Origin of the sequence: Micromonospora cremea, from assembly GCF_900143515.1 — a bacterium.
Lineage (GTDB): Bacteria > Actinomycetota > Actinomycetes > Mycobacteriales > Micromonosporaceae > Micromonospora > Micromonospora cremea.
On sequence record NZ_FSQT01000002.1, the window covers coordinates 1 to 56,566 of the forward strand.

The following is a 56,566-nucleotide window of genomic DNA, read 5'->3' on the forward strand; positions in this document are numbered from 1 at the left end:
CATAGTGGAGCTGGCCGAGCGCAGCGGGACGTCCCCGGCGACCATCACCCGTTTCTGCCGGGCGATGGGCTTCGAGGGCTACGCCGACCTGCGGCTGGGCATCGCCTCCGAGACCGGCCGGGCACGCTCGGCCGGCTGGACCGTCGACATCGGTCGGGAGATCCAGCCCAGCGACCCGCTGGCCCGGGTGCTCGACCAGATCATGGCCGCCGACACCCGGGCCATGCACGACACCGCCGCGCTGCTCGACCTCGCCGAGGTGGAGCGGGCCGCGGTGGCGATCGCCGGTGCCAGCAGGGTGAACATCTTCGGCGCCAGCGGCAGCGCGCTGGTCGGCGAGGAGATGCAGTTCAGCCTGCACCGCATCGGGTGGCCGCGTGGGCCTGGAACGACGTGCACGAGGGGCTGGCCAGCGCCGCGCTGCTGCGTACCGGAGACGTGGCGCTGGGCATCTCGCACACCGGCCAGACCCGGGAGACGATCGAGATGCTCGCCGAGGCGGGCAGCCGGGGCGCCACCACGATCGCCCTCACCGGCTTCCCCCGCTCACCTTTGGCCGAGCTGGCCGACATCGTGCTGCTCACCGCCAGCCAGGCGACCACCTTCCGGCCGGACGCGCTCTCTGCCCGCCACCCCCAGCTGGTGGTGCTCGACCTGCTCTACATCGCCGTCGCCCAGCGCACCCACGACCGCGCCCCACGCGGCCTTCCGGCGTACCGCGCAGGCCGTCGACGGGCACAAGGCCGCGAAGGGAGCCCTCGCATGATCAGCGCCCAGGGGTACGCGGACGCGGTCCGCCCGGTGCTCGACCGGCTGCTCGACACCGAGGCCGACGGCATCACCCGGGCCGCCGACCTGATCGCCGGAGCCTGCGCGCCGGCGGTGTGCTCCAGGCGTTCGGCGCCGGGCACTCCGAGGCGTTCGCCGCCGAACTGGTCGCCCGGGCCGGCGGGTTGGTCCCCACCAACCGGCTTTCGGTGCGTGACCTGGTGGTGCACGGCGACGCCCCGCCGGACGTGCTCGCCGACCCCAAGCTGGAACGCGACCCCTCCATCGCCCACCAGATCTACGCGCTCGCGGCGCCCCAGCCGCGCGACGTGTTCGTGTGGCGTCCCAATCCGGCATCAACGGCTCGGTGGTCGAGCTGGCGGCGCTGGTCACCGAGCGCGGTCATCCGTTGATCGCGGTCACCTCGGTCGAGCACACTGCACGGGTCGCCCCGCGGCACCCGTCCGGTCGACGGCTCGCCGACCTCGCCGACGTCGTGCTGGACAACGGCGCGCCGTACGGTGATGCACTGCTGCCGCTCGAGGCGGCGGCGCGGTCTGTGCGGTCTCCTCGGTCACCACTGCGCTGCTGGCGCAGCTGCTGACCGCGGAGGTCGTACGACGGTTCCATCAGGCCGGAGAGGTGCCCCCTATCTACCTCTCGGCCAACGTCCCCGCGGGGACGAGCACAACATCGCCCTCGAGTCGCGGTACGCCGGGCGTCTCCGGCGCACCGCCTGACCCGAATTCCACAAGGAGAGACGACGATGTCGATTACCCCCGAGCACCCGGCCGAACTCGACCGCCGCACGGTGCTGCGTCGCGCCGCCGCCGTGGGCATGCTCGCCACGCCGGCCATCGGCCTGCTCAGCGCCTGCGCCACCAGCAGCGGTGACGAGAAGAACGAGCAGGTCTCCGGCGGCACGAAGAGCGCGGCCAACCCGCTGGGCGCCAAGGAGGACGCCCCGATCGAGGTGGTCATCTTCAACGGCGGTTACGGCGAGAAGTACGCCACCGACGTGCACGAGCCGCTCTACAAGAAGGCGTTCCCAAGTCCGAGGTGAAGCACCAGGCGACCCAGGCGGTCTCCACGGTGCTGCAGCCGCGGTTCGCCGGCGGCAACCCGCCGGAGTTCGTCAACAACTCGGGCGAGAAGTTCCTCGACTTCGGTGCGCTCGTCAACGACGGCCAGCTGCAGGACCTCACCGAGCTGTGGGACGCGCCTTCGGTCGACGACCCGAGCAAGAAGGTCCGCGACACCGTCATCCCGGGCGTTGTCGAGCAGGGCATGTTCAACACCGCCGACGGGGGGCGCAAGCCGTTCGTCCTGTACTACGTCTCGACGGTCTACGGGATCTGGTACTCGGGCAAGCTCTTCAAGGACAACGGTTGGACCGCGCCCACCAACTGGGAGCAGTTCAAGGCGCTCTGCGAGCAGATCAAGGCCAAGGGCATCACCCCGTACGGCTACGCCGGGGCGAACGCGGCCTACTACCAGTGGAACGTGATCCTCACCCAGGCCGCGAAGATCGGCGGCACCGACGTTCTGAAGAACATCGACAACCTGGAGGACGGCGCCTGGAAGCAGGACGCTGTCAAGCAGGCCGCGGAGGCGTGGGCCGAGATCGGCGCGAAGTACTCGGACAAGAGCTTCGAGGGGCTCAAGCACACCGACGTGCAGCTGCGGCAGAACCAGGGCAAGGTCGCCTTCTACCCGTCCGGCGACTGGCTGGAGAACGAGCAGAAGAAGGACACGCCGGCGGGCTTCACCTACCAGCTCATGCCGGTGCCCAGCCTCACGGCGTCGGACAAGCTGCCGGCGGCCGCTATCCGGGCGGCCGGTGGCGAGGGATACTTCGTCTCGTCCAAGAGCAAGAACCCGCGTGGTGGCATGGAGTACATGCGCCAGATGCTCTCCAAGGCGGGCGCCCGGGGCTTCACCGAGACCGTCGGTGCGGCCACGGTCGTGCCGGCCGGCAGCGAGGGCTTCCAGTTCCCGCCGGGTGTGGCCAGCGCTCAGGCCGCGCTGAAGGCAGCCGGCAAGGACGTGTTCAACATGCTCTTCGACAACTGGTACAAGGAGCTCGACACGGAGGCGCGGACCGCCACCAACGAGCTGATGTTCGGTCGGATCAAGGCGGACGCGTTCGTGGAGCGGATCCAGAAGCGCGCCGACGCGATCAAGAAGGATTCCTCCGTCACCAAGTTCAAGCGCTGATCGGAGCGTAGGGGTCATGCGGCACGGCAAGTATCCGTTCGTGATCGGGTTCCTGTTCGCCCCGGTCACGCTGTACGTGGTCTTCGTCATCGCGCCGTACGCGCAGGCGTTCCAGATCTCGATGACCAACTGGCGGGGGCTGTCGGCCCCGCAGTGGGTGGGCTTCGACAACTACCGGAGGCTGTTCGACGACGGCAGCTTCTGGAAGGCGGTCCAGCACCACGGCGTACTGCTGCTTGCCCTGCCGCTGATCACCATCGCCATCGCCCTGTTCTTCTCGTTCCTGCTCAACGTGGGCGGCAAGAGCAGCGGCGGGCAACGCCAGGGGGTCTGGGGGGCGAAGTTCTACCGGGTGGTGTTCTTCTTCCCCCAGGTCCTGGCGGTGGCCATCATCGCGGTGCTGTTCCAGATGGTCTACCGGCCCAACGAGTCCGGTCTGATCAACGGCGTGCTGATGAAGCTCGGCTTCGATCCGGTGCTCTTCCTGATCCGGCCGAACCTGGCCCTCTGGTCGATCATCGCGGTGCTGGTCTGGCAGGCGGTCGGCTTCTACGTGGTGCTCTTCTCGGCGGGGATGGCCTCCATCCCGGGTGAGATCTACGAGGCCGCCGAGATGGACGGGGCGACCAAGGTGACGCTCTTCTTCCGGGTCACCCTGCCGCTGCTCTGGGACACCCTCCAGGTCGCCTGGGTCTACCTGGGCATCGCGGCGTTCGACGCGTTCGCCATCGTCGCGGTGCTCTCGGTGGACGGTGGCGGCCCGGACGGCGCCACGACGGTCCTGGCCATGGAGATCTACCGCAACGCCTTCGTCTACTCGAAGTACGGCTACGCCTCCGCGATGGGTGTGGCGCTCTTCTTCCTGACCCTCACGTTCGCGGCGCTGACGCTGCGGCTCACCAAGCGGGAAAGCGTGGAGTACTGATGACGCAGTCGACGCTGCCGCCGACGCCGGCGGCGCTACCGCCGAAGACCGGCGACCCGGGTGCCTCCGGCGGGCGGGGCGGAAGAGCCCCCACTCGGAGGCGCGGCTCTTCGCCGGCCTGGGGCACATCGCGCTCGCCGTGTGGGCGGTGATCGTGATCGTGCCGATCCTCTGGACCTTCCTCGCCGCGTTCAAGAACACCACCGAGATCTTCAGCAGCCCGTGGACGCTCCCCGCGGAGCTGCGCTGGGAGAACTTCAGCCGGGCCTGGACCACCGCGCACGTCGGCCGGTACTTCATCAACAGCGTCATCGTGGTCGGATGCAGCACCTTCGGCACCATGCTGCTCGGCTCGATGGCGGCGTACGTGCTGGCCCGATACAAGTTCTGGGGCAACCGGGCGATCTACTACCTCTTCGTCTCCGGACTGGCCTTCCCGGTCTTCCTGGCCCTGGTGCCGCTCTTCTTCGTGGTGAAGAACCTGGGCCTGCTGGACACCCACACCGGGGTGGTGCTGTCTACATCGCGTACTCGCTCGTTCACGATCTTCTTCCTGCGCGTTCTCAAGACGCTGCCGTCGTCGGTGGCGAGGCGGGTTGATCGACGGCTGTGGCACACCCGCTGTTCTTCCAGGTCATGATGCCGATGGCGAAGCGGCCTGATCAGCGTCGCGATCTTCAACATCATCGGTCAGTGGGCGCAGTACCAACTTCCCCTGGTGCTGCTCAGCAACGCGAAGGACAAGTGGTGCTCACCCAGGGCATCGCGGACATCTCAGTGAACGCGGCTACGAGGCGGACTGGTCGGGCTGTTCGCTGGTGACCGATGATCTCCGAGATCATCGTGTACGCGGCGAACCAGCCGACCAGTCCGCTCGTACCGCGTTCACTGAGATGTCCGCGATGCCTGGGTGAGCACCCACTTGTCTTCGCGTTGCTGAGCAGCACCAGGGGAAGTTGGTACTGCGCCCACTGACCGATGATGTTGAAGATCGGACGCTGATCAGGCCCGGCTTCGCCATCGGCATCATGACTGGAAGAACAGCCGGTGTGCCCACAGCCGTCGATCAACCCGCCTCGGCCACCGACGACGGCAGCGTCTTGAAGAACGCGGCCAGGAAGAAGATCGTGAACGGCAGCGAGTACGCGATGTAGACCAGCACCACCCCGGTGTGGGTGTCCAGCAGGCCCAGGTTCTTCACCACGAAGAAGAGCGGCACCAGGGCCAGGAAGACCGGGAAGGCCAGTCCGGAGACGAAGAGGTAGTAGATCGCCCGGTTGCCCCAGAACTTGTATCGGGCCAGCACGTACGCCGCCATCGAGCCGAGCAGCATGGTGCCGAAGGTGCTGCATCCGACCACGATGACGCTGTTGATGAAGTACCGGCCGACGTGCGCGGTGGTCCAGGCCCGGCTGAAGTTCTCCCAGCGCAGCTCCGCGGGGAGCGTCCACGGGCTGCTGAAGATCTCGGTGGTGTTCTTGAACGCGGCGAGGAAGGTCCAGAGGATCGGCACGATCACGATCACCGCCCACACGGCGAGCGCGATGTGCCCCAGGCCGGCGAAGAGCCGCGCCTCCGAGTGGGGGCTCTTCCGCCCCCGCCCGCCGGAGGCACCCGGGTCGCCGGTCTTCGGCGGTAGCGCCGCCGGCGTCGGCGGCAGCGTCGACTGCGTCATCAGTACTCCACGCTTTCCCGCTTGGTGAGCCGCAGCGTCAGCGCCGCGAACGTGAGGGTCAGGAAGAAGAGCGCCACACCCATCGCGGAGGCGTAGCCGTACTTCGAGTAGACGAAGGCGTTGCGGTAGATCTCCATGGCCAGGACCGTCGTGGCGCCGTCCGGGCCGCCACCGTCCACCGAGAGCACCGCGACGATGGCGAACGCGTCGAACGCCGCGATGCCCAGGTAGACCCAGGCGACCTGGAGGTGTCCCAGAGCAGCGGCAGGGTGACCCGGAAGAAGAGCGTCACCTTGGTCGCCCCGTCCATCTCGGCGGCCTCGTAGATCTCACCCGGGATGGAGGCCATCCCCGCCGAGAAGAGCACCACGTAGAAGCCGACCGCCTGCCAGACCAGCACCGCGATGATCGACCAGAGGGCCAGGTTCGGCCGGATCAGGAAGAGCACCGGATCGAAGCCGAGCTTCATCAGCACGCCGTTGATCAGACCGGACTCGTTGGGCCGGTAGACCATCTGGAACAGCACCGCGATGATGGCCACCGCCAGGACCTGGGGAAGAAGAACACCACCCGGTAGAACTTCGCCCCCCAGACCCCCTGGCGTTGCCCGCCGCTGCTCTTGCCGCCCACGTTGAGCAGGAACGAGAAGAACAGGGCGATGGCGATGGTGATCAGCGGCAGGGCAAGCAGCAGTACGCCGTGGTGCTGGACCGCCTTCCAGAAGCTGCCGTCGTCGAACAGCCTCCGGTAGTTGTCGAAGCCCACCCACTGCGGGGCCGACAGCCCCCGCCAGTTGGTCATCGAGATCTGGAACGCCTGCGCGTACGGCGCGATGACGAAGACCACGTACAGCGTGACCGGGGCGAACAGGAACCCGATCACGAACGGATACTTGCCGTGCCGCATGACCCCTACGCTCCGATCAGCGCTTGAACTTGGTGACGGAGGAATCCTTCTTGATCGCGTCGGCGCGCTTCTGGATCCGCTCCACGAACGCGTCCGCCTTGATCCGACCGAACATCAGCTCGTTGGTGGCGGTCCGCGCCTCCGTGTCGAGCTCCTTGTACCAGTTGTCGAAGAGCATGTTGAACACGTCCTTGCCGGCTGCCTTCAGCGCGGCCTGAGCGCTGGCCACACCCGGCGGGAACTGGAAGCCCTCGCTGCCGGCCGGCACGACCGTGGCCGCACCGACGGTCTCGGTGAAGCCCCGGGCGCCCGCCTTGGAGAGCATCTGGCGCATGTACTCCATGCCACCACGCGGGTTCTTGCTCTTGGACGAGACGAAGTATCCCTCGCCACCGGCCGCCCGGATAGCGGCCGCCGGCAGCTTGTCCGACGCCGTGAGGCTGGGCACCGGCATGAGCTGGTAGGTGAAGCCCGCCGGCGTGTCCTTCTTCTGCTCGTTCTCCAGCCAGTCGCCGGACGGGTAGAAGGCGACCTTGCCCTGGTTCTGCCGCAGCTGCACGTCGGTGTGCTTGAGCCCCTCGAAGCTCTTGTCCGAGTACTTCGCGCCGATCTCGGCCCACGCCTCCGCGGCCTGCTTGACAGCGTCCTGCTTCCAGGCGCCGTCCTCCAGGTTGTCGATGTTCTTCAGAACGTCGGTGCCGCCGATCTTCGCGGCCTGGGTGAGGATCACGTTCCACTGGTAGTAGGCCGCGTTCGCCCCGGCGTAGCCGTACGGGGTGATGCCCTTGGCCTTGATCTGCTCGCAGAGCGCCTTGAACTGCTCCCAGTTGGTGGGCGCGGTCCAACCGTTGTCCTTGAAGAGCTTGCCCGAGTACCAGATCCCGTAGACCGTCGAGACGTAGTACAGGACGAACGGCTTGCGCCCCCCGTCGGCGGTGTTGAACATGCCCTGCTCGACAACGCCCGGGATGACGGTGTCGCGGACCTTCTTGCTCGGGTCGTCGACCGAAGGCGCGTCCCACAGCTCGGTGAGGTCCTGCAGCTGGCCGTCGTTGACGAGCGCACCGAAGTCGAGGAACTTCTCGCCCGAGTTGTTGACGAACTCCGGCGGGTTGCCGCCGGCGAACCGCGGCTGCAGCACCGTGGAGACCGCCTGGGTCGCCTGGTGCTTCACCTCGGACTTGGGGAACGCCTTCTTGTAGAGCGGCTCGTGCACGTCGGTGGCGTACTTCTCGCCGTAACCGCCGTTGAAGATGACCACCTCGATCGGGGCGTCCTCCTTGGCGCCCAGCGGGTTGGCCGCGCTCTTCGTGCCGCCGGAGACCTGCTCGTTCTTCTCGTCACCGCTGCTGGTGGCGCAGGCGCTGAGCAGGCCGATGGCCGGCGTGGCGAGCATGCCCACGGCGGCGGCGCGACGCAGCACCGTGCGGCGGTCGAGTTCGGCCGGGTGCTCGGGGGTAATCGACATCGTCGTCTCTCCTTGTGGAATTCGGGTCAGGCGGTGCGCCGGAGACGCCCGGCGTACCGCGACTCGAGGGCGATGTTGTGCTCGTCCCCGCCGGGGACGTTGGCCGAGAGGTAGATAGGGGGCACCTCTCCGGCCTGATGGAACCGTCGTACGACCTCCGCGGTCAGCAGCTGCGCCAGCAGCGCAGTGGTGACCGAGGAGACCGCACAGACCGCGCCGCCGCCCTCGAGCGGCAGCAGTGCATCACCGTACGGCGCGCCGTTGTCCAGCACGACGTCGGCGAGGTCGGCGAGCCGTCGACCGGACGGGTGCCGCGGGGCGACCCGTGCAGTGTGCTCGACCGAGGTGACCGCGATCAACGGATGACCGCGCTCGGTGACCAGCGCCGCCAGCTCGACCACCGAGCCGTTGATGCCGGATTGGGACGCCACCACGAACACGTCGCGCGGCTGGGGCGCCGCGAGCGCGTAGATCTGGTGGGCGATGGAGGGGTCGCGTTCCAGCTTGGGGTCGGCGAGCACGTCCGGCGGGGCGTCGCCGTGCACCACCAGGTCACGCACCGAAAGCCGGTTGGTGGGGACCAACCCGCCGGCCCGGGCGACCAGTTCGGCGGCGAACGCCTCGGAGTGCCCGGCGCCGAACGCCTGGAGCACACCGCCGGCGCGCAGGCTCCCGGCGATCAGGTCGGCGGCCCGGGTGATGCCGTCGGCCTCGGTGTCGAGCAGCCGGTCGAGCACCGGGCGGACCGCGTCCGCGTACCCCTGGGCGCTGATCATGCGAGGGCTCCCTTCGCGGCCTTGTGCCCGTCGACGGCCTGCGCGGTACGCCGGAAGGCCGCGTGGGCGCGGTCGTGGGTGCGCTGGGCGACGGCGATGTAGAGCAGGTCGAGCACCACCAGCTGGGGGTGGCGGGCAGAGAGCGCGTCCGGCCGGAAGGTGGTCGCCTGGCTGGCGGTGAGCAGCACGATGTCGGCCAGCTCGGCCAAAGGTGAGCGGGGGAAGCCGGTGAGGGCGATCGTGGTGGCGCCCCGGCTGCCCGCCTCGGCGAGCATCTCGATCGTCTCCCGGGTCTGGCCGGTGTGCGAGATGCCCAGCGCCACGTCTCCGGTACGCAGCAGCGCGGCGCTGGCCAGCCCCTCGTGCACGTCGTTCCAGGCCCACGCGGCCACCCCGATGCGGTGCAGGCTGAACTGCATCTCCTCGCCGACCAGCGCGCTGCCGCTGGCGCCGAAGATGTTCACCCTGCTGGCACCGGCGATCGCCACCGCGGCCCGCTCCACCTCGGCGAGGTCGAGCAGCGCGGCGGTGTCGTGCATGGCCCGGGTGTCGGCGGCCATGATCTGGTCGAGCACCCGGGCCAGCGGGTCGCTGGGCTGGATCTCCCGACCGATGTCGACGGTCCAGCCGGCCGAGCGTGCCCGGCCGGTCTCGGAGGCGATGCCCAGCCGCAGGTCGGCGTAGCCCTCGAAGCCCATCGCCCGGCAGAAACGGGTGATGGTCGCCGGGGACGTCCCGCTGCGCTCGGCCAGCTCCACTATGGTGGATCGGGCGGCGGCCTCCGGGTCGCTCAGCACGTGCTCGGCGACCCGGCGCAGCGCACCGGTCAGCTCACCGAGCCCGTTGCGGACCCGGGCCAGCACCCCGTCGGAGGCGGACCCGAGCGCGCCCCGCCGGTCGAACGCGTCGGCGTCGACCACCGCGGTCCCCGCGGAGGTGTCCACCTCGTGATCAACCATGCGACGCCTGACCTTTCCGAAAAGCTTGTTAACTGTTAGTGGTAAAATTTCTTACTGAACGCCCCTCCATGTCAAGACTGTGGGCGAAGTTTTCAAACTGTTACCTGGCGCACAGCCCGCCGCGCCGGCCACATCTTGCTCCGCGCGACGGCGCCGCCCAGCATGAACAGGCCCGATCGCCGCGCAGCGCAAGGAGGCCGTGCCGATGTCCGACACCGTCGTGGTTGGTCTCGACGTCGGGGGTACGTCCACCCGGGCGACCGCCCTGACCCTCACCGGCGAGCGCCTCGGCACCGGCCGTGCCGGCGGTGGCAACCCCACCAGCCACGGCGCCGAACGGGCCGCCGCAGAACTGCTGAGGGCCCTGCGCGGTGCGCTCGCCAACGTCGACCCGACCCGGGTGGCGGCCGGCACCATCGGGCTGGCCGGGGCGGCCCGGCTGCTCGCCGACCCGGCCGGCCGGGCCGCCTTCGACCGGGCCTGGCGGGACGCCGGGCTGCGCTGCCCGTACGCCGTGCACGGCGACGCCCTGGTGGCCTACGCCTCCGGCACCGCCGCCCCGGACGGCACGGTGCTCATCGCCGGCACCGGGGCGATCACGGCGCAGGTCCGCGACCTGCGGCTGGACCGGGTCGCCGACGGACACGGCTGGCTGCTCGGCGACGCCGGGTCCGGCTTCTGGCTGGGCCGCGAGTCGGTCCGCCGGCTGCTCGCCGACCTGGACGCCGGCCGCACCCCCGGTGCGCTGGCCACGGCGGTGCTCACCGAACTGATGGGCAGCGCCGAGATCGCCGCCCGCCCACGGGACACCGTGGACGCCACGATCCAGACGGTGACCCGCCGCCCCCCGATCGAGCTGGCCCGGCTGGCGCCGCTGGTCGTCACCGCCGCTGCCGACGGCGAACCGGTCGCCACCGCGCTGGTCGCCGAGGCCGCCGCGCACCTGGTCGACAGCGTGGGCCGGATCCGCCCGGCCGGGGCGGTCACACCGGTCGTGCTCGGCGGCGGGCTGCTCACCGGGGACACCCCGCTGGCCGCCGCCGTCCGGGCCGAGGTCGGCCGGCACTGGCCGGCCGCGCCGCTGCGTACCGCCGGCGACGGGGCCGCCGCCGCGGCCTGGCTCGCCGCCCGCGAACTGCCCGAGGTCACCGACCCGACGGCCCTGCACGCCCGCCTCTTCCCCACCACGCCCTGACCCCGCCCTTCACCGCGCCCCCTTCACCGCGCCCCCGCCGCGGCACCCGCCGCCGCGAGGCGCCGCTGGCGCCGCGCATGATCGCGCTCGAACCAGGATGTATGCCCCTCCCGCCGCAAGGAGGGGACTCTTTCCAGGATCGAGCACGATCATGGGGTTGCAAGACGCGACGCCGTGGCAGCGCGCGGCGCGAAGGCGCGGTGCGCTAGGACTCGATGGCGCCGAGGACCCTGGTCAGGCGGCGCCAGACGTGCGAGCGCCAGCCGCCGTCGAGCAGGGCATAGGTGCGCTGTTGGAGCGGGTCGTCCGGGTCGAAGCCGGAGTGTTCCAGGAAGAGCCGGGTGCCCCGGCCCTCGGCGGCGAGGGTCCAGGTCACCACCGTGTCCAGCGATCCGCCCCGCCAGGACCAGCGCAGCAGGCGTTGCGGGTCCAGGTCGAGCACCTCGCAGCGCACGATGCCGTCGAATCCGGGGCGCGGGTCGGTGCGGAAGGTGAACCGGTGGCCGACGACCGGCACGAAGTCGGTCTGCATCAGCCAGCGCGCGATGAGATCAGGATCGGTCAGCGCCCGCCAGACCTTTGCTGGCGGGTGGGGCAGGAACTGATCCACCCGGATGGTGCCGCGCTCACTCATCGTCGAGCTCGTCCAGGACGTCGCGCAGCGCACCGAGTCGACCGCGCCAGTACGCCTCGTACGGGCTGAGCCAGTCGGCGACCTCGCGCAACGGCTCCGGCCGCAGTGCGTACAGCCGCTGCCGGCCGACCGGCCGCTCGACCACGAGGCCGGCCTCCTTGAGCACCTTGAGGTGCTCGGACAGGCTCGGCCGACGCATGTCGAAGTGGTCCGCGAGTCGCTGCACCGGCTGCTGGCCGCCGTCGCGCAGTAGCCGCAGCAGCTCGCGGCGGGTCGGGTTAGCCAGCGCCGCGAAGACGTCCGACTCAGACACGGGTCGCCTGGAGGACGATGCCGTTGCCGTCCGGGTCGTCGAAGGTGGCGTACCGGCCCCAGGGGGCGGACCGGATGCCCCCGTCGGCGAAGTCCACCCCTCGTTCCCGGAGTCGGGCGACGTCCGCGTCCAGGTCGTCGGTCTCCAGCACCAGGCCCTTGAGCGACCCGGGCGCCATGGTCGGGAACCAGGTGACCAGGGTGAGGGCGGTGGCGGCGCCGGGGGGCGCGACCTGCACCCAGCGCCCGCCGTCGGGGCCCATCGGGTTGTCCCAGATCAGGTCGAACCCGAGAACGTCGACGTAGAAGTCGCGGGCCCGGTCCTGGTCGGCGACCGGTACGGAGACGAGTTGCACGTGGGTCACGGTCATGCCGACCACAATAGGTAGGAGATTTCCTACCGGTCAAGCCGGACCAGAACGGCGCGACCTACTTGAGCTGGCCCGCGGTCAGCCCGGTCTGCACCTGCCGCTGGAAGCCCACGTACACGGCCAGCACCGGCAGCACGGCGATGCTCAGCCCGGCGAAGAGCCGGGCGTAGTCGCCGGCGTAGCCCTGGCTGACCGAGAGGGCGAACAGCCCCTGGGCGAGCACCCACTTGGACTCGTCGCCCTGCATCAACACCTGCGGTAACAGGAACTGGTTCCAGTGGCTGAGGAAGTTGAAGATCGCCACACTGATCAGTCCCGGACGCGCCATCGGCAGCATCACCCGAAAGAACAGCCGGAAGTGACCGCAGCCGTCGACCATCGCGGCCTCGGCCACCGAGGTCGGCAGGGTCCGGAAGAACGCGGTCAGGAAGAACACCGTGAATGGCAGCGAGTAGGCCGAGTACACCAGGATCAACCCGGTCCAGGTGCCGAAGAGGCCGGCGTTGCGGACCACGAAGAAGAGCGGCACCAGGGCGAGGAACACCGGGAACATCAGGCCGCCGACGAAGAGGTAGTAGGCGAACTGCCGGCCGCGGAACTCGTACCGGGCGAAGACGTAGGCGGCGGTGGATCCCATCAGCATGGTGAGGCTGACCGAGCCGGCCACCACGACCATGCTGTTGAGGAAGTACCGCCCGATGTGCGCGCCGGTCCAGGCCCGCTCCCAGTTGTCCCAGTGCAGCGCCCCGGGCAGCCCCCACGGGTCGGCCAGGATCTCGCCGTTGGTCTTGAACGAGCTGATGAACATCCACAGCAGCGGCAGAACGGTGAGCAGGCCCCAGAGCAGCAGGAAACCGTGCGAGAAGACGTTGGCCACGCCGAGTTCCCGGCGCAGGGGGCGGTCCCGACCGGCGACCGGCGTCGGTGAGGTGGCGGCGGGGGCGGGCTTGTCCAGTGTGGTCACGAGAACTCGATCCGTTCGCGCCGGCCGACCCGCAGCGACAGCACCGCCACCGAGAGGGTCAGGAAGAACATCACCACGCCGATGGCCGAGGCATAGCCGAATTTGGTCTCGCTGCCGAAGGCGGTGTCGTACATCCGTACGCCGATCACGTCCGTGGAGAAGTTCGGCCCGCCGTTGGTCATCAGCTGCACGAGGATGAACCCGTCCAGGGCGAAGATGGCCAGGTAGACCCAGGCGACCTGGACGGTGTCCCAGAGCAGCGGCAGCGTGACCCGGCGCAGCGTGGTGAACCGGGACGCGCCGTCGAGCAGCACCGCCTCGTAGATCTCCTTCGGCACCGCCGACATCGCCGCGCCGAACAGCACCACGTAGAAACCGACGTTGCTCCAGACCATCACCGCCAGCACACACCAGAAGGCGGTCGCCGGGTCGCCGAGCCAGGTCGGCGCGGGTAGGCCGAGGGCGTGCAGGGCGCTGGTGAGCAGGCCCTGGTTCGGGTGGTAGACCTCCTTCCAGAGCAGCGCGATGATCACCACGGAGAGCACCTGCGGGAAGAAGTACACCGTGCGGTAGAGCGCGCCGCCGCGTACCCCGGTCACCCCGGCGCGGCCCTTGCGCCCGCCCATGGCGAGCATGGTGGCGAAGAAGAGCCCGAGCACGATGGTCAGCACGGGCACCAGGGCCAGCAGGACCGCGTTGTTCTGCAACGCGTTCCAGACGTACCCGTCGTGCCACAGGGCCTTGAAGTTCGCCAGGCCCACCGAGTTGGCGTCGGCCGAGTAGCCGAGCCAGTCGGTGGTGGAGATCTGGAACGCCTGCAGGTACGGCGACACGACGAAGACGACGTACAGCAGCACCGGCGGCACCAGGAAGGTGACGATCAGCGGCCACTTGCCATGTCTCACGATGAGGACCTACTTCCCGTGGTGCGGCCGGTGGGGACGGTCCGCCCCCACCGGCCGGGGTGTCACGCAGCCCGCTTGTACTTCTTGACCGAGGTGTCCTGGGCGATCGAGTCGGCGCCCTTCTGGCACTGGTCGAGGAAGTCCGCCGGGCCGATCCGCCCGCTGAAGAACTCGCCACACGCGGCGTCGACGAGGTTGCGCTCCAGCTTGCGGTAGTAGTTGTTGTACACCCAGTTGAACCCGTTGGCGCCGGACGCGTCGAGGGCCTTGACCACGCTGGTCAGCCCGTACGGCAACTCGACGCCCTCGGTCGCGCCAGCGACCACGGTGAGGCTGGCGACCTTCCGGGTGAAGTCCTGGGCGCCCTTCTTCGACAGCATCGTGCGGAAGTACTCCAAGCCGCCGGCGACGTTGCGGGCCTTGGCCGGCACCATGAACGGCTCACCGGCGGTGCCCCGGATCGCCTCGAACGGCAGCTTGTCGCCGCTGCCCAGGCTCGGCGTCGGCGCGATGGTCATGTTGAACCCGGCCGGGGTGACGTCCTTCTGCTCGCTCTCCAGCCAGGAACCGCAGGAGATGAAGGCGGCCTTGCCCTGGCACCAGGCCGTCTGCGACTGCTTGTGGTCCAGGCCGGGCGAGCCCTCCAGGATGTACTTGTCCTTGACGATCTGGTGCCACGCGTCGGCGGCGGCCTTCATCGCGTCGGACTTCCAGGCGTTCGGCTCCAGGTTGTCGAGCGCGAGGGCCACCGACGGGCCACCGAACTTGATCGCGGTGGAGATCAGCGGCCAGCTCATGTAGCGCGGGTGGATGCCGGCGTACGTCCAGGGGGCGATGCCGGCAGCCTTGATCTGCTTGCAGAGCGCGATGTGCTCGTCCCAGGTCTTGGCGTACTCCCACTTGCGCTCGGTGAACAGCTTGTTGGAGTGCCAGATGCCGTAGGCGGTGTAGGTGTAGTTCAGCACCAGGAACTTGCCGTCGTACGAGCCGATCTCGACCGCGCCGGGCAGCAGGGTGTCCTTGACCGTCTTGCCGGGCACGTCGAGGCTCGGGGCGGCGAGCAGCTCAGCCAGGTCGGCGAGGGCGTTCTGGCTGACCAGGCCGTTGAAGTCGATCTGGCCGGTGCCGGAGTTGTTGACCACGTCCGGCGGGGAGCCGTCGACGAAGCGCGGCTGGAGGGTCTTGCTGATCTCCTGGGTGGCGGAGTGCTTGATCTTCGCCTTCGGGTACTTCTCGGTGTACATGGCCTCGTGGGCCTTGGCGTACTCCTCGCCGAACCCACCGCTGAAGATGACCACCTCGAGCGGGGCGTCTTCCTTGACGCCGAGCGGGTTCTGCTCGCTCTTGGTGCCCTTGTAGGCGGCGTTGTCGTCGTTGTCGTCGCCGCCGCCGGTGGCGCAGCCGGTCAGCAGGCCGGCGGCCGGGGTGGCCAGCAGGCCGGCGGCGGCGCTGCGTCGCAGGATGTCACGCCTGTTCATGATTTCTCCTCGGGTCGGGTCGGGCGGTCGCCGGGTGATGGGGGTGGCGTCCGTCGCATCGAGGCGCTGGGGGATGTTGTGTTGCTTGTCTTCATTTGACACAAAGGCGTTGAAGAATTTCTACGGCAGCGACGCGCGGACTTCAACCCCCGGCAGCCGAACCGTTATCACCACCGGCCAGCACCCGGTCGCATAGCCTGAGGCGATGCGCCGCCTGCGCCAGCTCGCGGAGCGCACCCCGCCCGGCCGGGAGCGGTACGTCGACCTGCTCCGCGCGCTGGCCATCACCATGGTCGTTCTCGGACACTGGGGCGTCACGGTGATCGAACGGGACGCCGCCGGCCGGCCCAGCGGGCACTCCGCGCTCGGCGACCTGCCCTGGGCGTACCCGCTGACCTGGGTGGCCCAGGTGATGCCGGTCTTCTTCCTGGTCGGCGGCTACGCCAACGCGGCCTCGCTCACCCGGCTGCGGGCCCGGGACGGCGACGCCGCCGGCTGGTTGGTCGACCGCAGCGCCCGACTGGTGCGCCCCACCAGCGTGCTGGTGCTGGTGCTCAGCGCCGCGGCAGCGGTGGCCCGGCTGCTCGACGCCGACCCGACCCGGATCCGCGAGGTGGTCTGGTTCGCCACCATCCCGCTCTGGTTCCTGGTCGCCTACCTGGCGGTGGTCGCGCTCACCCCACCGATGTACGCGCTGCACCGCCGCTTCGGACTGGCCGTCCCGCTGGTGCTGGTCGCCCTGGTCGGCGTCGGCGACCTGCTCCGGCTGACCGGGCCGGAAGAGCTGGCGTACGGCAACTACCTGTTCGGCTGGCTGGCCGTACACCAGCTCGGCTTCGCCTGGCACGACACCCGCGCCGCCCCGCCCGGCGTGACCGACCCCGCCGGGCCGTCGGCACCCGACCGTCCGGGGGTACGCCGACGCCGGCTGCCCATCTCCCGCCGGGCCGGCGTGGTGTTCCTGGCCGGCGGGCTGGCAGCGCTGCCGCTGCTCACCGTGCTCGGCCCCTGGCCGGTGGCCATGCTGCACGTGCCCGGCGAGCGGCTGGACAACGCCGCGCCGCCCAGCCTCGCGCTGCTGGCCGTCGCCGCCACCCAGCTCGGCCTGATCCTGCTGCTGCGCGGCCCGGCGGAGCGCATGCTGCGCCGCACCGGCCCGTGGCAGCTCGTGATCGGCGTCAACCTGGTGGTGCTGACCATCTTCCTCTGGCACCTGACCGCCGCCGTCCTGCTGGTCGGCCTGCTCGACGCGACCGGGACGCTGCCCACCCCGGCGGTCGGCTCGGCCGCCTGGTGGGCGTGGCGGGTGCCCTGGCTGCTGCTGCTCGCGGTCGTCCTGGCGGTCCTGGTCGCCATCTTCGGGCCGGTGGAGGCGCGCAGCACCCGGCACCGCACCGGGCGCCGGGCCGGGCGGGGCACCAGGACCCGGTTGGTGCTGACCGTGGCCGGCTACGCCGCCGTGGTGGCCGCGCTGCTGATCAACAGCGCGACCCCGGCGAAGGCCCCGGAGCCGCTCGGCACGCCCGTCCCGGCGCTGCTGGCGTACCTGGCCGGGGCGGGCGTGCTGCGGCTGCTCAGGTCTGGGTGGGGAACCCGAGGTTGACCCCGCCGTGGCGCGGGTCCAGCCACCGGCTGGTGACCACCTTGCCCCGGGTGAAGAAGCGCACCCCGTCCTCGCCGTGCGCGTGCAGGTCCCCGAAGAGCGAGGACTTCCAGCCGCCGAACGAGTGGTACGCCATCGGCACCGGGATCGGCACATTGATCCCGACCATGCCCACCTCCACCTCGTGCTGGTAGCGCCGGGCCGCACCGCCGTCATTGGTGAAGATCGCCGTGCCGTTGCCGTACGGGCTGGCATTGACCAGTTCCACCGCCTCGTCGTACGAGCCGACCCGGACCACGCCGAGCACCGGCCCGAAGATCTCGTCCGTGTAGATGGACATCTGCGGGGTCACCCGGTCGAACAGCGTCGGCCCCAGCCAGAAGCCGGCCGGATCGCCGTCCGGCGTCACGTCCCGCCCGTCCACCACCGGCACCGCGCCGTCGGCCACCCCGGCGTCCACGTAGGAGCGCACCTTCGCCGCGTGCGCGGCCGTGACCAGCGGACCCATATCGCAGCCGCGCCGGCCATCGCCGGTGCGCAGCCCGGCCATCCGGGCGGCGATCCGATCGACCAGCGCGTCGGCCACCGGCTCCACCGCCACCAGCACCGAGATGGCCATGCACCGCTCCCCCGCCGAGCCGAACCCGGCGTTGACCGCCGCGTCGGCGGCCAGGTCCAGGTCGGCGTCGGGGAGCACCACCATGTGGTTCTTCGCCCCGCCGAGCGCCTGCACCCGCTTGCCGGCGGCGGTGCCGCGCTGGTAGACGTACCGGGCGATCGGGGTGGAGCCGACGAACGACACCGACCGCACCTCCGGGTGGTCCAGCAGCGCGTCCACCGCCTCCTTGTCCCCGTTGACGACGTTCAGCACCCCGTCGGGCAGGCCCGCCTCGGCGAACCACTCGGCCAGCAGCAGCGCCGCGCTGGGGTCCTTCTCGCTCGGCTTGAGCACCACCGCGTTGCCGCAGGCCACCGCGACCGGCACGAACCACAGCGGCACCATCACCGGGAAGTTGAACGGGGAGATCACCGCGACCACCCCGAGTGGCTGCCGGATCGTGTACGAGTCGACCTCGGTGGAGACGTTCTCGCTGAACGCGCCGCGCAGCGCCGACGGCAGGCCGCAGGCGTACTCGATCACCTCCAGGCCGCGCTGGACCTCCCCGGCGGCGTCGGCGAGCACCTTGCCGTGCTCGGCGGTGATCACCTCGGCGAGCCGTTCCCGGCGGGCGTGCACCAGCTCCCGGAAGGCGAACAGCACCGCCGACCGCTTCGCCAGCGACGCGTCCCGCCAGGCCCGGGCGGCGAGGGCCGCGGCCCGCACCGCGACGTCGACGTCCGCGGCCGAGGCCAGCTCCACCTCGGCGGTACGCCGACCCGTCGCCGGGTCGAACACGTCGCCCCGCCGCTCGGACGTGCCGCCGACCCGCTTACCGTCGATGAAGTGCCCGATCCGGGTGCTCACGCCGCCACCCCCGCCGCCAAGCGGATCGCGTCGACGAGGATCGCCAGGCCCTCGCGGGCCTCCTCCTCGGTCAGCGTCAACGGTGGACCCATCCGCAGCACGTTGCCGTACAGGCCCCCCTTGCCGGCGAGCAGGCCACCCTCCCGGCACGCCTCGAAGACCCGGTTGGTCAGCGCCGCGTCCGGCTCGCTGGTGCCCGGCCGGACGAACTCGACGCCGAGCATCAACCCCTTGCCGCGCACCTCCGCGACGCAGTCCAGCCCGCCGACCGAGGCGCGCAGGCCGTCGGCGAGGATCGCGCCGACCCGGGCCGCGTTCGCCTGGAGGTCGTGCGCGATCAGGTAGTCGAGCACCGCGTTGCCGGCCGCCGTGGAGATCGGGTTGCCGCCGAACGTGGAGAAGCTGATCGCCGGCACCGACTCCAGCACCTCGGCCCGCCCGACGACCCCGGCCAGCGCGAACCCGTTGCCGATGCCCTTGGCGAAGGTGAGCAGGTCGGGGGTCACCCCGTGCGCCTGGTAGCCCCAGAAGTGCTCCCCGGTACGCCCCCAGCCGGTCTGCACCTCGTCGGCGATGAACAGGATGCCGTGCTCGTCGAGGACCTTCTTCCAGCCGGCGAAGAGCCCGTCCGGCGGATGCACGAAGCCACCCACCCCCTGGATCGGCTCGGCGATCAGCGCCGCCACGTCGCCGGCGGTCTGGGTGGCCAGCACCTCGCGCAGGTCCTCCACCGCCGCGTCGACCTGCTCCTCGGCGCTCAGTCGGGCGAGCAGGCCACGCACCCGGTCACCCGAGTGCAGCCAGGCCACCTGGAGCGGGTTGAGCCCGCTGGCCGACCAGTTGCGGTTGCCGGTGACGCCCATCGCCGCGTACGACCGGCCGTGGTAGCTGTTCCGCACCGCCAGGATCTGGTGCGAGCGCCGGTGGTTGGTGGCGACCAGCAGCGCCGCCTCGTTCGCCTCGGTGCCGGAGTTGGTGAAGAACACCCGGGCGTCCGGGATGCCGGAGCGCTGCGCGATCTTCTCGGCCAGCTCCACCTGCTGCCGGATCAGGTAGAGCGTCGAGCTGTGCACGATGCCGCTGGCGAGCTGCCGCTCGACCGCCTCGCGGATCTCCGGGATGTCGTAGCCGATCATGTTCGTCAGCACGCCACCGAAGAAGTCCAGGTAGCTGCGGCCCTGAGCGTCGGTGACCCGGCGGCCCGAGCCGGAGACCAGCTCGATCGGCTCGGCGTAGTACAGCGGCATCCAGGACGGGAGCACGGCCCGGTGCCGGGCCAGCAGGTCGTCGGTCATCGTGGCAACCCTTCAGCGGCATTCGTGGATACCGCACGCTCCCACCGGCGGCCGGTGTGGACAACTGCCACTGTGTAGCGCAGCGCGCGTCCGCTCCTGACAGTGCGTCAGCCGGGCGGCAGGCCGCCGGCGGGCAGCGCCGCGCACCTGGTCGGTGGAGCAAATCGGCCATCGAGGTACCTCCCGGGCGCCGGCCGCCGCCAGGGTACGACGGGACGACAACGACCCCGTCCCGTCGGCCGGTACGATCCGGCGGTGCCCGAGCTGCCCGTACCGCTGCCGATCGCGGCGCCGGGCGAGCCGACCGACGGGATGGCCGCCGGCATCACCGGGTGGGTCTGCGCGGAGCCGATGCGCCGGCTGGTGGAGCGTTTCGGCGGCAGCTGGCCGGACGGCGACCTCACCGACGTGCTCCGATTCCTGGACGAGTTCTCCGCCCGACACTGGGACTTTCGGGCCGGTCGGGAGCGGCCCGACGCCCGGGAGCCCGACCTCGACCCCGGCACCGCCGAACTGGTGCTCGCGTCGGCGGCCGCGCTCGGCCTGACCCGGCCGGTGCCGCCGGTTCGCCCGGCGTACGCCCACCTGGTGGTGCTCGGCGGCCTGGCGCACGCCTGCGTACGCCGGGTCAGATACGCCGCGCACCTGCTGCGCGCCGGCCTGCGGGTGGAAGGCGAGGTCGCCGTGCTGGGCAGCTTCCGGCAACTGGCCGACTGGGAACGCCGGACACTGGCCGACGCCGGCCTGCCAGCCGACGACACCGAGGTGGACGTGCTCGACTCGGCGGTCCGGCGGGTGTTCCAGGTGACCGCCCCGGCCGAGCAGGACGGTGTCGACGCCGGGCACCCGCACCACTCCTGGTCGTCGCGGACCTACCGGCCAGCCGGCCTGCCACCGGTACGGGTGCTCGCCGCGCCGTCCAGCGAACCGCACCGGCGGCGCGCCCACACCGCCGACACGCAGCGGTTCTGGGCGGGGCACGTCCAGCTCGCCCCGGGCGACGAGGTGCTGATGGTCACCGCGCCGATCTACGTGCCGTTCCAGCACTGCGACGCGCTACGCACCCTGGCCGTGCCGTACGGCTGCGGCATCGACACCGTCGGGGTGGACCCGGCGCTGGCCGACCTGGCCGTGCTGCCCGAGCAGACCCTCACCCCGGGGCGCTACCTGCAGGAGATCCGCTCGGCGATCCGCTCGATGCGCGCCCTGCACGACCGGCCCGACCCGCGCTGAGCCCGGCCGGCCGAGGCGTCAGGCCCCGGCCGTGTCGGCGACGGCCTGGGCGAAGACCTCCGAGCGGTGCTCGAAGTTGCGGAACTGGCCATAGCTGGGGGCGGCCGGTGACAGCAGCACCACGCCGCCGGCCGGAGTGAGCTTGCGGGCCAGCCGGACGGCCGCCACCAGGTCCTCGACCAGCTCCGTACGCACCCCGGGAAGCCCGTCCAGGGCGCCCACGATCCGGGTACCGCTGTCCGGGATGCCGATCACGGTCAGCTCCCGCTCCGCCAGGTGCTCGGCCAGCGGCGTGTAGTCCAGACCCCGGTCGTTGCCCCCGACGATCACGGTCAACGGCCGGCCGTCGTACGCGTCGATGGCGTGCATGGCCGCGTACGGGCTGGTGGCCAGGGTGTCGTCGACGAACGTCAGCCCGGACGGGTCGGTGATCTCGGTAAGCCGGTGGGCCAGCCCCTGGAACTCGGCGACCGCGACGGCGAGGCTGTCCTTGTCGGCCACCACGTCCACGCCGAGCGCGTCGAGCACGGCGAGCGCGACACAGAGGTTGCCCTCGTTGTGCCGGCCGACCAGCGGCAGCACGGCGCGCGGGAACAGCGGCCGGTCGCCGAGGTGGAACCAGGGCGCGCCGTCCGCCCCGGTGGCGACGTTGGTGGTGTCGGGGCGACCGGTACGGACCGCCGGGCGGTCACCCAGCTCGGCGGCGAGCCGGGGGTCGGCGCCGTTCACCACGATCGTCTCCGGGTCGTGGGCGAGCAGGTTGAGCTTGTCCCGGTAGTACTCCCGCTCCCCGCCGTGCGCGTCCAGGTGCTCCGGGAAGAGCGCGGTGACCACGGCCACCCGGGGCGAGTCGGTGAGGTCGCTGCACTGGTAGCTGGACAGCTCCAGCACGTACAGCTCGGCCTCGGGCAGGTCGAGGGTGGGCACCCCGATGTTGCCGCCGAAGACGTTCGGCCGGCCCATCGCGGTGAGCAGGTGGCTAATCAGGCTGGAGGTGGTGCTCTTGCCCTTGCTGCCGGTGACCCCGACGGTGCGCGCGGCGTGGTCGGCCATCCACAGCGCGGTGCCCTGGGTGACGGTGACGCCGCGCCGGCGCAGCTCGACCAGCCACGGGTGGGTCTGCGGCACGCCTGGCGAGCGGACCACCACGTCGGCGGCGGCCAGCCGCTCGAATCCCGCCTCGCCAGTGACCAGCGGGGCCGCCTCGGCCAGCGGGCCGTCCCACGGCAGCGAGAGGAAGTTGGCGCTGTCGTCGACGGCGACCAGCTCGGCCGGGCCGTGCGCGGCGATCGCGGTCACCGCGGCCCGGCCCTCGCGGCCGGTCCCCCAGACGGCGACGGTACGTCCGCGCAGGTCAGACAGGCGCACGGGGCTCTCCTCGGTGGTCGCGGCGGCGGTGGAGCGGGCACGGTCCGGCGCAGCCGGACACGGCCGGACGAACCAGGGCCTAGTATGGCGTGTGCCCAACGAGCAGCTCCGGCGGATGGACGCCTTCGCCTTCCCGTCCTACTCGATCGACTTCGCCACCGGCGAGGTGTTGTTCGACTACGCCCTGACCGGCCCGGCCGGCGAGCAGCGGTTCACCGAGGTGATCACCCTTCCGCTGCCGGCGGAGCCGCCGTCGGACGAGACGGTGGCCACCCTCGGTCGGGTGCTGGAGCTGCTGCACCTCGTCGCCGGGGTCAGCTACTACAAGGCCGCCGCGCCGCCCCGGCTGGTGCTGCCGGCGCCGCTGGGCGCGGCCACCGCCGACTACGTCACCGCCGTCTACACCAAGGGCCTGGCGGAGTACGCGTACCGCAACCAGCTCCCGCACGTGCTGGAGCTGCGCCCGGAGGTGCCGGCCGGTGAGGTGACGCCGGCACGGGTGTACGACAACTCCGACCGTCGCCCGCTCTCCGCTGTCGGCGGCGGCAAGGACTCCATCGTCAGCCTGGAGGCGCTGCGCCGGGCCGAGCTGGACCCGGTGCCGTTCTCGGTCAACCCGAACCACGTGATCGTCTCGGTCAACGAGGCGTCCGGACTGACCCCGCTGGCCGCCCGGCGGCGGATCGACCCGGTGCTGTTCGACCTGAACGCGACCGGCGCGCTGAACGGCCACATCCCGGTCACCGCGATCAACTCGCTGATCGCGGTCGCGACCGCGGTGCTGCACGGGCTCGGCCCGGTGGTGATGTCCAACGAGCGCTCGGCGTCCGACCCGAACCTGGTCTGGAACGGTCATGAAATCAACCACCAGTGGTCCAAGGGCGTCGAGGCGGAAGGGCTGCTGCGCGCGGCGCTGGCCGAGCACGCCGGCCTGACCGAGCCGTACTTCTCGCTGCTGCGCTCGCTGTCCGAGCTGCACATCGCCCGGCTGTTCGCCGAGTTCACCCGGTACGACGACGTGGTGACCAGCTGCAACTCCGCGTTCAAGCTGCGCAACGCGAGCGAGCGCTGGTGCCGCAACTGCCCGAAGTGCCGGTTCGTCTTCCTGGCCATGGCGCCGTTCATGCCACGGGAGCGGGTCACCCACATCTTCGGCGGCGACCTGCTCGCCGACCCCGAGCAGATCCCCGGCTACCGGGAGCTGCTCGGCGTGGACGGGCACAAGCCGTTCGAGTGCGTGGGCGAGGTCGAGGAGTCGGTGGTGGCTCTGGGCCTGCTCGCCGAGCAGGACCAGTGGCGCGACGCCCCGGTGATCCGCGCCCTGGTCGACGCCGTCCCCGCCACCGCCTGGTCGGCCGTGGCCACCTCGGACGTCTTCACCCCCGGCGGCCCCAACCACATCCCCGACACCTACGCCAAGGCCCTGACCTCCCTCACCTGACCCGCACCCCCTCCCGTCCCCTCGCCCGCTCCCTGGTGATCAAGAGGTTTGCGTCACCAGGGACGGGGTTGCCGACGCGAACCTCTTGATCAACAAGGGGAGGCCGGGGTTCAGGGGGTGCGGACCGCGTCCAGGGCCAGTAGGGCCACGTGCAGGGAGAGGGAGGCTTCGACCGAGTCGAGGTCGACGTCGAGGATGCGGGCGATGCGGGCCAGGCGCTCGTAGAACGCCGGCCGGGACAGGTGCGCGGCGGCGGCGCCGGCGGACTTGTTGCGCCCCTGTTCCAGGTACGCGCGCAGGGTGTCGAGCAGCTGCTCCCGGGGGTGCCGCGCGTCGTACTCCAGCAACGCCCCCAGCTCACGCTCCACGAACGTCTGCAACCGGGGCTCGTCGCGCAGCAGGTGCAGCAGACCGGCCAGGCCGACGTGCGGCAGCCGGAAGATCGGCAGGTCACGCCGGTCCCGGCGGGCCGCCTCGGCGATCTGGCGCGCCTCGACCAGTGACCGTCGCGCCTCCCGCAGGCTGCCCACCCCGGATCCGGCCGCCACGATCATCCCGCCCGGAGCACCGCCGGCAGCCCGGGACGGGTCGGCGCCGGACACCAGCCGGGACGCGTCCGCGCCGGACACCGTGCGGACCGCGCCGGCGTCGAGGCGTACCCGGCGCAGCGCGGCGGCGAACGCGGACAGTGCGCGGTCCTCGGCGGCCGGGTCCGGCAGGGCCAGCAGCGCGCCCACCGAGTGGTCGTCGACCGCGCTGGTCAGCGCGGTCAGCTTCGCCTCCCGCAACGCCTGGCCGACCGCCTCGGACAGGTCCCGCAGCCGGGCCGGGCCCGCCTCGGGGCCACCCTCGCCGGCCGGGTCGTCGGCCCGGTGCCGGACCATCACGCCGACGAGGTGCCGGCGCTCCAGCACCACGCCGAGCGCCCTGGCCCGCAAGGCCACCTCGTCCACGGGCCGGGAGTGATCGAGCAGCGCGGTCAGCAGGGTGCGGTGGATCTGCCGTTCCAGCCCCTCGGCGTCGCGGCGGATCAGCCGGCCCAACGCGAGGGTGGACGCGGCCCGCTCGATCAGGATGGTGAGCCGGGTCGGCGGTCCGCTGCCGGGGCGAGCGTCGGGCCCCCCCGGGTCGACGCCCCGGCGGCTGGGCAGCTCCCCGCCGGACGGCCAGCGCAGCAGCAGTCGCCCCCAGTCCTGCCCCCGGGCGCCGACGACCGTCACCAGCCAGCCACTGTCGGGGTCGTACGCGGTCCGCCCCGCCGGCCGGATCCGCCGGGAGTGCTGCTCCCAGCCGTCCAGCAGCAGCTCGGCGCTTTCCCCCGCCGGGTCGTACCCCAGCACCTGCCGGGACAGGTTCTCCAACACCACCGGGCAACCGGACAGCTCGGCGGCCTGCCGGATCACCTCGGCGGCGTCGGCGCCCTCGACGGAGAGGTCGGTGAAACGCTGGTGGATCTCCTCGGTGGCGCGCAGCTCGGTGAGCTGCGCGTCGACGATCAGCGCGTGCACCGCCTCGGTGATCCGTACGAACGGGGTGGCCCGGCGCAGCTCCACCAGGGGCAGGCCGCGCCGCTCGGCGGCGGCGGCCATCACCCGGGGCACCCCGCTGACGTACCGGCGGCCCAGCTCGACGACGAGCCCGGAGACGCCGACGTCGGCCAGGTCGCCGATGAACGCGCGCAGCCCCGCGTCGTCGCCGGGCAGCCCGATGCCGGTGGTGAGCACCAGCTCGCCACCGCCGAGCAGGGTGGCGATGTCCGGCACCTCGGCGACGTGCACCCAGCGGACCGGCCGCTCCAGCCCGCCGTCCCCGGCCACGACGCGCGGCGCGCCGTGGCGGACGGGGTCGAGGGCAAGGACCTCACGGACGGTAGGGAACACGGCCGCCACGCTACCGTCCGTGACGCCGGAACTCGACATGCCGCCGCCGGCGGGCACGGTCACCGGACGAATCCGATCCGCGTCCACCGGCTGACGAGGGCGTCACCGCCCTCACCAGGGGTCGTCGCGGCTCAGCTCCCAGCAGGCCACGGCCGTAGCGGCGGCCACGTTGAGTGAGTCGACGCCACGGCGCATCGGGATGACCACCCGGACGTCGGCGGCGTCCATGGCGGCCCGGGTCAGGCCGGCGCCCTCGGCGCCGAGCAGCAGCGCCGAGCGGGCCCGCTGGGCGGCGTCGAGGCGTTGGACAGGCACCGCGTCCGGCGCCGGGGTCATCGCCAGCACGGTGAACCCGGCCGCCCGGACCTCGGCGAACGCGTCCGGCCAGGGATCCAGCTTCGCGTACGGCACGGCGAAGACCTCGCCCATGCTCACCCGGACGCTGCGCCGGTAGAGCGGGTCGGCGCAGCTCGGCGAGAGCAGCACCGCGTCCACCCCGAGGGCCGCCACCGCCCGGAAGATCGCGCCGAGGTTCGTGCACAACTCCAAACTGCACCCCAGCCCTCCTCCCCAGCTCACGCAGCCGATGAGCCAGACTCGGCGGGTGACCGTAGAGCTGATCTCTGACCCGGCGGACGAGCGGATCGCCGACTACCGCGCCCTGACTGACGTGGAGCTGCGCACCAGGTGGGAGCCGCCGCACGGGCTGTTCATCGCCGAGGGGGAACTGGTGCTGCGCCGGGCGCTGCGGGCCGGGTATCAGCCGCGGTCCTTCCTGGTGGACGCGAAGCGGGTGGACCAGCTCGGCAGCCTGCTCGACCACGGGCCGGCGTACGCGGCCAGTCAGGAGGTGCTGGAGGCGGTCACCGGCTTCCATGTCCACCGGGGCGTACTTGCCAGCTTCCACCGCAAGCCGTTGCCGGCGGCAGAGGAGGTGTTGGCCGGCGCCCGCCGGGTGGCGGTGCTCGAAGGGATGAATAACCACACGAACCTCGGAGCTGTGTATCGGGGCGCAGCCGCCCTGGGCATCGACGCCGTGCTGCTGTCGCCGACGTGCGCGGACCCGCTCTACCGGCGCAGCGTGCGCGTGAGCATGGGCGAGGTGTTCGCGGTGCCGTACGCGAAGCTGGACCCGTGGCCGGCGGGGCTGGAGCTGGTGCGGGCGGCTGGCTTCACGATCCTCGCCATGACGCCGGCACCCGACGCCGTGCCGATTCAGCGCCTCACCGCGGCTCAGCGAGCGAAGGCCGCCCTGCTGCTGGGAGCCGAAGGCCCCGGCCTGACGGAGGCGGCGCAGGCGGCCAGCGACGTGCGGGTGGTCATTCCGATGCGGCGCGGCGTCGACTCCCTCAACGTGGCGGCGGCTGCTGCTGTGTCGTTCTGGGAGCTGGGCCGCGAGGATGAGGGCTGACGTTTTCCCAGGTCAAGCGTTGGTCCATGTCACCAACTATCGTATAGCCGGGCTAGTCGGACGTATCGTGCCAATGTGTGGCAACTCACTGCGGGTGATCTCGCGTACTAGCTCGACGGCGAGCGACGCCCCGTCCGGTGCCGGGTCGAGCTGGTGACCGACACCCGCGTCTACCTTCGAGCCACCGCGAAACGACTACGGCCGGCGCAAGGACGAGGTCTGGTACGAGGCGCGGCTATCCCGGCGCGTGGCCCCGCGCGGAGCGGTCTACATCCGCGACGGCAAGGGCCACTTCGACTGGCGGTCGGTCGACATCGCCGCGTGATTTTCCAAATGGGAAAGGGCAACAAAAAAGGCCCGGCCCCCCAACACGGGGAGGCCGGGCCTCTTGTCTTGCTGTTCGGTTAGTCGGTGATGAGGACCCTGACGGGCTCGGCCGGCAGGCGCAGGTTCCGGGCCAGCCCGGCGATGCCGGCCGCCCCGATCTCGCGTGCCTCGTCCTCCGTCTTGGCGGTCACCGAGGCGACGATGCGGGTCTTGCTGGTCCCGTCCACCGTCATGCTGGCCAACTCCACCCGCTCGTCAAGCGCTGGACCCTCTTCGGGGTACGGCGTGACGGGCGCACCTTGGTACTCGACTGCCACGCCCCACGTCTTGTCCATGCCTGATCCTACTTCTTGGGCTTCGGGCAGGACACGATCCGCGCCTGCGGCTTCTCGTCGGGGCTGAAGGCGTACGGCGTGCCGCTCGGCCCGGTGCCGGTCACCATCGCCCGCGTCCGCCACTTGCCGGGCAGGCAGAAGTAGCTGACGAAGGAGCAGGACACCCAGGCGCCGGCCGGCGGGATCTCCTCGCAGGCCGCCTTAGCGTCACCCTTCGGCGCCCACAGGCCCCACTCGCCGTTGAGTTCCTTCTCCAGCCAGACCTGCGCCTTGTGGCTGACCGGCGGCATGTCGCAGGTGCTCTCGGCCTCGGCGATCACCGCCGCCTTGCCGGAGACCAGCTTCGCGACCGGCGGCATGCCCCTACTGCGGCCGGGTCTGGCGCCCGAAGTACGTCGAAGCCTTCGGCGACGGCGTCTGGTACTGGACGCCGACAAAGCTGGTGGCGGAGTGAGCACACCGTCCAAGGCCGAGTGCTTCGACCGATTCTGGGACGTGATCGCCATGGCCCAGAAAAACCTCAGCCGGCGCAAGGCGGCCGAGGCAGCCCGCCCGGGCACCCGCAACGCCAGCCAAGTAATACGGAAGCCCCCCGTTGGCCTCAATCGGTTGGCGGGGGGCCTTTCCGTGTTTCTCAGGCGGCTTCCTTGGCCCACTTCGGCACAGGGACCACCTTCTTGCCCGGCTCATACGGCCCAGGCATGACCTTGATGGTGGTCACCAGGGTAAGCAGCGCCTCTCGACGCTCGGCCGGGGTGTACTCGTGCCACACGTCCCGCAGGACGCTGAACTTCTGCTGAGCGTAGGCGCCGGCAGCCTCGGACCGGGACACGGCGGAGTCCCGCTTCTCCTCGGCGGCCTCGATCTCCTTCTTCAGCACGTCCCGCCTCCGCTGGTAGTCCGCCTTGTCCAGGTCGCCCTCGGCGTACATCTCCTGGTATCGGGACAGCTTGGCCTTCAGCTTGCGGATCTCCCGCTCCAGCTCAGTAGCATCCGCCACCGCCTCACGGCCCGCCCGAAGGCGCTCCCGCCGCTCCTCGATGTCCTCGCCGCCCTCGGCCTCCCGGTCCAGCCAGGCGAGCACGTCGGCCTCGGCGCGGGTGTTGGACACCGAGTTGAACGGGTGCTCCTTGCGGTCGCGCGCCCGGTAGCAGGTCCAGGAGTGCTTCTTGTTCCGGCCCGAGTACACGGACACCATCGGGCCGCCGCAGCCCTCCCAGGCGCACGTCATGATGCCGGACAGGGAGTGCACCGCGGTCCGCAGGCGGGGCGCCATCGTCGCCTGCTCGTCGCGGCGCTTCTTGTAGGCGTCCCACGTCTCACGCTCGATGATCGGCTCGTGCTTGCCCTCGCGCCAGAGGTCGAAGCACCAGATCGAGCGCCCGTTGCTCCCGCCGGTATCGCTGGAGGTGGGCGGCTCGGTGCGCTCGCGGATCAGGCCGGCGGCGAAGCCGGTGTCCATCATTCTGGAGATCGACTGAAGGGACCAGCGGTTGCCCTTGACGGTGGTCAGCCCCATGGCGTTCCACTCCATGGCTAGGGCGCGCATGGACTCGCCGGCCACGTACCGCTCGTAGGCGTTCTTCAGGGCCTTCGCCTGGTCCTGGTTGACGGTGTAGCCGGTCCGCCTCTCGTAGTCGTAGCCGAACCGGGGAGCCCCGGTGTGCGGTAGGCCGTCGCGGCGCCGCTTGGCCTGCGCCTCCTTCCAGGAGTCGGCGATCATGTCGGACTGAAGCTCGGCGATGAGCAGCATCTGGTTGCGGCTGAACTTGCCGATCGACGTCTTGGGGTCGAAGTCCTCGGTCGCCGCCCGGACCTTCCCGCGCGCCTCGTCCTCGACCATGCTGAGGTAGATCAGCGACTCCTTCATGTTGCGGCCCCAGCGGGACCACTTCCACAGGATCACGATCTTCCAGTGACCCGCGTTGATGCCGGCCACGGTCTCGTTGACCCGGCGCTTGGTGAAGTTGCGACCCGACTTGTCGATGTCGTAGATCCAGGCGACGATCACCAACCCTTCGCGGTCGGTCAACGTCTTGATCGAGTGCTCCTGGATCTCGGGCGAGATAAGGTCGTCACCTCGCCCGTGCACATCCGAGACGCGGACGTAGCCGAGCACCCGCTTAGCGAGCGGGATACGCTCCAGCTCCTCCGGGGACACCAACCACTGGAGGCCCTGCTTCTCCGGCACAACCACCCTCCCTGACCTGGGGAAATGACGGGTGCACTTTAGCGCCTCCCACGTTTAGTGTGGTTGTTGACGTCCTCCAGGATCACCACCCGGCGTGCGGCGGCGAGCACCTCGGCCGCCGTTGGCAGCGGCCGGCGGTGGAACGACGCCAGCACCCCCCGGTGTACGTGGAAGCCGGTGGCCCGTTGCAGCACGTCCTGCGTCGCCGCGTAGACCGGCGCGTCGCCGGTGTCCAGGTCGGCGAGCTGGTCGATCCGCTTGGCGTCGACCAGGTACGACCGGGCCGGGTAGCCGGCGCGCAGCGCGCGGCGCAGCACCAGTTCGCCCTCGGCGATGAACAGGCCGTGCGGCGGTTCCCAGCGGGTGCGCAGTTCGACGTCGGTGAGCGCGCGGTAGTCGGCGATCCGGTCGTCGTTGGGGTCGGTGATCTGGTGGACGGGCACCCGACGATTCTGCCGGACGGCGGGCCCGGCGCTCCGGGGCCGGTCGAGACCGCGGCATCGAGGGCGTTTTGTCCGGGAGGGAAGGGGAATGGCGGGCGGCGTACCGGACCCGACGGGAAGGACCAGCCAGGTGAGCGCAGACCACACCGCGCCGGGCGAAGCGGGCACCCTGCCCCGGCATCCGACCGTCGCGGACCACATCGTCTCCCGCCTCTTCAGCTGGGGCGTGCACCGTTACTTCGGCTACCCCGGTGACGGCATCAACGGCCTCACCTCGGCGCTGCAACGCACCAACGAGCGGGCCCAGTTCGTCCAGGTGCGGCACGAGGAGACCGCCGGCTTCGCCGCCTCGGCGCACGTCAAGTACGGCGGCGGGCCGCTGGGCTGCGCGCTGGTGACCAGCGGTCCGGGTGCCATCCACCTGCTCAACGGCCTGTACGACGCCAAGCTCGACCATCAGCCGGTGGTCGCCCTCGTCGGGCACACGGCGGTCACCGCCGAGGGTGGCGGCTACTACCAGGAGGTCGACCTGCTCGCCCTCTACAAGGACGTGGCCGCGGCGTTCCTGGCCCAGCTCGACCACCCGGCGCAGGTCCGCCACCTGGTCGACCGGGCGTGCCGTACGGCGCTGGCCCGGCGTACCGTCACCGCGCTGGTGCTCCCCTCGGACCTTCAGGACGAGCCGGCCGTGCTGGACCCGCCGCACGCGCACGGCTACTACCAGACCAGCAACGTGCCGAGCAGCACGCCCACCGTGCCGCCGGAGGCCGACCTGCGTCGGGCCGCCGAGGTGCTGCGCGGCGGCGAACGGGTGGCGATGCTGGTGGGGCAGGGCGCGCTCGGCGCGCAGGACGAGGTCCGCGAGATCGCCCACCGGCTCGGTGCCGGGGTGGCGACCGCGCTGCTCGGCTTCACCGTCGTCGATCACCGGGAGCCGTGGGTGACCGGCGCGATCGGGCTGCTCGGCACCCGGCCGAGCTGGCAGCTGATGACCGGCTGCGACCGGCTGTTGATCGTGGGCAGCAACATGCCGTACTCGGAGTTCTACCCGCCGCCCGGCCAGGCTCGCGGGGTGCAGATCGACGTGGACGGCACCCAGCTCGGGCTGCGGTACCCGACCGAGGTGAACCTGACCGGCGATGCCGCTCCCACGCTGCGGGCGCTACTGCGCGAGCTGGGCCCCGGTCCCGGGCCGACCGCCTGGCGCGCCGAGATCACCGAGGCCACCACGGCGTGGCGCCGCGTGCAGCGCGACCTGGCCGAGCAGCCCGCCGACCCGGTCAACCCGCAGTTGCTGTTCAGCACGCTCAGCGAGCGGCTGCCCGAAGACGTGATGCTCGCCGTGGACTGTGGCACCGCGACCGCCTGGTACGCCCGGCACGTGCTGGTCCGCCCCGGGATGCTGGCCAGCCTGTCCGGCACGCTGCTGTCCATGGGCGGCGCCATGCCGTACGCGCTGGGCGCCAAGTTCGCCAACCCCGACCGGCCCCTCGTCGCGCTGATCGGCGACGGCGCGATGCAGATGAACGGGGTCAACGAGCTGATCACCGTGGCCAAGTACTGGCGGAGCTGGGCCGACCCACGGTTCGTGGTGCTGGTGCTCAACAACCGGGATCTGGCGTTCGTCAGCTGGGAGCAGCGCTCCAGTGAGGGGACGCCGATGTTCCCGGACAGTCAGCAGCTGCCGGACATCGGCTACCACCAGTGGGCGCAGGTGCTGGGGTTGCACGGCGAGCTGGTCGACTCCCCCGATCAGGTGCCGCAGATCTGGGAGCGGGCCCTCGCGGCCGACCGGCCCGTGGTGATCAACGCACTGGTCGACCCGGCCGAGCTGATGCTGCCACCGCACTTCACGGCCGAGCAGGCGCGCAAGACCGCGGCGGCGGTGCTGCGCGGCGACACCGACTGGGCCGGGATCATCCGACGCGGCCTACCCGCGACCCTCGCCAGCTACCGGCCCCGCCGCCGCGAGCGCTGACCAGCCCGCCCTCCGCGATCCTGCACGTGCCGCCCGGGCCTTTCCGGGCGCACCGACGACCGGGTACAGGATCGCGGGCAACGGGCGAGGCGGCGGTCAGCCGCGCCGGTCGAGCCAGCGCTGGAGCAGCGACCGGGGGTCGTCCCGGTCGGACCGGCGGTCGGGGACGACGGGAGCCCGCTCGACCGGACGGCGCGGTTCGCCGGCCAGCTCGCGGCTGGGCGCGACGAACGCCTTCTCCGGCTGGCCCTTGACGGCGGTGGCGATGACCCGGGCGACCGCGTCGATCACCTTTGCCTGCACCGCGGAACCCACCGAGTCGGTCGGGTCGTCCGGGTTGGCGGCGATGCCGGCGACCGCGACCTGCGGGGTGAAGCCGACGAACGTCTCGGTGGCGTTCTCCTCCGAGCTACCGGTCTTACCGGCCACCGGGCGGCCGTCGAGGATGTCGTTCACGCCGGTGGCGGTGCCACCGTTGCACTGCCCGTACGGCGACTGCTGCCCGACCGGGCAACGGGCGGCGTCGGCCGCGGCGCGGGCCACGTCGGCGTCGAGTACCCGCTTGCAGGAGGGCTGCCCGACCGGCACCTTCGCGCCCTTCGCGTCGGTCACCGAGATCACCGGCACCGGCGTGCAGTAGGTGCCCTCGGCGGCCACCGTGGCGTACGCGTTGGCCAGGTCCAGCGGGGTGGTGGCGGCCACGCCGAGCGTGAACGAACCCCAGTTGGCGGCATCGTTCTTGGCGAAGGCGGCGTCCGTGTCGGCGCGGAAGGTGATGCCCAGGCGCTGCGCCATCTCCACCACCTTGTCCTGGCCGACCTGCTCGGCGAGCCAGACGAAGTAGGTGTTCACCGAGCGGCCGAAGCCGTCCCACATCATCCGGTACCCGTCCATCCAGTCCGGGTTGGCGTTGGCCGGGCACCAGTGGCCGTCGCAGCTGCCCGGGCCCTCGGCGGCGTACCGGGTGGGTAGCTTGGCGGGCGCGTCGAAGCCGGTGGAGAGGGTACGGCCCGACTCCAGCGCGGCGAGCATGGTGAACAGCTTGAAGGTGGAGCCGGCCTGGTACCCGTCGACGCTGGCGCCGCCGGAGATCAGCGGGTTGACGGTGTTCGGGTAGTTGGCCTGCCCGGCGGGGTTGTCGGCCAGGCTGTAGTGCCGGTTGACCGCCATCGCCAGCACCTGCCCGGTGCCCGGCTGCACGGCGGCGATCGGCAGGGCGCGCTTGTTGTCGTACCCGTAGACCTTGGTGGCCTGCTGCTGCGCGGTGGCCTGGACCTGCGGGTCCAGCGAGGTGACCACCGTGTAGCCGCCCGCGCGCAGGGCCTGCTCGCGCTCCGGCACGGTCGCCCCGAACGCGGGCTGGGTCACCCACCAGCGACGCAGGTAGTCACAGAAGTAGCCCCAGTCGTCGTGGCCCTGAGCCACCGCGGTGCAGCCGTTGGGCTGCGCGGTGGGGTGCAGGGTCAGCGGCTCCGCCTTGGCCTGCGCGGCCTGAGCGGCGGTGATCGCCCCGGTGTCGGCCATCGAGTCCAGCACGTACGACCGGCGGGCCAGCGCCGCGTCGGAGTCCCCGTCGATCGGGCTGTACGCGTCCGGGGACTGCACCAGGCCGGCGAGCAGGGCCGACTCGGCGAGGGTCAGCTGCGCCGGAGGCTTGCCGAAGTATTTCTGGCTGGCCGCCGCGATCCCGTACGCGCCGGAGCCGAAGTAGGCGATGTTCAGGTACCGGTTGAGGATCTCGTCCTTGCCGAGGCTCTGCTCCAGCGCGCTCGCGTACCGGATCTCCTGGATCTTGCGCCCGATGGTGGGATCGGTGGCGGCGGCGCGCTCCTCGGCGGTGCGGGTGGGATCGGTCTTGAGCACGTTACGGACGTACTGCATGGTCAGCGTCGAGCCGCCCTGCTCGGTCTCGCCACCCTTGACGTTGGCCACCAGAGCGCGGGCCAGGCCGCGCAGGTCAGCGCCGCCGTGCGAGTAGAACCGCCGGTCCTCGGCCGCCACGATCGCCTGCCGCATCACCGGGGCGATGTCCGCCAGTGCCACGTCGGTGCGGTTCACGTCGTAGAACGTCGTGATCAGCGTCTTGCCGTCGTTGGCGTAGAGGTAGGAGCGCTGCGGGGTGGCCGGGGTGCGCAGCGAGTCCGGCAACGCGGCGTACGACCCGATCGCGGAACGGGTGGCGAGCCCGAGCAGCAGGTTGCCCGGCAACGCGGCGACCGCCAGGGCGAGCCCGGCCAGCAAGCCGGCGAGCAGCACGGTGAACAGCCGCGACAGCGGCGAGCGAGAGGCGGCCATGCTCCCCAGGATTGCCACGAAAGCCGCCAACCGACCACCCCCGGCCGCCGATTGTCAGCAACTTCACCGCCCCCCACCAGCAACTTCCCACCAAACCCCACTCCCCGCCCAGCCCCAACCCTGGTGATCATGAGGTTGGCGGGGAATTCGGTGATCGAACTCCCCGCCAACCTCATGATCGCTGAAGCGGGGCGGGCGCAGGGCCGAGCGCGGGGCTCGGGCCGGGCCGGCCGGGTGGGGTGGGGTGGGGTTAGGGGGTTGGGGTGGAGAGGCTGGCGCTGGCGGCGTCGCGGGCCGTTTCGCGGGGCATCAGGCGGCCGGAGCGGTAACCGATCCCGATGCCGGCGATGAGCACGAAGATCGCGCCGAACGTCTGCAACGAGCCGATCAGGGCGCCTCCCAGGCCGAGCAGCGGCGCCGCGATGATCAGCATGACGCCGTCGCCGAGGCTGAAGGTGCCCGAGCGGGCCACCGCCCACCCGGTGAGGACCCAGCCCACGCTGTAGAAGGTCGCGCCGACCAGGACCAGCGAACGCGCGGTGGTGCCGAAGACCGGTGTCTGTTCGGCGAGCCCGGCGAAGGGCAGCATCAGCACGGTGCCGGCGATGCTGACCAGCAGCCCGGCGGTGGCCACCCGGCGGCTGCGGGTCGCGGCCAGCAGCCCGGTGAGGGCCAGCAGCGCGAGCAGGCCGAGCCAGACCGCGGCCACCCAGCCGATCAGGTACGCCGCCTGGCCGTCCGCCGGATACGGGTCGTTGCCCACCCCGCCGTCGCTGGCCATCGCCATCGCGCCGTAGAGGATGGCGTACGCGGGCAGCAGCCACACCGCCGCCCGCGCGAATCGGCGTACCGACCAGGCCCAACTGGCGTTCGTTGCCGGCCCGGCCGGGGCCGGATCGCCGACGAACGGCAGTACGCCGAAGCCACCGCCGGTACGCCGGGAGCCCAGGGGGCCGGCGGGGTCGTGCGCGCCGGGCACCGGGGCCGAGGACCACATCCGATTCGCCGGATCCTTCATGCGTCACCTCGCTCGTCCACGAGCGGTGCGGGACGCGCCGGGGCGCCCCGATTGCCTGGTCACCACCCGTCCTAGGACTGATCGTGGCAGGCGTCGGAGCGCCCCATGAGTCTTTCTCGCATTTAGCCGGCCGGACGGCCGGCGTACTCGATCACTCGCGCTCGCGCTGGTCGGTCGGGTCGTTGACCAGGCTGGCCGGGGAGACCGGCTCCGGCGCGGGCAGCCCCTGCGGCCCCTTGCCGCCGGTGGCCTGCGCCTCGGCGACGCGTACCTCGTCGTGGATCTGCTGGGCGGCGGCCGCCGCGGCCTGTGCGGCCTCCGCGGCCTCGCGCTCGACCTGACTCGCGTGGTCGGCCGCCTCCGGCGCGGGCAGGTCCCCCACCATCTTGCTCAGCCCGCCGAGCGCGCCACCCATCCCCTCCAGAGCCTTGGTCAGCTCGGCCGGCACGATCCAGACCTTGTTGGCGCTGCCCTGGGCGATCTGCGGCAGGGCCTGCAGGTACTGGTAGGCGAGCACCTTCTGGCTCGGGTTCGCCTGGTGAATCGCGTCGAACACGGTCCGGATCGCCTTCGCCTGGCCCTCGGCCTGCAGAATCCGGGCCTGCCGGTCACCGTCGGCCCGCAGCACCGCCGACTGCTTCTCACCCTCGGCGGTGAGGATCTGCGACTGCTTGTGCCCCTCGGCGGTGAGGATCGCCGCGCGACGGTCCCGCTCGGCGCGCATCTGCTTCTCCATCGAGTCGCGGATGCTGGCCGGCGGCTCGATCGCCTTGATCTCCACCCGGGTCACCTTGATGCCCCAGCGGCCGGTGGTCTCGTCCAGCACCCCGGAGAGGTGCCGGTTGATCTCGTCCCGGCTGGTCAGCGCCCGCTCCAGGTCGAGCGAGCCGATCACGTTACGCAGCGTGGTGACGGTGAGCTGCTCGATGGCCTGCAGGAAGCTGGAGATCTCGTAGGTCGCCCGGACCGCGTCGACCACCTTGAAGTAGAGCACCGTGTCGATCGAGACCACCAGGTTGTCCGAGGTGATCACCGGCTGCGGCGGGAAGCTGACCACCTGCTCCCGCATGTCGACCTTGGTGCGTACCGCGTCGACGAAGGGCACCAGCAGGTTGAGGCCGGGGCTGAGAGTGCGCTTGTACTTACCGAGCCGTTCCACCACGTCCTGACGCTGCTGCGGCACGATCCGCACCGCCTTGGCCAGCGTCACGACAGCGATCAACGCCACCGCGAGCACCAGCACGCCTATGACCGTCATCCCGTTCACCCTCTCGCTTCCGGCAGCTCGCCGGCGGAAGAAACGTCGTCCTGCCAGACCAGGGCGGTCGCGCCCCGGACCTTTATCACCCGCACCCGTTGACCAGGTTCGTACGTCTGCGTCGTGTCGTACGGCCGGGCACTCCACAGCTCGCCGTCGATCTTGACGAGGCCGTGCTCGGTGTCCACCCGCTCCAGCACCAACGCTGTGGAGCCCTCGATCGCCTCCACGCCGAACGGCTGCTCGCCGCTCTCCAGAGCCGACCTCCGGTGCCGGCGGATGACGGGCCGGGCCACCAGCAGGCTCAGCGCCGACACCACCGCGAAGACCAGCGCCTGCACCGCCGCCGGCGCGCCCAGGGCCGCCGCGCCCGCGGCGGCGAACGCGCCCACCCCGAACATGATCAGGAAGAGCGTCGTCGTGAAGACCTCGGCGACAACCAGTAGCACACCCAGAACGATCCAGACCACGGCATCCACACCACGATCGTGACACGCAAATGCACGCGCGGCCGACCCGCGATGATCAGTAGGCTCGGCGAACCCCACCTGGCCCGCCGAAACACCCCAAGTTGGCGGCCCGCCCGAGCCGACGAGCGAGGAGATCCCGTTGACCCTGCTGCCCGAGACCGCCCGACAGATCGACGCCCAGGTGGCCCAGGCACAGGTCGACGGCCGTGCTCCCTCGCTGGTGCTGGGCGTGGTCCGCGACCGCACGCTGGTGCACCTGGCCGCCGCCGGCGAGCATCCCCGTCCGGACATCGACCTGCAGTACCGACTGGGCTCGATCAGCAAGACGATGACCGCCGCGCTGATCATGCAGTTGCGCGACGCCGGCCGGCTGGCCGTGAACGACCCGCTGGAACGGCACCTGCCGGGCACCGGCGTCGGCACGCTCACCCTGCGCCAACTGCTCGCGCACGCCAGCGGCATCCAGCGTGAACCGGAGGGCGACTGGTGGGAGCGGACCGCTGGCGCCGACCTGACCACCCTGCTCGCGGGGCTGACCGCCGACAAGATCGCCTACCCGGCGCACGCCACGTACCACTACTCCAACCTGGCGTACGGGCTGCTCGGCGGGGTGCTCGAACGGCTCACCGGGACGCCCTGGGCGGACCTGCTCGGAGAGCGGATCCTCACCCCGCTGGGGATGCGCCGCACCACGTACGCGGCCACCGAACCGTTCGCCCGCGGCTACGTCGTCCACCCCTGGCACGACACGCTGCGCGAGGAGCCCCGTACCGACACCGGGGCGATGGCCCCGGCCGGGCAGCTCTGGTCGACGATCGAGGACCTGGGCCGCTGGGCGGCGTTCCTGGCCGACCCGGACCCGTCGGTGCTGGCCGCCGAGACGCTGACCGAGATGTGCTCCCCCGTGGTGATCAGCGACCTGGAGTCCTGGACCCACGGGCACGGCCTCGGGCTGGAACTCTTCCGGGAAGGCGACCGGGTGTACGTCGGGCACGGCGGCTCCATGCCCGGCTACCTAGCATCGCTGGCCGTCCACCGGCCCACCCGCACCGCCGTGGTCGGCTTCGCCAACTCGTACGGCCTGCGCACCGGGCACCTCGGCGCGCTCGGCCGGCGGCTGCTCACCCTGGTGCTGGACGCCGAACCGGCGCCGGTCACCCCGTGGCAGCCGGCGGCAGCCGTACCGCCCGCCGAGCTCGCCGAGCTGACCGGCCGCTGGTGGTGGATGGGCACCGAGATCGAGGTGTCCGCGGACGCCGCCGGCGAGCTGCGCGCCGGCCCGGTCGGCGGCGCGCCGGACCTGCGCTTCGTCGCCGAGGGACCGGACCGCTGGCGGGGCCGCGCCGGTGGACAGGACGGCGAGATCCTCACCGTCCTGCGCGACGAGCAGGGCCGGGCGGTCGCCCTGGACATCGCCACCTTCGTCCACACCCGCACCCCCGACCAGGAGCCCTGACCCGCTGCCCTGACGGTCGGCTACCGGCGAGATCGGTCCTCCCGGCGGCCGCCTCCTGCCCAAGATCCGCGCAACATCGCGGAAGTTGCGCGATCTTGGGCCGCGCCGGCGGGGCGCGGGGTGGCGCGGGCGCGTAGCGGGTCGGTCAGGCTGGCTCGGTGACGAAGTCGATGAGGCGTTCCATGGCGTTGATCAGGGGGGTCTCGACGTCGGCGAAGCTGTTCACCCGGGACAGGATGTGCCGCCACATGTCGGCCGGCTCGGCCACCCCGAGGGCGGCGCAGACCCCCTCCTTCCACGGCCGCCCCGGCGGCACCACCGGCCACGCCGCGATGCCCAGCGCCGCCGGCTTGACCGCCTGCCAGACGTCCACGTACGGATGCCCGGTCACCAGCACATAGGGCGAGGTCACCCGGGCCACGATCCGGCTCTCCTTGCTGCCGGGCACCAGGTGGTCGACGAGTACGCCGAGTCGCCGGGTCGGGCCGGGGGCGAAGTCGCGCACCTCGGCGTCGAGAGCGTCGATGCCGTCCAGCGGCTCCACGACCACGCCCTCGATCCGCAGGTCGTCGCCCCAGATCCGCTCGACCAGCGCCGCGTCGTGGATGCCCTCCACCCAGATCCGGCTGGCCTTGGCCACCTGGGCGCGGACGTTGTCCACCGCCACCGAGCCGGACGCGGTGCGCCGGCGGGCCGCCGGCACCGGCGCTCGGGTCGGGCGGCGCAACGTCACCGGGCGACCGTCGAGCAGGAACGCCGCCGGCAGCAGGGGGAAGTTGCGCCGCCGGCCGTGCCGGTCCTCCAGCACCACCGCACCGGCCTCGAAGCCCACCACCGCCCCGCAGAACCCGGAGTCGGCGTCCTCCACCACGAGATCCGGCTCGGCGTCCACCTCGGGGGTGACCTTCCGCCGCCGCCAGTCGCCCGCCAACACGTCCTCGCCGTATCGCCCCACCATGTCGATCACGCTAACCCCGCCACCCCCGGCCACCATCCCGACACACCGCCGCGCCCTTCACCCCCACCGTCCACCCCGCCGATCAGGGAGTTGCGGTGCCCCGCGAAACGCCACGAATCAGCCGGGACCGCCCACCGCTGCCCCATGATCGACCCGAGCAGAGGGCGAGCCGTGACGGGCCAAGAGTGGGGCGAAGGGGGCAGTTCGGGGCAGGCAGGGCGGCCGGAGCGGCAGTCGAGACAGGGCCGCCGGTGACCACGTACCCTTTCGGCATGTCCACCCCCACAGCGGGCGCGGCCACACTCACGCCGCGCCGGTCGAGCCGGTTCGTCGCCTGGGTGCGCGCGTGGCGCGCCGGGTTGGTGCCGTACGACGAGGTCGCCGACGCCATCGCCGGCGACGAGGAGCACCTGGTGGCGGACGCCCCCGGCACCTGGACCGACGTCCCGCTGGGTGCCGCGCTGCCCACCCTGGCCAAGCTCTCCCCGGACGAGATCCGCCTGGTGCTGCCCGCTCCGGGCGACCCTCGGGGGCTGCCCGGCCCCGGCGACTTCGCCGGCGCGGCGCTGGTTGCGGGCGAGGCGGTGGTGGCCGGTGGGCTCGGGTTGATCCCGCAGGTCCGGCTGCACACCTCCGGCTCGGGGGACTGTTTCGAGACGGTGCTCTGGCGGGTCTACCCGCTGCCGGCCAACGCGCCCGCCGCCTCACTGTCGCTGCCCGGCGCCGCCGAGGCGGAGGCCGAGCTGGCCGCCGCGCTGGCCGAGACCACCGCTGCGTTGACCCGTCTCGACGTCGCCCAGTGGCGGCCCGAGCTGGCCGGGGCGCTGGCCGCGCTGCGCCGCCCGGACGGCGCCACCGACCTGCCACCCGGCTTCGACCCCCGGGCCCGCCGACTCTTCGCCCGCGCCGCGGTGCTCGACCGGGTGCTCGCGCTGGCCGGGCACTCCGCGCCCGGTGGCGCGATCAACAACTACGAGGCGCAGCAGCGCGACGCGGCGCTCCGCCCGCTCACCACGGCCTGCCGGCAGGCGCTGGTGGCCGCCTGCAACGCCCCGCTGCGCCCCTGACGGGAGGCAACAATGCTCGGCACCGCAGTCTTTCTGCTATTCGCCGCCGCCGAGATGCTGTTCTTCGTCTGGATGATCATCGTGGTACGCCGGCAGCACCGGCGTATGGCGGCGACCCGCCGAGGCCGGTCGGTCAGACCTCGTCAAGCAGGTCCGCGACCGAGTTGATGATCCGCGACGGGCGGTACGGGTAGCGCTCCGCCTCGGTGCGGCTGCTGATCCCGGTGAGCACCAGGATGGTCTCCAGCCCGGCCTCCAGGCCGCAGAGGATGTCGGTGTCCATCCGGTCGCCGATCATCGCGGTGCTCTCGGAGTGCGCGTTGATGGTGTTCAGCGCCGAGCGCATCATCATCGGGTTCGGCTTGCCGACGAAGTACGGCTCGACCCCGGTCGCCTTGGAGATCATGGCGGCGACCGAGCCGGCGGCGGGCAGCGCACCCTCCGCCGACGGGCCGGTGACGTCGGGGTTGGTGCAGATGAACCGGGCCCCGTCGTTGATCAACCGGACGGCCTTGGTGATCGCCTCGAAGCTGTAGGTGCGGGTCTCACCGAGCACCACGTAGTCCGGGGCGAAGTCGGTGAGCACGTAACCGACCGCGTGCAGCGCCGTGGTCAGCCCGGCCTCCCCGATCACGTACGCGGTGCCGCCCGGCCGCTGGTCGGCGAGGAACTGGCCGGTGGCCAGCGCCGAGGACCAGATCGACTCCTCCGGCACGTCCAGCCCCATCCGGCTCAGCCGGGCGGTCAGGTCGCGCGGGGTGTAGATCGAGTTGTTGGTCAGCACCAGGAACGGCTTGCCCGAGGAGCGCAGCCGGTTGATGAACTCCGGTGCGCCGGGCACCGGCTGGCCCTCGTGCACGAGCACGCCGTCCATGTCGGTCAGCCAGCTCTGCACGGGCTTACGGTCCTGCATTCGGTGATCCCCGGGGTGTCGGTGGGCGGGTGGACGGTCAGGGGCGGCGGGTCGGCACGCAGCACACGGTGGGGCAGGTGTCCCACATCGGCAGCTCGCCCAGGCGGCGGCGCAGCTGCGCACCGTCCGGGTCGATCCGCTCGGTGACCAGCTCGCGCACCATGGCCACGAAGCGCGGGTCGATGCCGGGGGTGTCGGCCCGGACGAAGTCCAGGCCGAGTTGCTTGGCCGTCTCCAGCGCCTCGGTGTCCAGGTCCCACACCACCTCCAGGTGGTCGGAGACGAACCCGATCGGGCTGACCACCACGCCGGTGGTGCCGCCCTGCGCGAGGGTCGCCAGGTGGTCGTTGATGTCCGGCTCCAGCCACGGCACCTGCGGCGGACCCGAGCGGCTCTGCCACACCAGGTCGTACGGCAGGTCGGGGGCGGCGGCCGCGGCCACCAGCCGGGCCGTCTCGTGCAGCTGCGCCTCGTACCGGCCGCCGTGCGGGCCTGCGTTTGCCGCCATCGAGGTGGGGATGGAGTGGGCGGTGAAGACCAGCCGGGTGGTGTCCCGCTTCGCCGGGTCGAGCTGCCCCAGAGCGGCCCGGACCGCGTCGACGTGCGGTTCGACGAAGCCGGGATGGTCCCAGAACTGGCGCAGCTTCTCGATCACCGGGGCGTCCGGGCCCACCGCGGCCCGGGCGGCGGCGATGTCCTCCTGGTACTGACGGCAGGACGAGTAGCCGCCGTACGCGCTGGTGACGAAGGCGAGCGCCCGGGTGACGCCGTCGTCGCGCATCTGGGTCACGGTGTCCGCGAGCAGCGGGTCCCAGTTGCGGTTGCCCCAGTAGACGGGCAGGTCGAGACCGTGTGCGGCGAAGTCGGCCCGGACGGCGGCCAGCAGGTCACGGCACTGCTGGTTGATCGGGGACACCCCGCCGAAGTGCAGGTAGTGCTCGGCGACCTCGGTCAGCCGCTCGGGGGGCACGCCCCGGCCCCGGGTCACGTTCTGCAGGAACGGCATCACGTCCTCGGGCCGCTCCGGCCCACCGAAGGACACCAGCACCACCGCGTCGTACGCCATGGGGTCCATTCTTGCCTCCCGGCCGGGACTGCCCGGCGACGCCCCCTGGTCCGGGTGATCCCCGGTGTTGAGAAGGGCCCCCTGCTCTACCGCAGGCGTTGACAGGGGGCCCGTCCCTACGTCAGGCGCCGATGGCGTGGTAGCCGCCGTCGACGTGCACGATCTCGCCGGTGGTGGCCGGGAACCAGTCGGACAGCAGCGCCAGGCAGGCGCGGGCGGCGGGCTCCTGGTCGGTGAGGCTCCAGCCGAGCGGGGCCCGCTCGGTCCAGGCGTCCTCGAACTGGTCGAAGCCGGGGATCGACTTGGCGGCGATGGTGCGCAGCGGCCCGGCGGCGACCAGGTTGCTGCGGATGCCCTGCTTGCCCAGGTGCAGCGCCAGGTAGCGGGACGCGGACTCCAGGCCGGCCTTGGCCACGCCCATCCAGTCGTAGACCGGCCACGCCTTCGTCGCGTCGAAGGTCAGGCCGACCACCGCGCCGCCGGCGGACATCAGTGGCAGCGCCGCCATGGCCAGCGACTTGTACGAGAAGGTGGATACGTGCAGGGCGGTCGCCACGTCCTCCCAGGGGGCGTCGAGGAAACCGCCGCCCAGGCAGCTCTGCGGGGCGAAACCGATCGAGTGCACGACGCCGTCGAGCCCGTCGACGTGCTCGCGGACCCGGTCGGCGAGGTTGGCCAGGTGCTCCGTGTTGGTCACGTCCACCTCGATCACCGGGGCCGGCTCGGGCAGCCGCTTGGCGATCCGCTCGACCAGGGAGAGCCGGCCGTAGCCGGTGAGCACGACCTGGGCGCCGTTCTCCTGAGCGAGCTTCGCCACCGAGAAGGCGATCGAGGCGTCGGTGATGACACCGGTGACGAGCAGCCGCTTACCGGCGAGCAGTCCGGACATCCGGGGGTTCCTCCGTACGTTGTCGAAGAGCGCTGGTCAGTGGCCCATGCCGAGGCCACCGTCGACCGGGATCACGGCACCGGAGACGTACCCGGCGCTGTCGGAGGCCAGCCAGGTGACCACCGCGGCGACCTCTTCCGGGCTGGCCATCCGGCCGGCGGGGATGGACTTGCGGATCTCCGCCTTGCGGTCCTCGGGCAGGACGGCGGTCATGTCCGTGTCGATGAAGCCGGGCGCCACCACGTTCGCGGTGATGTTGCGGCTGCCCAGCTCCCGGGTGATCGAGCGGGCCACGCCGACCAGACCGGCCTTGCTGGCGGCGTAGTTGACCTGCCCGGCGCCGCCGGCGAGGCCGACCACCGAGGAGATGAAGATCATGCGGCCCCACTTGGCGCGGAGCATCTTGCCGGAGGCGCGCTTGGCGACCCGGAACGCACCGGTGAGGTTGGTGTCCACCACACCGGTGAACTGCTCCTCGGTCATCCGCAGCAGCAGCGTGTCGGCGGTCATGCCGGCGTTGGAGACCAGCACCTCGACCGGCCCCAGCTCGGCCTCGACGGCGGTGAACGCGGCGTCGATCGAGGCCGCGTCGGTGACGTCGGCCCGTACGCCGAACAGCCCTTCGGGGGCGTCGCCGCTGCGGTGGGTGACCGCCACCCGGTCGCCCTGCTTGGCGAAGGCCTGCGCGATGGCCAGGCCGATTCCCCGGTTTCCCCCGGTCACCAGCACGGTACGGGCCACTGTTCCCCCTTGCGAATGGTCAGCACGGACGCGTCGGAGCCTAGGCGTTACCGGCAGGTAAGCGCTAACGGGAGTCGCGTCACACTGGGGTACGACACCGGGATCAACCCCTGGTGGCACGCCGCGCAGGGGTGCCGGCCCGTAGCCTCGCGATGGTGAACCGGCACCCGATCGCCGTGGCCCTGCAGGCCCTGCGGCAGACCCTGCTGGGCCGGGACGCCCCGCCCGGCCGACCGCTGCTGGCCCGCTGGCCCAGGCTGGCCCGATACGCCGCCCCGGTCGGGCTGCTCGCCGCGCTCGGCCTCTTCTGGATCACCCTCGCCGTGGAGAGCGACTGGGGCCTGCCGACGCCGATCGCGGTGCTGTTCGCGGCGATGACCGTGGCGCCGCTGCTGGCGCTGCCCCGGCGTCCGCTGCTGGCCTGGCGGCTGACGGTGCTGGCCCTGCTGGTGTGCACGTTCAACGCGCCGGCCGACACGCCCGGCCCGTGGACCCCGCCGCTGGCGCTCGGGTCGATCGTGGTGGTCGCAGTGGTCGTCGCGCGGGTCGACCGGCCGGTGCTGGCCTGGCTGGTGGCGATCACCGCGGTGCCGGTGCTCACCCTGGTCAGAGCCGAGAACCGGGCCGCCGTCCTGGCACTGCTCGGCGCGCTGGCGATCGTCGGTGACCTGATCCGGCGTAACCGGCTGTCCCGGCACGCGCTGGCCGCGCAGACCGAGCTGAGTGAGCGGGAGCAGGAGCGTCGCGCGGTGCTGGAGGAACGCACCCGGATCGCCCGGGAGATGCACGACGTGGTGGCCCACCACATGTCGCTGATCGCGGTGCAGGCGGAGACCGCCCCGTACCGGCTGACCGACGTGCCGGCGCCGGCGGCCGCGGAATTCGTGGCCATCGCCGCCTCGGCCCGCGACGCGCTGACCGACATGCGGCGGCTGTTGGGGGTGCTGCGCAGCGAGTCGACCGGGCCGCAGACCGCGCCGCAGCCGGACCTGACCGACCTGAATGCGATGGTGGACGTGGCACGTCGAGCCGGGGTGCCGGTGACCCTGGACGCCGGGCCGGACGACGGCGGACGGGTGCCCGCGCCGGTCGGGCTGGCCGCGTACCGCATCGTGCAGGAAGGCCTGGCCAACGCGGCCCGACACGCGGCCGGCGCCGCGGTGCGGGTCACCGTCCGCGCCGGTCGGTCCAGTCTGGGGGTACGCGTGCAGAACGCGCCGCCCGACGACGTGCGCGCCCGGCCGGACACCGAGGCGGACGCCGGGCATGGGCTGACCGGCATGCGGGAGCGGGCCACCTCGCTGGGCGGTACGTTCACCGCCGGGCCGCTGCCCGACGGGGGTTACGCGGTGACGGCCGAGCTGCCGTACGACTCGGAGAGCGGGGACCGATGATCCGGGTTCTGATCGCGGACGACCAGGCGATGGTCCGGCAGGGCTTCGGCGCGCTCCTCGCCGCCCAGCCGGACCTGCTGGTGGTGGGTGACGCCGCCGACGGCGCGCAGGCCGTCGCCGCCGCCCGCCGGCTCGATCCGGACGTGGTGCTGATGGACGTGCGGATGCCGGTGCTGGACGGGCTGGCCGCCACCCGCAAGCTGCTCGGCGACCGGTCGGCGCAGCGCCCCCGGGTGCTCATCCTGACCACCTTCGACCTGGACGACTACGTGTACGAGGCGCTGCGCGCCGGGGCCAGCGGCTTCCTGCTCAAGGACGCCCCGGCGGCCGACCTGGTGCAGGCGGTGCGGGTGGTGGCGGCCGGGGATGCGCTGCTCGCCCCGGCGGTCACCCGCCGGCTGATCGCCGAGTTCGCGGCCCGCCCGGACCGTCGCCGACCCCGCCCCACCGACCTGGCCGCACTCACTCCTCGGGAGACCGAGGTGCTGCGGTTGATCGCCCGGGGTCGCAACAACACGGAGATCGCCGGCGACCTGGTGGTGGCCGAGCAGACGGTCAAGACGCACGTCGGGCGGATCCTGGCCAAGCTGGGGCTGCGCGACCGGGCCCAGGCCGTGGTGCTGGCGTACGAGACGGGTCTGGTCGCCGCGGGCGAGTAGCTCCACGGAGCCAGCCCGGGAACGGCTCCCCGGGACGACGCGCGAGCGCCGCCCACCAGCGCACCCTGCCTCCGGAGAACATTCCGGAGGGAGAACATGATGCGACGACGACGTGCCGGCCGACTGGCGCTGGCCGCGCTGCTCGGCGTGAACCTCGTGCTGCCGACCCGACCCGAGCCCGTCGCGGCGGCCGGGTTCGTCGAGGCGTACCCGGTCACGGCGGCGGCGATGCGCGCGGCCGGCCCGCCGTACGCGGACTGGGCAGCCGGCGGGCGCCGGTTCCTGATGTTCGATCCGCGCGGCGACGGCCGTGCCGTCGAGGTGCTCGGCGACCTGGCCGACGCGGACCGGATCGCGGTGCTGGTGCCCGGGGTCGGCAGCACGCTGGCCGACTTCGACCGTGGGCTGAGCGGGGTGGCCCGCCGGGCGCCGGCGGAGCAGGCCGGGCAGCTGTACCGGGAGCTGCGGGCGGCCGACCCGACGGCGCGGGTCGCGGTGCTGGCCTGGCTCGGCTACGACCCGCCCGACGGGGTGATGACCGCCGCCACCGGCACCAGCGCCCGGCGGGGCGCGGACGGCCTGGCCGCACTGCTGCGGGAACTGGCCGGGCGCCGCCCCACCGCGACGATCACCCTGGTCGGGCACAGCTACGGGGCGCTGGTGGTGTCGCTGGCCGCGGCGCACGCCCCGCCGCAGGTCGGTGACGTGGTCAGCCTCGGCGGGATCGGCGCCGGAGTGCAGCACGCCGACGAGCTGCGCGGCGGGCGGCGGTTCTGGGCGGCCGAGGCGCCCACCGACTGGATCCGGCGGGTGCCGTCGGTGCGGCTGCCCGGCCTCGGGTACGGCCGCCGCCCCGGCGACGCGGCGTTCGGCGCCCGGCCGTTGCCGGTGGGTGGGGTGGCCGGGCACGACGGCTACCTGGTGCCGGGCAGCGCCACGTTGGTCGCGGTGGCGGCGGTCGTGCTGGGCGGCGCCGACCGGGACGGGAACGCCCGGTGAGCCGCGACCGCGCGGTCGACGCGCTACGGGCGTACGCCATCGGCGGGGTGGTGCTCGGGCACTGGCTGGTCACCGGGCTCGTGCTGGCCTCCGACGGCGGGCTGCGCCAGGCCAGCCCGCTGACCGCGCTGCCTGATCTGGCGCCGGTGACGTGGGTGTTGCAGACGCTCGGGTTGTTCTTCTTCACCGCCGGGTTCGGCTCGGCCCGGTCGCTGGCGCGCCACCGGGGCGGGCCGGGCGGCTGGCTGTCCCGCCGACTGCGCCGGCTGCTGCTGCCCGCGCTGGCGTTGCTGGGCGCGGGTTCCGCCATGCTGCTCGCCGCCACCGTCGCCGGCATCCCGGACGACACGCTCGCCGTCGCGCTGCGGCTCGCGGTCAGTCCGCTGTGGTTCCTGCTGCCGCTGCTGCTCCTCGTCGCGGCGACCGGCCCGCTGCGCGCCGCCGTCGCGCGGTGGGGGGTGGCCCGCTGCGTCGCGCCGGCGGCGGCCGTGGTGGCGGCGGCCGACCTGGCGGTCCGGCTGCTGCCGGCCGGCACCGACCTGCCGCCGGTCACCGTGGTCGCGGCCTGGGCGGTGCCGTACCTGCTCGGCCTGGCGCACGCCGAGGGGCGGCTGGCCGGCCGGCGGGTGGCGGGTGCGCTGGCCGCCGGCGGGGGCGCGGCGTTGGCCGCGCTGCTGGCGTTGGGCTATCCGCTCAGCGCGGTCGGGGTGCCCGGGGCCGGGGTGTCCAACCTGAACCCGCCGTCGCTGCTGGCGGTGGCGCTGGCCGTCACCCAGGTCGGGGTGGGGCTGCTCGCCCGGCCGGCGCTGGAACGGCTGCTGGCCCGTCCGTTGCCGGGCCGGGCGGTGACCGAGGTGAACCGGAACGCGGTGCGGATCTACCTGTGGCACCAGCCGGTCCTGGTCGCGGTGACCGCGCTCGTCGCCCGCGGTGGGGTGGCCCTGCCGGGGCTGCACACCGCACCGGACTCTCCGGGCTGGGTGCTCGCGCGGTTCTGCTGGCTGCCGCTGTTCGCCGCGGTGCTGGTCACGCTGGTGCGGGCGAGCCGCCGGCCGGCCCGCCGGACGGGGTGGCGACGGCCGGGCGGTGGAGGGGTCGCCGGCCGGTCGGCCGAGTGCGTCCCGTCGGCACTGCAGGTGTACGATGATCGACGTTCCGGCCCGCCCGACTTCAGGAGGTGATCGCTGTGCGAGATAGCGATCCTCCCAGTCGTGGCCGGGCCGATGGTCAGCCCCGCTGAGCCACGACTCAGTCTGGTGAGCTGACCCCGCTCCGCTCCCCGCCACCCGGCCCACGCCGAGGTGCGCGTGCCGCGCCGTCCGATCCCGGACGGTCGCCGGGAGCCGCCCGGTCACGACTTCGTGTGCGCGTCCCCACCCCTGCGGTCCGCCCCCGCACGCGGACCGTCCAGCCGCCACCCGGAGCCGTCCATGAGCCGCTACGTCGCCCCGCTGGGCTTCACCCTCGCCGCCGTCTGGGTGGCCATCGTCTTCGTGCTCGCCGGCGGCGGGCACTGACCCACCACCAGCCCGGGCACCGCCCGCCTCACAGCATCCGGGACGACCAGAGCAGGCTGAGCGCGCCGGCGCAGAGCGCCAGCAGCAGCGCCACCCCGGCGTACCACTGGGTCACCTCGCGCGGCTCGGTGCGGAACCCGATCGAGCTGCCCATGTCCTGGTAGACCTGCTTCAGCTCGCTCACCGAGGCCGCCTCGTAGAAGTAGCCCTCGGTGGTCTCGGCCAGCTCGGCCAGGGCCAGCCGGTCCACCGGCACCCGCTGGAGCTGGCCGCCGATGTCGACCTGCCCCGTGTCGGTGCCGAAGGCGATGGTGGAGACCGGCACGTTGGCCGCCTGCGCGGCCGCCGCCGCCTCCTCCATCGACCGGCCCGACGTGCGGAACCCGTCGGAGAGCAGCACGATCCGGGCCGGTGGGATGCCCGCCGCGCCGTCGGCCGGCACCGACCGGATCGCCTCCAGGCAGGTGAACACCGCCTCGCCGGTCGCGGTCGCCTCGGCGAGCACCAGCCCGTCGATCGCACTGGTCACCGCCGCCCGGTCCTTGCCCGGTGGCACCAGCACGTTGGCCGCCTTGGCGAACGACACCAGCCCCAGGTTGTAGCTCTCCGGCAACTCACCGACGAACTGTTTCGCCGCTTCCTGGGCCGCCTCCAGGCGGTTCGGCGCCACGTCGTCGGCCTGCATCGACAGCGACACGTCGATGGCGAGCATCACGGTGGCCCGCTCCAGCGGCTCCTTGGTGTCCACCGCGGGACGGGCCAGCGCGGTGGCCAGCACCAGCAGGCAGAGCAGGAACGCGGTCGCCGGGACGTGCCGCCGCCAGCCCAGCCCCTTCGGCGCCACGGTGCGCAGCAGATCCACATTGGTGAAGCGCATCGCGTACGCCCGGCGGTTCAGCTGCCGCCAGAGGTAGAACCCGGCGAGGGCGAGCACCGGCAGCACAGCCAGCAGCCACCACGGTTGCATGAAACGGATCATCTAGTCGTCCCCCGGGTGCGGGCGTGCCGCTGCGCGGCCACGAAACGCACCATGTCCAGCAGCCAGTCTCGGTCGGTACGCAGGCGCAGGTGGGCGGCGCCGGCGCCGCGCAGCGCGGCGGCGATCGCGGCCCGCTGGGCGGCGGCGGCCTCGGCGTAGCGCTGACGCAGCCGCGGGTCGGCGGTCTGCACCTCGTGCAGCTCGCCGCTCTCCGGGTCGACCACCGGCAGCACACCCACGTCGGGCAGCTCCAGCTCCCGTGGGTCGACCACCTCGATCGCCAGCACGTCGTGCCGGACCCGCAGCTTGCGCATCGGCCGGGACCACTGCTCGGCTGGCGCGAGGAAGTCCGAGACCACCACGGCCACCCCCCGCCGTCGGGGCGGGCGGTTGAGCATCTCGATCAGGGCGCCCAGGTCGCCCCGGCCGGGCTGGATCGCGGTGCCGGCGACGGCGCGCAGCAGGCCCTGCGCCTCCTTGCGGCCGGAGCGGGCCGGCAGGCGGGTGAGCACTCCGGGCCCGGCCGGCGGCGGCCCACCCCGCCAGCGCCGGGCCGGGGCGGGCGCGCCGCTGCCAGTGCCGATCACCGCGCCGATCCGGTTACCGCCGCGCACGGTCAGGTGGGTGATCGCGGCGGCGGCGGCCACCACGACCTCCCGCTTGAGCCACTGCCCGGTGCCGAAGTCCAGGCTGGCCGAGAGGTCCAGCGCCAGCCAGGTCTCCAGCTCCCGGTCAGCCACCGTACGTCGCACGTGCGGCGTCGTGGTCCGTGCGGTGACCGGCCAGTCCATCCGGCGCACGTCGTCGCCGGGGCGGTACTCCCGCGACTCCCCCGCCTCGCTGCCCGGCCCGGGCAGCAGGCCGGCGTAGTCGCCCTGGAGCAGACCGTCGAGCTTGCGGGTGACCAGCAACTGGAGCCGGGACAGCACGGCCTCGCTGCGGTCGGGGACGGGGGCGGGTCGAGGGGTGGATGAGGTCACGGCAGCTGCCCGGGCCAGCCAGCGCCCGGCGGCGGGGCGGTCGACGACGGGCTGGCCTGCTGCCGGGGGGCGACCGCCGGGAGCGGGATGGTGGACATCACCCGGTGCACGATGTGGTCGGCCGGCACGTCGTCGGCGAGCGCGTCGTAGCTGAGCACCAGCCGGTGCCGCAGGATGTCCGGGGCGATGTCCTGCACGTCCTGCGGCAGCGCGTAGTCCCGCCCGCGCAGCAGCGCCAGCGCACGGGTGGCCCGGACCAGCCCGAGTGAGGCGCGCGGGCTCGCCCCGTACTGGATCAGCTGGGCGACGTCGGGCATGCCGTGCTCGGCCGGCGCGCGGGTGGCCAGCACCAGCCGGACCGCGTAGTCCACCAGGGCGTTGTGCACGAAGACCTGGTCCGCCTTGCGCTGCAGGGCGATCAGGTCGGGCGTGTCGAAGATCGCCGCCGGCTCCGGCGAGGCGACGCCCATCCGGTAGACGATCTCCCGCTCCTCGGCGTCGGTCGGGTAGCCCACCACGATCTTCATGAGGAACCGGTCCCGCTGCGCCTCCGGCAGCGGGTAGACGCCCTCCTGCTCGATCGGGTTCTGGGTGGCCATCACCAGGAACGGGTCGGGCACCCGGTGGCTCTCCCCGCCGATGGAGACCTGCCGCTCGCTCATCACCTCCAGCAGCGCCGACTGCACCTTGGCCGGAGCCCGGTTGATCTCGTCGGCGAGCAGGAAGTTGACGAAGACCGGGCCCAGCTCGACGTCGAACTTCTCGCTCGACTGCCGGTAGATGCGGGTGCCCATGATGTCGGACGGCACCAGGTCCGGGGTGAACTGCACCCGGGCGAAGGACCCGCCGACAACCTTGGCGAGGGTCTCCACGGCCAGGGTCTTGGCCACCCCGGGCACCCCTTCGAGCAGGCAGTGGCCGCGGGAGAGCAGCGCGACGAACATCCGCTCCACCATCCGGTCCTGCCCGACGATGACCCGTTTGATCTCGAACAGCGCCCGCTCCAGCAGGGTGGCGTCCTGCGCGGGTGTGGTCACCGGCGCGGGGTCCGCCGGGGCCGCCCCGTTCGGCGTCGGGGCGTCGGGCATGGTCGGCTGGGCCACCGGTCCTCCACAGCGTTGGTCGGTCGTCGCGGCTGGTGCGGTATCAAGACTCGCACGCCTTCCTGAGTGTCGAGGCGGGGAGAAGCCGATTTTCGCCGCGCCGTCCCCAGCAGCCGAATCGCCCGTCGCGGGGTGGACACGGACCGGCCCGCCGCGTGTACCATTCACCCCGTCGCCGGGCGGCTCCCCCCGTGGCCGCCCGGCGCTCAAGCCCTCCGGCCCGCCGCCCTAGACTGGCCCGGATGAGCAACCCCTCTCCCGCCGGCGAGGCCCTGATCTGCTCGGCCCGCGGCTGCCGCGCCCCCGCTGTCTGGGCGCTGGAGTGGAACAATCCCCGTCTGCACAACGCCGAGCGGCGCAAGACCTGGCTTGCCTGCGGCGAGCACCGGGGCAGCCTCGGCGACTTCCTGGACGCACGCGGCTTCCTGCGCGCCGTCAATCCGGTGCCCGGATCGCCTACCCTCGACATGTGAGCGCGCAGCGAGCGAACAACTGGGCACAGCAGCGTGGCGTCTCGCGCCGCCGCCGAGCGGAACGAGGCGGCAGCGTGAGCGCGCGGAACGGATCCCATCGGTGAGCGCGGAGGACCGCGCCGACCCACCGGCCTCCCCCGGCCCCGCCTCCCCGTCCTGGCCGCCCACCCCGGCCACCGCACCACCTCCACCGCCCGGCGTCCTGCCGCCGCCCGGCGCGTTTCCGGCGCCCGGCACGCTCGGCCCGGACCCTGCCCCGCCCGACGCGTCATCACCCGCCCCGCTGCCGCCCGGCGCCCTACCATCGGCCGGCGGGTACGACGCCGACCCCCGCCCGCCCGACCTGCCAGCGCCCGGCCTGTTGCCCTCCGGCCCGTCGTCGGCCGCCGGTGCACCGGGCGCGGCCTCCGGCGTACCCGGCCCTGTGTTGACGGACGGGTCGGTGGGGCGGGGGCCGCTGGAGCCCTGGCCCGACACGGTCCGCTGGCAGCCGATCTCCTCCGACCTGATCTGGGTGGAGCTGATCCGGCTGGCCGTGGTGCTCGCCATCGGGCTGGCGGTGACGGCGATCGGCTGGGCATTGAGCGGTCAGGGCCTGTTCGGGCTGGCCCTCGCCGCCGTGCTGGTGTTCGGCGCGTGGCGGGCCGTGGCGATCGTCCGCGCGGTCCGCGCGTGGGGGTACGCCGAGCGGGAGGACGACCTGCTGGTCCGGCACGGGCTGCTGGTCCGGCGGCTCTCCATCGTGCCGTACTCCCGGATGCAGTTCGTCGACGTCAGCGCCGGGCCGCTGGAGCGCGCCTTCAACCTGGCCACCGTGCAGTTGCACACCGCGGCGGCGGCGAGCGACGCCCGGGTGCCGGGGCTGCGCCCGGCGGAGGCGTCCCGGCTACGCGACCGGCTCACGGCGCTCGGCGAGGACCGGGCGGAGGGGCTGTGAACGCGCGTCCGGGCGACCGCCGGCCGCGCCGGGGGCCGGCCCGATGACCGACCGTCCCGCCGAGCCGGGCACCGGACCGCCCCGACCACCAGGCGGTGCGCCTCCGACCGGCCCGCCCCCGGGGGGCGCGGCGCCGCCCTACACGCCCGGCGGCGCGGCACCCTATCCGGCTGCGCCACCCGGGGTGCCCTGGCCGGCGGCGGGTGGCGACGGCGAGCCGCGTCAGCGACTGCACCCGCTCAGCCCGCTGTTGCACGGGGCCAAGTCGCTGGTCGTGGTGATCGCCGGGCTGTCCTGGTCGACGCTGTCCCGGGTCGGCTTCGGCTGGTTCGCGGCCATGGTGGTGGTGCTGGCGCTCGGCGCGACCGTGCTGTCGGTGATCAGCTGGTACAACACCGGCTACCACGTGGTGGGCCGCGAACTGCGGGTGTACGAGGGGCTGCTCTGGCGGCGTACCCGGGCGATTCCCCTGGAGCGGTTGCAGGCCGTGGAGGTGGTCCGGCCGCTGCTCGCCCAGCTCACCGGCCTGGCCGAGCTGCGGCTCGAGGTGGTCGGCGGGGGCAAGACCGAGGCGCCGCTGGCGTACCTCGGGGTGACCGACGCGGCCCGGCTGCGCGAGCGGCTGCTGGCGCTCGCCGGCCGGGCGTCACAGCCGCCCGCGCCGGGCCTCACGGCGCCCTCGACGGCCCCGGGGGCGGTGCCGCCGGCCGCGCCGGGCCGGCCGCTGCACGCGGTACGCAACCAGAGCCTGCTGGTCAGCCAACTGCTCACCCCGCAGGCGTTCCTGCTCCCGTTCGGCCTGGCCTTCGTCGTGGTGCAGTTCGTCACCGCGGGGTCGTGGTCGTTCGTCGCGGTGGCGAGCACGCTGACCGCGATGGCCGGTGTGCTGCTGCAACCGATCCGCCGGGTCCTCGACGACTGGAACTTCCGGCTGGCCCGCGACGGCGGCACGCTGCGGGTGCACAACGGCCTGCTGGAGACCCGGGCGCAGACCGTGCCGCTGGACCGGGTGCAGACCGTACGGGCGACCTGGCCGCTGCTCTGGCGGATGAAGGGCTGGCTGCGGCTGCGGCTGGAGGTGGCCGGGTACTCCGTCGCGGAGGCCGACGACCGCAACCGGCCAGACCGCCTGCTGCCGGTCGGTGACCTGCCGACCGCGACGATGATCGTCACCGAGGTGCTGCCGGGCGTACGCCTCGACGCGCTGGCGCTGAGCCCACCGCCGCCCCGGGCCCGCTGGGTGCACCCACTGGGCCGGGGCGCGCTCGGCGCCGGCCTGTTCGAGCGGGTCTTCGCCACCCGGTCCGGGCTGCTGACCCGGCAGGTGGCGATCGTGCCGTACGCCCGGATCCAGAGCGTGCGGGTGGTGCAGGGGCCGGCGCAGCGCCGGCTCGGGCTGGCCACCGTCCACGCCGACACCGCGGGTGGGTCGGGCGCGGCGGCCCATGACCGGGATCTGGCAGAGGCGTGGGGCCTGGCGGCCGAGCTGACCGCCCGCGCGCACGCCGCCCGCCGCTCCGGCTGACCCGTTCCGCCGCGGCCGGCCGATCCGGCCGACCTGTTCCGCCGCGGCCGGCCGATCCGGCGGCGTCAGCGGTCGGCGGGTACCGCGGGCTGGTCGGCGGCGCCCGGCCGGACCGGCGCGGGTTGCCCGCTGGCCGGCCGATCCGACGTTGTTTCCGGCGGGCCCGCGGTGCCGTCCGGCCCGGTGATCTTTGCCGGCGGCGGCCCGACAGCGGCCGGGGTCGGTCCGGCGCGACGGGCCCGCAGCGCCGCCCACCCGCGCTCGGCCAGGCCGACCACCAGGAAGGTCAGCCCGACGTACGTCCAGCCGACCAGCACGTCGATCACGTAGTGCTCACCCGAGTAGACCAGGGTGAAGGTCATCGCCAGCGGGTACGCGAGCAGCAGCGGCCACCAGCGGCGGCGGGTGGTGTGCAGGAAGAAGAGCACCACGAACAGCGCCCACGCGGTGTGCAGCGACGGCATCGCGGCGACCGGGTTCGAGGCGATCTGGCCGGCGTTGAGCACGTTGCCGGCGCCGTGCATGCCGAACGCCTTCCACCCCCGGGTGGAGATCCGGGCGACCTCGGTGAGCAGGCCGTTCTGCGCCGCCCACCACGGCGGCGCCGCCGGGTAGATGAAGTAGGTGGCCAGGCCGGCGGCGCAGAGGAAGCCCCAGCGCCGCATGTACGCCGCCCAGCGGTGCCGGTCCCGCAGCCAGAGCACCGCGGCGGCGGCCAGCGCGACCACGAAGTGCGAGAAGTACACCCAGCTCGCCGCGACGTCGTACCACTGCAGCTGCGGGTGGTAGAGGTGCTCCTGCAACCAGATGGTGGGCACCTCGCCGCCGGTGGCCCAGCCGAACATGAACCGGTCGGCGACGATCAGCTCCATCGCGTGCGGGGTGGCCCCGTTGTCGGCGAACCCCCGCGAGAGGTTGTACGCGGCGAGCAGCAGCACCACCGGCACCCAGTCCCGGGCGAAGCGCAGGTGACTTCGCCACGGCCGGTCGCTGTTCCAGGCGACGGTGCCGGCCCAGATCCAGACGAACGCGTACGCGGGGTCGGTGGGCAGCCCGATGCCCAGCCAGGCGGCGACGAAGGCGACCGCCCAGATCGACATGGCGGCGATGCGCCGACGGCCCCCGTCCGGGGACGCGGGCGGGTCGGTCCGGGCGGGGGGTTGGGGGTCAGTCACGACGGCCATCGCGGTCAAGGTTAACGACGGGTGCGGCATCGACCGACGGCGACCACCCGCAGGACCCGTCCGCAGGTGGGCGACGGCGGGCCCTGACGGGTGCGGCGGGATCGCCGGGCGAGTGCTCGGCGGGCTCGGCGAGCACCTAGGCTGGCGACCATGCAGGAGCAG

51 protein-coding genes and 5 pseudogenes (1 of these 56 cut by a window edge) are annotated in these 56,566 nt (G+C 72.4%); 23 read left to right on the plus strand and 33 right to left on the minus strand.

The genetic code is table 11. The annotated features are described in order from the left end of the window. From BUS84_RS13370 to BUS84_RS13390, 6 genes and pseudogenes are all read left to right on the plus strand, one after another. Window positions 1-766, plus strand: a pseudogene (locus tag BUS84_RS13370) (MurR/RpiR family transcriptional regulator); the annotation flags it as partial. Beyond that, window positions 763-1,508, plus strand: a pseudogene (locus BUS84_RS13375) (sugar isomerase domain-containing protein). The pseudogenes BUS84_RS13370 and BUS84_RS13375, both read left to right, overlap by 4 nt. A 26-nt stretch (window positions 1,509-1,534) precedes the next feature. Continuing rightward, window positions 1,535-1,831: a hypothetical protein gene (locus tag BUS84_RS40905; RefSeq protein ID WP_342198024.1), complete on the plus strand. Its 297-nt coding sequence runs from the start codon at window positions 1,535-1,537 to the stop codon at window positions 1,829-1,831. After that, window positions 1,828-2,985 carry an N-acetylglucosamine/diacetylchitobiose ABC transporter substrate-binding protein gene (gene ngcE, locus BUS84_RS13380; protein WP_342198026.1) on the plus strand — a complete coding sequence of 386 codons (1,158 nt, stop codon included), beginning with the start codon at window positions 1,828-1,830 and terminating at the stop codon, window positions 2,983-2,985. The genes BUS84_RS40905 and ngcE (BUS84_RS13380) overlap by 4 nt, the downstream gene beginning before the upstream one ends. 16 nt (window positions 2,986-3,001) lie before the next feature. After that, a complete protein-coding gene (locus BUS84_RS13385) occupies window positions 3,002-3,910 on the plus strand; it encodes a carbohydrate ABC transporter permease (protein ID WP_074307675.1) in 909 nt (302 codons plus the stop codon). Window positions 3,911-4,049: 139 nt separating this feature from the next. Further along, complete coding sequence (locus BUS84_RS13390; RefSeq protein WP_074312630.1) at window positions 4,050-4,550, plus strand: carbohydrate ABC transporter permease; 501 nt, start codon at window positions 4,050-4,052, stop codon at window positions 4,548-4,550. 426 nt (window positions 4,551-4,976) lie between these two features. Here BUS84_RS13390 and BUS84_RS13395 read toward each other — a convergent pair whose 3' ends face one another. The 5 genes and pseudogenes from BUS84_RS13395 to BUS84_RS13415 form a co-directional block, all read right to left on the minus strand. Then, entirely contained in the window at window positions 4,977-5,585 is a 609-nt protein-coding gene (locus BUS84_RS13395) for a carbohydrate ABC transporter permease (RefSeq protein WP_074312632.1), read from the minus strand. Next, window positions 5,585-6,491 (minus strand): annotated as a pseudogene (locus tag BUS84_RS13400) (carbohydrate ABC transporter permease). Before BUS84_RS13400 ends, BUS84_RS13395 begins: the two are co-directional and overlap by 1 nt. Window positions 6,492-6,507: 16 nt before the next feature. Next, window positions 6,508-7,959: an N-acetylglucosamine/diacetylchitobiose ABC transporter substrate-binding protein gene (gene ngcE, locus BUS84_RS13405; RefSeq protein WP_074307673.1), complete on the minus strand. Its 1,452-nt coding sequence runs from the start codon at window positions 7,957-7,959 to the stop codon at window positions 6,508-6,510. A gap of 26 nt (window positions 7,960-7,985) precedes the next feature. Then, window positions 7,986-8,735 carry a sugar isomerase domain-containing protein gene (locus BUS84_RS13410; protein WP_074307667.1) on the minus strand — a complete coding sequence of 250 codons (750 nt, stop codon included), beginning with the start codon at window positions 8,733-8,735 and terminating at the stop codon, window positions 7,986-7,988. Continuing rightward, window positions 8,732-9,694: a MurR/RpiR family transcriptional regulator gene (locus BUS84_RS13415; protein WP_074307666.1), complete on the minus strand. Its 963-nt coding sequence runs from the start codon at window positions 9,692-9,694 to the stop codon at window positions 8,732-8,734. The genes BUS84_RS13410 and BUS84_RS13415 overlap by 4 nt, the downstream gene beginning before the upstream one ends. Window positions 9,695-9,899: 205 nt before the next feature. Between BUS84_RS13415 and BUS84_RS13420 the strand changes: the two genes are divergently transcribed. Continuing rightward, window positions 9,900-10,889 carry an N-acetylglucosamine kinase gene (locus BUS84_RS13420; RefSeq protein WP_074307664.1) on the plus strand — a complete coding sequence of 330 codons (990 nt, stop codon included), beginning with the start codon at window positions 9,900-9,902 and terminating at the stop codon, window positions 10,887-10,889. Between the two features lie 205 nt (window positions 10,890-11,094). On the opposite strand, the gene BUS84_RS13425 is transcribed toward BUS84_RS13420, so the two are convergent. The 6 genes from BUS84_RS13425 to ngcE (BUS84_RS13450) form a co-directional block, all read right to left on the minus strand. Further along, window positions 11,095-11,523: an SRPBCC family protein gene (locus BUS84_RS13425; protein WP_074307663.1), complete on the minus strand. Its 429-nt coding sequence runs from the start codon at window positions 11,521-11,523 to the stop codon at window positions 11,095-11,097. Beyond that, window positions 11,516-11,836: an ArsR/SmtB family transcription factor gene (locus tag BUS84_RS13430; protein ID WP_074307661.1), complete on the minus strand. Its 321-nt coding sequence runs from the start codon at window positions 11,834-11,836 to the stop codon at window positions 11,516-11,518. Before BUS84_RS13430 ends, BUS84_RS13425 begins: the two co-directional genes overlap by 8 nt. Continuing rightward, complete coding sequence (locus BUS84_RS13435) at window positions 11,829-12,206, minus strand: glyoxalase superfamily protein (protein WP_074307660.1); 378 nt, start codon at window positions 12,204-12,206, stop codon at window positions 11,829-11,831. The genes BUS84_RS13430 and BUS84_RS13435 overlap by 8 nt, the downstream gene beginning before the upstream one ends. A 58-nt stretch (window positions 12,207-12,264) precedes the next feature. Further along, window positions 12,265-13,170 (minus strand): carbohydrate ABC transporter permease, encoded by a 906-nt coding sequence (locus tag BUS84_RS13440; protein ID WP_074312634.1) that lies wholly within the window; start codon window positions 13,168-13,170, stop codon window positions 12,265-12,267. Then, window positions 13,167-14,075, minus strand: coding sequence for a carbohydrate ABC transporter permease (locus BUS84_RS13445; protein WP_074312636.1), 909 nt, complete (start codon window positions 14,073-14,075; stop codon window positions 13,167-13,169). The genes BUS84_RS13440 and BUS84_RS13445 overlap by 4 nt, the downstream gene beginning before the upstream one ends. 62 nt (window positions 14,076-14,137) lie before the next feature. Then, entirely contained in the window at window positions 14,138-15,553 is a 1,416-nt protein-coding gene (gene ngcE / locus BUS84_RS13450) for an N-acetylglucosamine/diacetylchitobiose ABC transporter substrate-binding protein (RefSeq protein ID WP_074312638.1), read from the minus strand. Window positions 15,554-15,758: 205 nt separating this feature from the next. On the opposite strand from ngcE (BUS84_RS13450), the gene BUS84_RS13455 reads away from it, so the two are divergent. After that, window positions 15,759-17,156 (plus strand): acyltransferase family protein, encoded by a 1,398-nt coding sequence (locus tag BUS84_RS13455; protein WP_074312640.1) that lies wholly within the window; start codon window positions 15,759-15,761, stop codon window positions 17,154-17,156. Here BUS84_RS13455 and BUS84_RS13460 read toward each other — a convergent pair. Beyond that, entirely contained in the window at window positions 17,128-18,621 is a 1,494-nt protein-coding gene (locus tag BUS84_RS13460; protein WP_074312642.1) for a CoA-acylating methylmalonate-semialdehyde dehydrogenase, read from the minus strand. The two genes, BUS84_RS13455 and BUS84_RS13460, sit on opposite strands and share 29 nt — an antisense overlap. Beyond that, window positions 18,618-19,916, minus strand: coding sequence for an aspartate aminotransferase family protein (locus BUS84_RS13465; RefSeq protein ID WP_074312644.1), 1,299 nt, complete (start codon window positions 19,914-19,916; stop codon window positions 18,618-18,620). The genes BUS84_RS13460 and BUS84_RS13465 overlap by 4 nt, the downstream gene beginning before the upstream one ends. Window positions 19,917-20,171: 255 nt before the next feature. On the opposite strand from BUS84_RS13465, the gene BUS84_RS13470 reads away from it, so the two are divergent. Next, window positions 20,172-21,149, plus strand: a complete 978-nt coding sequence (locus tag BUS84_RS13470) for a hypothetical protein (protein WP_244298568.1) — start codon at window positions 20,172-20,174, stop codon at window positions 21,147-21,149. A gap of 18 nt (window positions 21,150-21,167) precedes the next feature. Here the strand turns inward: BUS84_RS13470 and murD are convergent, their stop codons facing one another. Continuing rightward, complete coding sequence (gene murD, locus BUS84_RS13475; protein ID WP_074312646.1) at window positions 21,168-22,517, minus strand: UDP-N-acetylmuramoyl-L-alanine--D-glutamate ligase; 1,350 nt, start codon at window positions 22,515-22,517, stop codon at window positions 21,168-21,170. Window positions 22,518-22,608: 91 nt separating this feature from the next. On the opposite strand from murD, the gene BUS84_RS13480 reads away from it, so the two are divergent. Then, the gene (locus BUS84_RS13480; RefSeq protein WP_074312648.1) at window positions 22,609-23,958 is read left to right on the plus strand and encodes a MurL-like N-terminal domain-containing; all 1,350 of its coding nucleotides are present in this window, start codon (window positions 22,609-22,611) and stop codon (window positions 23,956-23,958) included. Between the two features lie 110 nt (window positions 23,959-24,068). Here the strand turns inward: BUS84_RS13480 and BUS84_RS13485 are convergent, their stop codons facing one another. Beyond that, complete coding sequence (locus tag BUS84_RS13485; RefSeq protein WP_483189033.1) at window positions 24,069-25,838, minus strand: PucR family transcriptional regulator; 1,770 nt, start codon at window positions 25,836-25,838, stop codon at window positions 24,069-24,071. Between the two features lie 111 nt (window positions 25,839-25,949). After that, window positions 25,950-26,375: pseudogene (locus tag BUS84_RS13490) on the minus strand (TrmH family RNA methyltransferase); the annotation flags it as partial. Window positions 26,376-26,424: 49 nt separating this feature from the next. Here BUS84_RS13490 and BUS84_RS13495 point away from each other — a divergent pair. Continuing rightward, window positions 26,425-27,249: a TrmH family RNA methyltransferase gene (locus BUS84_RS13495; protein ID WP_425293452.1), complete on the plus strand. Its 825-nt coding sequence runs from the start codon at window positions 26,425-26,427 to the stop codon at window positions 27,247-27,249. Window positions 27,250-27,653: 404 nt separating this feature from the next. Here the strand turns inward: BUS84_RS13495 and BUS84_RS13500 are convergent, their stop codons facing one another. From BUS84_RS13500 to BUS84_RS13515, 4 genes and pseudogenes are all read right to left on the minus strand, one after another. After that, a complete protein-coding gene (locus tag BUS84_RS13500; protein WP_074312652.1) occupies window positions 27,654-27,911 on the minus strand; it encodes a hypothetical protein in 258 nt (85 codons plus the stop codon). 8 nt (window positions 27,912-27,919) lie between these two features. Continuing rightward, window positions 27,920-28,270, minus strand: coding sequence for a hypothetical protein (locus BUS84_RS13505; protein ID WP_074312654.1), 351 nt, complete (start codon window positions 28,268-28,270; stop codon window positions 27,920-27,922). A gap of 275 nt (window positions 28,271-28,545) precedes the next feature. Further along, on the minus strand, window positions 28,546-30,102 hold the full coding sequence (locus BUS84_RS13510; RefSeq protein WP_074312656.1) for a recombinase family protein: 1,557 nt from the start codon (window positions 30,100-30,102) through the stop codon (window positions 28,546-28,548). Between the two features lie 47 nt (window positions 30,103-30,149). Then, window positions 30,150-30,635, minus strand: a pseudogene (locus BUS84_RS13515) (hypothetical protein); the annotation flags it as partial. A gap of 40 nt (window positions 30,636-30,675) precedes the next feature. Here BUS84_RS13515 and BUS84_RS13520 point away from each other — a divergent pair. Continuing rightward, the gene (locus tag BUS84_RS13520) at window positions 30,676-32,523 is read left to right on the plus strand and encodes a thiamine pyrophosphate-requiring protein (protein WP_074312658.1); all 1,848 of its coding nucleotides are present in this window, start codon (window positions 30,676-30,678) and stop codon (window positions 32,521-32,523) included. A 96-nt stretch (window positions 32,524-32,619) separates the two neighbouring features. Here the strand turns inward: BUS84_RS13520 and BUS84_RS13525 are convergent, their stop codons facing one another. From BUS84_RS13525 to BUS84_RS13540, 4 genes are all read right to left on the minus strand, one after another. After that, window positions 32,620-34,818 (minus strand): transglycosylase domain-containing protein, encoded by a 2,199-nt coding sequence (locus BUS84_RS13525; RefSeq protein WP_244298569.1) that lies wholly within the window; start codon window positions 34,816-34,818, stop codon window positions 32,620-32,622. A 250-nt stretch (window positions 34,819-35,068) separates the two neighbouring features. After that, complete coding sequence (locus tag BUS84_RS13530; RefSeq protein WP_074312662.1) at window positions 35,069-35,836, minus strand: hypothetical protein; 768 nt, start codon at window positions 35,834-35,836, stop codon at window positions 35,069-35,071. Between the two features lie 151 nt (window positions 35,837-35,987). Then, window positions 35,988-37,094, minus strand: a complete 1,107-nt coding sequence (locus tag BUS84_RS13535; RefSeq protein WP_074318772.1) for an SPFH domain-containing protein — start codon at window positions 37,092-37,094, stop codon at window positions 35,988-35,990. 5 nt (window positions 37,095-37,099) lie between these two features. Then, a complete protein-coding gene (locus BUS84_RS13540) occupies window positions 37,100-37,573 on the minus strand; it encodes an NfeD family protein (protein WP_074312664.1) in 474 nt (157 codons plus the stop codon). A gap of 130 nt (window positions 37,574-37,703) precedes the next feature. On the opposite strand from BUS84_RS13540, the gene BUS84_RS13545 reads away from it, so the two are divergent. Then, entirely contained in the window at window positions 37,704-39,020 is a 1,317-nt protein-coding gene (locus BUS84_RS13545; RefSeq protein WP_074312666.1) for a serine hydrolase domain-containing protein, read from the plus strand. Between the two features lie 145 nt (window positions 39,021-39,165). Here BUS84_RS13545 and BUS84_RS13550 read toward each other — a convergent pair whose 3' ends face one another. After that, complete coding sequence (locus BUS84_RS13550) at window positions 39,166-39,978, minus strand: DUF3097 domain-containing protein (RefSeq protein WP_074318773.1); 813 nt, start codon at window positions 39,976-39,978, stop codon at window positions 39,166-39,168. A 272-nt stretch (window positions 39,979-40,250) separates the two neighbouring features. Here BUS84_RS13550 and BUS84_RS13555 point away from each other — a divergent pair, with 272 nt between their 5' ends. After that, window positions 40,251-41,045, plus strand: a complete 795-nt coding sequence (locus BUS84_RS13555) for a hypothetical protein (protein WP_074312668.1) — start codon at window positions 40,251-40,253, stop codon at window positions 41,043-41,045. 133 nt (window positions 41,046-41,178) lie between these two features. Here the strand turns inward: BUS84_RS13555 and BUS84_RS13560 are convergent, their stop codons facing one another. The 4 genes from BUS84_RS13560 to fabG all read right to left on the minus strand — a co-directional run bounded on the left by BUS84_RS13560 (window position 41,179) and on the right by fabG (window position 44,654). Continuing rightward, window positions 41,179-41,958, minus strand: a complete 780-nt coding sequence (locus tag BUS84_RS13560; protein ID WP_074312670.1) for an HAD-IIA family hydrolase — start codon at window positions 41,956-41,958, stop codon at window positions 41,179-41,181. 37 nt (window positions 41,959-41,995) lie between these two features. After that, window positions 41,996-43,024: a ferrochelatase gene (locus BUS84_RS13565; RefSeq protein ID WP_074312672.1), complete on the minus strand. Its 1,029-nt coding sequence runs from the start codon at window positions 43,022-43,024 to the stop codon at window positions 41,996-41,998. Between the two features lie 121 nt (window positions 43,025-43,145). Continuing rightward, entirely contained in the window at window positions 43,146-43,913 is a 768-nt protein-coding gene (gene fabI, locus BUS84_RS13570; RefSeq protein WP_074312674.1) for an enoyl-ACP reductase FabI, read from the minus strand. Window positions 43,914-43,949: 36 nt separating this feature from the next. Then, the gene (gene fabG, locus BUS84_RS13575; RefSeq protein ID WP_074312676.1) at window positions 43,950-44,654 is read right to left on the minus strand and encodes a 3-oxoacyl-ACP reductase FabG; all 705 of its coding nucleotides are present in this window, start codon (window positions 44,652-44,654) and stop codon (window positions 43,950-43,952) included. Between the two features lie 155 nt (window positions 44,655-44,809). Between fabG and BUS84_RS13580 the strand changes: the two genes are divergently transcribed. The 5 genes from BUS84_RS13580 (at window position 44,810) to BUS84_RS13600 (ending at window position 49,223) form a co-directional block, all read left to right on the plus strand. Continuing rightward, the gene (locus BUS84_RS13580; RefSeq protein ID WP_143728418.1) at window positions 44,810-46,048 is read left to right on the plus strand and encodes a sensor histidine kinase; all 1,239 of its coding nucleotides are present in this window, start codon (window positions 44,810-44,812) and stop codon (window positions 46,046-46,048) included. Further along, on the plus strand, window positions 46,045-46,707 hold the full coding sequence (locus BUS84_RS13585) for a response regulator (RefSeq protein ID WP_074312678.1): 663 nt from the start codon (window positions 46,045-46,047) through the stop codon (window positions 46,705-46,707). The genes BUS84_RS13580 and BUS84_RS13585 overlap by 4 nt, the downstream gene beginning before the upstream one ends. Before the next feature lie 99 nt (window positions 46,708-46,806). Then, window positions 46,807-47,706, plus strand: a complete 900-nt coding sequence (locus tag BUS84_RS13590; RefSeq protein WP_074318775.1) for an alpha/beta hydrolase — start codon at window positions 46,807-46,809, stop codon at window positions 47,704-47,706. Next, on the plus strand, window positions 47,703-48,887 hold the full coding sequence (locus BUS84_RS13595) for an acyltransferase family protein (RefSeq protein ID WP_074312680.1): 1,185 nt from the start codon (window positions 47,703-47,705) through the stop codon (window positions 48,885-48,887). The genes BUS84_RS13590 and BUS84_RS13595 overlap by 4 nt, the downstream gene beginning before the upstream one ends. Before the next feature lie 126 nt (window positions 48,888-49,013). Beyond that, the gene (locus tag BUS84_RS13600; protein ID WP_143728419.1) at window positions 49,014-49,223 is read left to right on the plus strand and encodes a hypothetical protein; all 210 of its coding nucleotides are present in this window, start codon (window positions 49,014-49,016) and stop codon (window positions 49,221-49,223) included. A gap of 28 nt (window positions 49,224-49,251) precedes the next feature. Here BUS84_RS13600 and BUS84_RS13605 read toward each other — a convergent pair whose 3' ends face one another. Genes BUS84_RS13605 through BUS84_RS13615 form a run of 3 tightly spaced genes read right to left on the minus strand, consistent with a single transcriptional unit; the run spans window position 49,252 to window position 52,285 of the window. Then, window positions 49,252-50,202, minus strand: coding sequence for a VWA domain-containing protein (locus BUS84_RS13605; RefSeq protein WP_074312684.1), 951 nt, complete (start codon window positions 50,200-50,202; stop codon window positions 49,252-49,254). Then, window positions 50,199-51,200, minus strand: coding sequence for a DUF58 domain-containing protein (locus BUS84_RS13610; RefSeq protein ID WP_074312686.1), 1,002 nt, complete (start codon window positions 51,198-51,200; stop codon window positions 50,199-50,201). The genes BUS84_RS13605 and BUS84_RS13610 overlap by 4 nt, the downstream gene beginning before the upstream one ends. Further along, on the minus strand, window positions 51,179-52,285 hold the full coding sequence (locus tag BUS84_RS13615; RefSeq protein ID WP_074312688.1) for an AAA family ATPase: 1,107 nt from the start codon (window positions 52,283-52,285) through the stop codon (window positions 51,179-51,181). The genes BUS84_RS13610 and BUS84_RS13615 overlap by 22 nt, the downstream gene beginning before the upstream one ends. Before the next feature lie 242 nt (window positions 52,286-52,527). On the opposite strand from BUS84_RS13615, the gene BUS84_RS13620 reads away from it, so the two are divergent. The 3 genes from BUS84_RS13620 (at window position 52,528) to BUS84_RS13630 (ending at window position 55,220) form a co-directional block, all read left to right on the plus strand. Beyond that, the gene (locus tag BUS84_RS13620; protein WP_074312690.1) at window positions 52,528-52,758 is read left to right on the plus strand and encodes a hypothetical protein; all 231 of its coding nucleotides are present in this window, start codon (window positions 52,528-52,530) and stop codon (window positions 52,756-52,758) included. A 358-nt stretch (window positions 52,759-53,116) separates the two neighbouring features. After that, the gene (locus BUS84_RS13625; RefSeq protein ID WP_425293484.1) at window positions 53,117-53,695 is read left to right on the plus strand and encodes a PH domain-containing protein; all 579 of its coding nucleotides are present in this window, start codon (window positions 53,117-53,119) and stop codon (window positions 53,693-53,695) included. Between the two features lie 43 nt (window positions 53,696-53,738). Further along, window positions 53,739-55,220 carry a PH domain-containing protein gene (locus tag BUS84_RS13630; RefSeq protein WP_074312697.1) on the plus strand — a complete coding sequence of 494 codons (1,482 nt, stop codon included), beginning with the start codon at window positions 53,739-53,741 and terminating at the stop codon, window positions 55,218-55,220. A 65-nt stretch (window positions 55,221-55,285) separates the two neighbouring features. Here BUS84_RS13630 and BUS84_RS13635 read toward each other — a convergent pair whose 3' ends face one another. Then, a complete protein-coding gene (locus BUS84_RS13635) occupies window positions 55,286-56,404 on the minus strand; it encodes a phosphatase PAP2 family protein (protein ID WP_074312699.1) in 1,119 nt (372 codons plus the stop codon). Between the two features lie 150 nt (window positions 56,405-56,554). Here BUS84_RS13635 and BUS84_RS13640 point away from each other — a divergent pair, with 150 nt between their 5' ends. Further along, window positions 56,555-56,566 carry the 5' portion of a thioesterase family protein gene (locus tag BUS84_RS13640; RefSeq protein ID WP_074312701.1) on the plus strand. It continues 393 nt past the right edge of the window, so 12 of the gene's 405 nt are visible here — the first part of the coding sequence; the start codon lies at window positions 56,555-56,557; its stop codon lies beyond the right edge, outside the window.

Coding starts and splice junctions, on each gene's coding strand:
- BUS84_RS13425 (WP_074307663.1), bottom strand. CDS start 11,523: ATGAGTGAGCGCGGCACCATCCGGGTGGATCAGTTCCTGCCCCACCCG.
- BUS84_RS13535 (WP_074318772.1), bottom strand. CDS start 37,094: ATGACGGTCATAGGCGTGCTGGTGCTCGCGGTGGCGTTGATCGCTGTC.
- BUS84_RS13550 (WP_074318773.1), bottom strand. CDS start 39,978: ATGGTGGGGCGATACGGCGAGGACGTGTTGGCGGGCGACTGGCGGCGG.
- BUS84_RS13415 (WP_074307666.1), bottom strand. CDS start 9,694: ATGGTTGATCACGAGGTGGACACCTCCGCGGGGACCGCGGTGGTCGAC.
- BUS84_RS13555 (WP_074312668.1), top strand. CDS start 40,251: ATGTCCACCCCCACAGCGGGCGCGGCCACACTCACGCCGCGCCGGTCG.
- BUS84_RS13620 (WP_074312690.1), top strand. CDS start 52,528: ATGAGCAACCCCTCTCCCGCCGGCGAGGCCCTGATCTGCTCGGCCCGC.
- BUS84_RS13465 (WP_074312644.1), bottom strand. CDS start 19,916: ATGACCGACGACCTGCTGGCCCGGCACCGGGCCGTGCTCCCGTCCTGG.
- BUS84_RS13395 (WP_074312632.1), bottom strand. CDS start 5,585: ATGACGCAGTCGACGCTGCCGCCGACGCCGGCGGCGCTACCGCCGAAG.
- BUS84_RS13410 (WP_074307667.1), bottom strand. CDS start 8,735: ATGATCAGCGCCCAGGGGTACGCGGACGCGGTCCGCCCGGTGCTCGAC.
- BUS84_RS13605 (WP_074312684.1), bottom strand. CDS start 50,202: ATGATCCGTTTCATGCAACCGTGGTGGCTGCTGGCTGTGCTGCCGGTG.
- BUS84_RS13530 (WP_074312662.1), bottom strand. CDS start 35,836: ATGAAGGATCCGGCGAATCGGATGTGGTCCTCGGCCCCGGTGCCCGGC.
- BUS84_RS13560 (WP_074312670.1), bottom strand. CDS start 41,958: ATGCAGGACCGTAAGCCCGTGCAGAGCTGGCTGACCGACATGGACGGC.
- BUS84_RS13455 (WP_074312640.1), top strand. CDS start 15,759: ATGCGCCGCCTGCGCCAGCTCGCGGAGCGCACCCCGCCCGGCCGGGAG.
- BUS84_RS13495 (WP_425293452.1), top strand. CDS start 26,425: ATGAGCCAGACTCGGCGGGTGACCGTAGAGCTGATCTCTGACCCGGCG.
- fabI (WP_074312674.1), bottom strand. CDS start 43,913: ATGTCCGGACTGCTCGCCGGTAAGCGGCTGCTCGTCACCGGTGTCATC.
- BUS84_RS13505 (WP_074312654.1), bottom strand. CDS start 28,270: ATGCCGCCGGTCGCGAAGCTGGTCTCCGGCAAGGCGGCGGTGATCGCC.
- BUS84_RS40905 (WP_342198024.1), top strand. CDS start 1,535: ATGTCGATTACCCCCGAGCACCCGGCCGAACTCGACCGCCGCACGGTG.
- BUS84_RS13565 (WP_074312672.1), bottom strand. CDS start 43,024: ATGGCGTACGACGCGGTGGTGCTGGTGTCCTTCGGTGGGCCGGAGCGG.
- BUS84_RS13500 (WP_074312652.1), bottom strand. CDS start 27,911: ATGGACAAGACGTGGGGCGTGGCAGTCGAGTACCAAGGTGCGCCCGTC.
- BUS84_RS13435 (WP_074307660.1), bottom strand. CDS start 12,206: ATGACCGTGACCCACGTGCAACTCGTCTCCGTACCGGTCGCCGACCAG.
- BUS84_RS13385 (WP_074307675.1), top strand. CDS start 3,002: ATGCGGCACGGCAAGTATCCGTTCGTGATCGGGTTCCTGTTCGCCCCG.
- BUS84_RS13525 (WP_244298569.1), bottom strand. CDS start 34,818: ATGGCCGCCTCTCGCTCGCCGCTGTCGCGGCTGTTCACCGTGCTGCTC.
- BUS84_RS13635 (WP_074312699.1), bottom strand. CDS start 56,404: ATGGCCGTCGTGACTGACCCCCAACCCCCCGCCCGGACCGACCCGCCC.
- BUS84_RS13585 (WP_074312678.1), top strand. CDS start 46,045: ATGATCCGGGTTCTGATCGCGGACGACCAGGCGATGGTCCGGCAGGGC.
- ngcE (WP_074307673.1), bottom strand. CDS start 7,959: ATGTCGATTACCCCCGAGCACCCGGCCGAACTCGACCGCCGCACGGTG.
- BUS84_RS13590 (WP_074318775.1), top strand. CDS start 46,807: ATGCGACGACGACGTGCCGGCCGACTGGCGCTGGCCGCGCTGCTCGGC.
- ngcE (WP_074312638.1), bottom strand. CDS start 15,553: ATGAACAGGCGTGACATCCTGCGACGCAGCGCCGCCGCCGGCCTGCTG.
- BUS84_RS13420 (WP_074307664.1), top strand. CDS start 9,900: ATGTCCGACACCGTCGTGGTTGGTCTCGACGTCGGGGGTACGTCCACC.
- BUS84_RS13630 (WP_074312697.1), top strand. CDS start 53,739: ATGACCGACCGTCCCGCCGAGCCGGGCACCGGACCGCCCCGACCACCA.